This window comes from Variovorax beijingensis, assembly GCF_007828835.1.
Lineage (GTDB): Bacteria > Pseudomonadota > Gammaproteobacteria > Burkholderiales > Burkholderiaceae_C > Variovorax > Variovorax beijingensis_A.
Genome location: NZ_VIVL01000008.1, coordinates 223,318 through 278,528, shown reverse-complemented (window position 1 = coordinate 278,528; position 55,211 = coordinate 223,318). Strand labels below are relative to the sequence as shown.

General features: G+C 66.1%; 57 protein-coding genes and 2 tRNA genes (2 of these 59 only partly in view). 34 read left to right on the top strand and 25 right to left on the bottom strand.

The annotated features are described in order from the left end of the window. Positions 1-337, top strand: partial view of a tripartite tricarboxylate transporter substrate binding protein gene (locus tag FB547_RS23015; protein WP_145745954.1) — the final stretch only. 650 nt of this gene lie to the left of the window's left edge; 337 of the gene's 987 nt are visible here — the last part of the coding sequence; its start codon lies beyond the left edge, outside the window; the stop codon is at positions 335-337. Positions 338-407: 70 nt separating this feature from the next. Here FB547_RS23015 and sugE read toward each other — a convergent pair whose 3' ends face one another. From sugE to dnaG, 5 genes are all read right to left on the bottom strand, one after another. Then, entirely contained in the window at positions 408-722 is a 315-nt protein-coding gene (gene sugE / locus FB547_RS23010; protein WP_145745953.1) for a quaternary ammonium compound efflux SMR transporter SugE, read from the bottom strand. Between the two features lie 19 nt (positions 723-741). Next, positions 742-1,872: an HPP family protein gene (locus tag FB547_RS23005; protein WP_145745952.1), complete on the bottom strand. Its 1,131-nt coding sequence runs from the start codon at positions 1,870-1,872 to the stop codon at positions 742-744. Positions 1,873-1,887: 15 nt separating this feature from the next. Next, on the bottom strand, positions 1,888-3,123 hold the full coding sequence (locus FB547_RS23000) for a multidrug effflux MFS transporter (RefSeq protein ID WP_145745951.1): 1,236 nt from the start codon (positions 3,121-3,123) through the stop codon (positions 1,888-1,890). A gap of 100 nt (positions 3,124-3,223) precedes the next feature. Next, positions 3,224-5,575, bottom strand: a complete 2,352-nt coding sequence (gene rpoD, locus FB547_RS22995) for an RNA polymerase sigma factor RpoD (RefSeq protein WP_145745950.1) — start codon at positions 5,573-5,575, stop codon at positions 3,224-3,226. Between the two features lie 296 nt (positions 5,576-5,871). After that, complete coding sequence (gene dnaG, locus FB547_RS22990) at positions 5,872-7,851, bottom strand: DNA primase (RefSeq protein ID WP_145745949.1); 1,980 nt, start codon at positions 7,849-7,851, stop codon at positions 5,872-5,874. 82 nt (positions 7,852-7,933) lie between these two features. Between dnaG and FB547_RS22985 the strand changes: the two genes are divergently transcribed. Continuing rightward, positions 7,934-8,875 (top strand): YihY/virulence factor BrkB family protein, encoded by a 942-nt coding sequence (locus tag FB547_RS22985; RefSeq protein ID WP_145745948.1) that lies wholly within the window; start codon positions 7,934-7,936, stop codon positions 8,873-8,875. Here FB547_RS22985 and FB547_RS22980 read toward each other — a convergent pair. Continuing rightward, positions 8,823-9,581: a 3-hydroxyacyl-CoA dehydrogenase gene (locus tag FB547_RS22980; RefSeq protein ID WP_145745947.1), complete on the bottom strand. Its 759-nt coding sequence runs from the start codon at positions 9,579-9,581 to the stop codon at positions 8,823-8,825. The genes FB547_RS22985 and FB547_RS22980 overlap by 53 nt on opposite strands. Positions 9,582-9,713: 132 nt before the next feature. Continuing rightward, complete coding sequence (locus FB547_RS22975) at positions 9,714-10,265, bottom strand: phasin family protein (RefSeq protein WP_021006486.1); 552 nt, start codon at positions 10,263-10,265, stop codon at positions 9,714-9,716. 187 nt (positions 10,266-10,452) lie between these two features. Here FB547_RS22975 and FB547_RS22970 point away from each other — a divergent pair, with 187 nt between their 5' ends. Both FB547_RS22970 and FB547_RS22965 read left to right on the top strand, forming a co-directional pair. Then, a complete protein-coding gene (locus FB547_RS22970) occupies positions 10,453-11,379 on the top strand; it encodes a histone deacetylase (RefSeq protein ID WP_186454230.1) in 927 nt (308 codons plus the stop codon). Next, complete coding sequence (locus FB547_RS22965) at positions 11,376-11,819, top strand: acyl-CoA thioesterase (RefSeq protein ID WP_145745945.1); 444 nt, start codon at positions 11,376-11,378, stop codon at positions 11,817-11,819. The genes FB547_RS22970 and FB547_RS22965 overlap by 4 nt, the downstream gene beginning before the upstream one ends. A 77-nt stretch (positions 11,820-11,896) precedes the next feature. Here FB547_RS22965 and FB547_RS22960 read toward each other — a convergent pair whose 3' ends face one another. Both FB547_RS22960 and FB547_RS22955 read right to left on the bottom strand, forming a co-directional pair. Continuing rightward, positions 11,897-12,310 (bottom strand): hypothetical protein, encoded by a 414-nt coding sequence (locus tag FB547_RS22960; protein WP_145745944.1) that lies wholly within the window; start codon positions 12,308-12,310, stop codon positions 11,897-11,899. A gap of 38 nt (positions 12,311-12,348) precedes the next feature. Continuing rightward, on the bottom strand, positions 12,349-12,582 hold the full coding sequence (locus tag FB547_RS22955) for a CsbD family protein (protein WP_093012771.1): 234 nt from the start codon (positions 12,580-12,582) through the stop codon (positions 12,349-12,351). Between the two features lie 176 nt (positions 12,583-12,758). On the opposite strand from FB547_RS22955, the gene pncB reads away from it, so the two are divergent. Genes pncB through FB547_RS22930 form a run of 5 tightly spaced genes read left to right on the top strand, consistent with a single transcriptional unit; the run spans position 12,759 to position 18,975 of the window. Further along, entirely contained in the window at positions 12,759-13,979 is a 1,221-nt protein-coding gene (gene pncB, locus FB547_RS22950; RefSeq protein WP_145745943.1) for a nicotinate phosphoribosyltransferase, read from the top strand. A 25-nt stretch (positions 13,980-14,004) separates the two neighbouring features. Beyond that, complete coding sequence (locus FB547_RS22945; protein WP_145745942.1) at positions 14,005-15,417, top strand: sodium:proton antiporter; 1,413 nt, start codon at positions 14,005-14,007, stop codon at positions 15,415-15,417. Between the two features lie 11 nt (positions 15,418-15,428). After that, positions 15,429-16,415, top strand: coding sequence for a 2-hydroxyacid dehydrogenase (locus FB547_RS22940; protein ID WP_145745941.1), 987 nt, complete (start codon positions 15,429-15,431; stop codon positions 16,413-16,415). Between the two features lie 32 nt (positions 16,416-16,447). Next, the gene (locus tag FB547_RS22935; RefSeq protein ID WP_145745940.1) at positions 16,448-17,815 is read left to right on the top strand and encodes a DNA recombination protein RmuC; all 1,368 of its coding nucleotides are present in this window, start codon (positions 16,448-16,450) and stop codon (positions 17,813-17,815) included. Further along, complete coding sequence (locus FB547_RS22930) at positions 17,812-18,975, top strand: MFS transporter (protein ID WP_145745939.1); 1,164 nt, start codon at positions 17,812-17,814, stop codon at positions 18,973-18,975. The genes FB547_RS22935 and FB547_RS22930 overlap by 4 nt, the downstream gene beginning before the upstream one ends. Positions 18,976-19,020: 45 nt before the next feature. Here the strand turns inward: FB547_RS22930 and FB547_RS22925 are convergent, their stop codons facing one another. The 4 genes from FB547_RS22925 to earP all read right to left on the bottom strand — a co-directional run bounded on the left by FB547_RS22925 (position 19,021) and on the right by earP (position 22,687). Further along, positions 19,021-19,884, bottom strand: a complete 864-nt coding sequence (locus tag FB547_RS22925; protein ID WP_145746003.1) for a TIGR00730 family Rossman fold protein — start codon at positions 19,882-19,884, stop codon at positions 19,021-19,023. A gap of 62 nt (positions 19,885-19,946) precedes the next feature. Then, entirely contained in the window at positions 19,947-20,726 is a 780-nt protein-coding gene (locus FB547_RS22920) for a crotonase/enoyl-CoA hydratase family protein (protein WP_145745938.1), read from the bottom strand. Between the two features lie 86 nt (positions 20,727-20,812). Next, entirely contained in the window at positions 20,813-21,367 is a 555-nt protein-coding gene (efp, locus tag FB547_RS22915; RefSeq protein ID WP_012746921.1) for an elongation factor P, read from the bottom strand. Positions 21,368-21,523: 156 nt separating this feature from the next. Then, complete coding sequence (gene earP, locus FB547_RS22910) at positions 21,524-22,687, bottom strand: elongation factor P maturation arginine rhamnosyltransferase EarP (RefSeq protein WP_145746002.1); 1,164 nt, start codon at positions 22,685-22,687, stop codon at positions 21,524-21,526. 22 nt (positions 22,688-22,709) lie between these two features. Between earP and FB547_RS22905 the strand changes: the two genes are divergently transcribed. Next, entirely contained in the window at positions 22,710-24,167 is a 1,458-nt protein-coding gene (locus FB547_RS22905; protein ID WP_145745937.1) for a M20/M25/M40 family metallo-hydrolase, read from the top strand. Between the two features lie 36 nt (positions 24,168-24,203). Here FB547_RS22905 and FB547_RS22900 read toward each other — a convergent pair whose 3' ends face one another. Then, positions 24,204-26,258 carry a gamma-glutamyltransferase family protein gene (locus FB547_RS22900; RefSeq protein ID WP_145745936.1) on the bottom strand — a complete coding sequence of 685 codons (2,055 nt, stop codon included), beginning with the start codon at positions 26,256-26,258 and terminating at the stop codon, positions 24,204-24,206. A gap of 142 nt (positions 26,259-26,400) precedes the next feature. Between FB547_RS22900 and uvrC the strand changes: the two genes are divergently transcribed. Genes uvrC through FB547_RS22885 form a run of 3 tightly spaced genes read left to right on the top strand, consistent with a single transcriptional unit; the run spans position 26,401 to position 29,865 of the window. Beyond that, positions 26,401-28,362: an excinuclease ABC subunit UvrC gene (gene uvrC, locus FB547_RS22895; protein WP_145745935.1), complete on the top strand. Its 1,962-nt coding sequence runs from the start codon at positions 26,401-26,403 to the stop codon at positions 28,360-28,362. Between the two features lie 55 nt (positions 28,363-28,417). Further along, on the top strand, positions 28,418-28,984 hold the full coding sequence (gene pgsA / locus FB547_RS22890; RefSeq protein ID WP_145745934.1) for a CDP-diacylglycerol--glycerol-3-phosphate 3-phosphatidyltransferase: 567 nt from the start codon (positions 28,418-28,420) through the stop codon (positions 28,982-28,984). Further along, a complete protein-coding gene (locus FB547_RS22885) occupies positions 28,981-29,865 on the top strand; it encodes a DMT family transporter (RefSeq protein ID WP_145745933.1) in 885 nt (294 codons plus the stop codon). The genes pgsA and FB547_RS22885 overlap by 4 nt, the downstream gene beginning before the upstream one ends. A gap of 18 nt (positions 29,866-29,883) precedes the next feature. Here the strand turns inward: FB547_RS22885 and FB547_RS22880 are convergent, their stop codons facing one another. Beyond that, positions 29,884-30,846 (bottom strand): LysR substrate-binding domain-containing protein, encoded by a 963-nt coding sequence (locus tag FB547_RS22880; protein WP_145745932.1) that lies wholly within the window; start codon positions 30,844-30,846, stop codon positions 29,884-29,886. 70 nt (positions 30,847-30,916) lie between these two features. On the opposite strand from FB547_RS22880, the gene FB547_RS22875 reads away from it, so the two are divergent. The 6 genes from FB547_RS22875 (at position 30,917) to FB547_RS22850 (ending at position 36,273) form a co-directional block, all read left to right on the top strand. Continuing rightward, a complete protein-coding gene (locus FB547_RS22875) occupies positions 30,917-31,831 on the top strand; it encodes an alpha/beta fold hydrolase (protein ID WP_145745931.1) in 915 nt (304 codons plus the stop codon). Beyond that, positions 31,828-32,913 (top strand): tartrate dehydrogenase, encoded by a 1,086-nt coding sequence (locus tag FB547_RS22870; RefSeq protein ID WP_012746930.1) that lies wholly within the window; start codon positions 31,828-31,830, stop codon positions 32,911-32,913. The genes FB547_RS22875 and FB547_RS22870 overlap by 4 nt, the downstream gene beginning before the upstream one ends. Before the next feature lie 215 nt (positions 32,914-33,128). After that, positions 33,129-33,401, top strand: a complete 273-nt coding sequence (locus tag FB547_RS22865; protein WP_007830705.1) for an HU family DNA-binding protein — start codon at positions 33,129-33,131, stop codon at positions 33,399-33,401. Positions 33,402-33,430: 29 nt separating this feature from the next. Then, positions 33,431-33,506, top strand: a tRNA-Val gene (locus tag FB547_RS22860). Between the two features lie 77 nt (positions 33,507-33,583). Further along, positions 33,584-35,497 (top strand): SurA N-terminal domain-containing protein, encoded by a 1,914-nt coding sequence (locus FB547_RS22855; protein ID WP_145745930.1) that lies wholly within the window; start codon positions 33,584-33,586, stop codon positions 35,495-35,497. 101 nt (positions 35,498-35,598) lie between these two features. After that, positions 35,599-36,273: a histidine phosphatase family protein gene (locus tag FB547_RS22850; RefSeq protein WP_145745929.1), complete on the top strand. Its 675-nt coding sequence runs from the start codon at positions 35,599-35,601 to the stop codon at positions 36,271-36,273. A gap of 27 nt (positions 36,274-36,300) precedes the next feature. Here FB547_RS22850 and FB547_RS22845 read toward each other — a convergent pair whose 3' ends face one another. Both FB547_RS22845 and FB547_RS22840 read right to left on the bottom strand, forming a co-directional pair. Further along, positions 36,301-36,633, bottom strand: a complete 333-nt coding sequence (locus FB547_RS22845) for a hypothetical protein (RefSeq protein ID WP_145745928.1) — start codon at positions 36,631-36,633, stop codon at positions 36,301-36,303. Positions 36,634-36,654: 21 nt separating this feature from the next. Continuing rightward, positions 36,655-36,903, bottom strand: coding sequence for a GlsB/YeaQ/YmgE family stress response membrane protein (locus FB547_RS22840; RefSeq protein ID WP_012746934.1), 249 nt, complete (start codon positions 36,901-36,903; stop codon positions 36,655-36,657). Between the two features lie 217 nt (positions 36,904-37,120). Here FB547_RS22840 and FB547_RS22835 point away from each other — a divergent pair, with 217 nt between their 5' ends. The 3 genes from FB547_RS22835 (at position 37,121) to FB547_RS22825 (ending at position 38,511) form a co-directional block, all read left to right on the top strand. After that, a complete protein-coding gene (locus FB547_RS22835; protein ID WP_145745927.1) occupies positions 37,121-37,753 on the top strand; it encodes a YbhB/YbcL family Raf kinase inhibitor-like protein in 633 nt (210 codons plus the stop codon). Between the two features lie 75 nt (positions 37,754-37,828). Beyond that, positions 37,829-37,904: transfer RNA gene (locus tag FB547_RS22830), tRNA-His, on the top strand. Between the two features lie 262 nt (positions 37,905-38,166). Then, a complete protein-coding gene (locus FB547_RS22825) occupies positions 38,167-38,511 on the top strand; it encodes an H-NS family nucleoid-associated regulatory protein (protein ID WP_012746936.1) in 345 nt (114 codons plus the stop codon). A gap of 85 nt (positions 38,512-38,596) precedes the next feature. Here the strand turns inward: FB547_RS22825 and FB547_RS22820 are convergent, their stop codons facing one another. Beyond that, positions 38,597-39,583, bottom strand: coding sequence for an NADPH:quinone oxidoreductase family protein (locus tag FB547_RS22820; RefSeq protein WP_145745926.1), 987 nt, complete (start codon positions 39,581-39,583; stop codon positions 38,597-38,599). Positions 39,584-39,711: 128 nt separating this feature from the next. On the opposite strand from FB547_RS22820, the gene surE reads away from it, so the two are divergent. Genes surE through rlmD form a run of 5 tightly spaced genes read left to right on the top strand, consistent with a single transcriptional unit; the run spans position 39,712 to position 44,650 of the window. Continuing rightward, complete coding sequence (gene surE / locus FB547_RS22815; protein ID WP_145745925.1) at positions 39,712-40,470, top strand: 5'/3'-nucleotidase SurE; 759 nt, start codon at positions 39,712-39,714, stop codon at positions 40,468-40,470. A 2-nt stretch (positions 40,471-40,472) separates the two neighbouring features. Further along, complete coding sequence (locus FB547_RS22810) at positions 40,473-41,246, top strand: protein-L-isoaspartate(D-aspartate) O-methyltransferase (protein ID WP_145745924.1); 774 nt, start codon at positions 40,473-40,475, stop codon at positions 41,244-41,246. Positions 41,247-41,257: 11 nt separating this feature from the next. Further along, positions 41,258-42,151 (top strand): peptidoglycan DD-metalloendopeptidase family protein, encoded by an 894-nt coding sequence (locus FB547_RS22805; protein WP_025569316.1) that lies wholly within the window; start codon positions 41,258-41,260, stop codon positions 42,149-42,151. Positions 42,152-42,155: 4 nt separating this feature from the next. Continuing rightward, complete coding sequence (locus FB547_RS22800) at positions 42,156-43,148, top strand: sigma-70 family RNA polymerase sigma factor (protein WP_145745923.1); 993 nt, start codon at positions 42,156-42,158, stop codon at positions 43,146-43,148. A 53-nt stretch (positions 43,149-43,201) separates the two neighbouring features. Beyond that, entirely contained in the window at positions 43,202-44,650 is a 1,449-nt protein-coding gene (gene rlmD / locus FB547_RS22795; protein ID WP_145745922.1) for a 23S rRNA (uracil(1939)-C(5))-methyltransferase RlmD, read from the top strand. A 61-nt stretch (positions 44,651-44,711) separates the two neighbouring features. On the opposite strand, the gene FB547_RS22790 is transcribed toward rlmD, so the two are convergent. After that, the gene (locus tag FB547_RS22790) at positions 44,712-45,413 is read right to left on the bottom strand and encodes a Bax inhibitor-1/YccA family protein (RefSeq protein WP_025569319.1); all 702 of its coding nucleotides are present in this window, start codon (positions 45,411-45,413) and stop codon (positions 44,712-44,714) included. A 165-nt stretch (positions 45,414-45,578) separates the two neighbouring features. Here FB547_RS22790 and FB547_RS22785 point away from each other — a divergent pair, with 165 nt between their 5' ends. After that, positions 45,579-45,986 carry a GlcG/HbpS family heme-binding protein gene (locus tag FB547_RS22785; protein WP_012746944.1) on the top strand — a complete coding sequence of 136 codons (408 nt, stop codon included), beginning with the start codon at positions 45,579-45,581 and terminating at the stop codon, positions 45,984-45,986. A 175-nt stretch (positions 45,987-46,161) separates the two neighbouring features. Here FB547_RS22785 and hemP read toward each other — a convergent pair whose 3' ends face one another. The 5 genes from hemP to FB547_RS22760 all read right to left on the bottom strand — a co-directional run bounded on the left by hemP (position 46,162) and on the right by FB547_RS22760 (position 48,708). Then, positions 46,162-46,374 carry a hemin uptake protein HemP gene (gene hemP / locus FB547_RS22780; RefSeq protein WP_145745921.1) on the bottom strand — a complete coding sequence of 71 codons (213 nt, stop codon included), beginning with the start codon at positions 46,372-46,374 and terminating at the stop codon, positions 46,162-46,164. A gap of 94 nt (positions 46,375-46,468) precedes the next feature. Continuing rightward, positions 46,469-46,882 (bottom strand): ExbD/TolR family protein, encoded by a 414-nt coding sequence (locus FB547_RS22775; RefSeq protein ID WP_145745920.1) that lies wholly within the window; start codon positions 46,880-46,882, stop codon positions 46,469-46,471. Positions 46,883-46,886: 4 nt separating this feature from the next. Further along, positions 46,887-47,603, bottom strand: coding sequence for a MotA/TolQ/ExbB proton channel family protein (locus tag FB547_RS22770; protein ID WP_025569321.1), 717 nt, complete (start codon positions 47,601-47,603; stop codon positions 46,887-46,889). 22 nt (positions 47,604-47,625) lie between these two features. Next, the gene (locus tag FB547_RS22765; RefSeq protein ID WP_410000812.1) at positions 47,626-48,327 is read right to left on the bottom strand and encodes an energy transducer TonB; all 702 of its coding nucleotides are present in this window, start codon (positions 48,325-48,327) and stop codon (positions 47,626-47,628) included. A gap of 108 nt (positions 48,328-48,435) precedes the next feature. Next, entirely contained in the window at positions 48,436-48,708 is a 273-nt protein-coding gene (locus tag FB547_RS22760) for a bacterioferritin-associated ferredoxin (RefSeq protein WP_018903007.1), read from the bottom strand. 368 nt (positions 48,709-49,076) lie between these two features. On the opposite strand from FB547_RS22760, the gene FB547_RS22755 reads away from it, so the two are divergent. Genes FB547_RS22755 through FB547_RS22740 form a run of 4 tightly spaced genes read left to right on the top strand, consistent with a single transcriptional unit; the run spans position 49,077 to position 52,905 of the window. Next, a complete protein-coding gene (locus FB547_RS22755; protein WP_145745918.1) occupies positions 49,077-51,296 on the top strand; it encodes a TonB-dependent receptor in 2,220 nt (739 codons plus the stop codon). Between the two features lie 19 nt (positions 51,297-51,315). Continuing rightward, a complete protein-coding gene (locus tag FB547_RS22750; RefSeq protein WP_025569323.1) occupies positions 51,316-52,002 on the top strand; it encodes a Fe2+-dependent dioxygenase in 687 nt (228 codons plus the stop codon). Positions 52,003-52,039: 37 nt separating this feature from the next. Then, positions 52,040-52,339 carry a PepSY domain-containing protein gene (locus tag FB547_RS22745; RefSeq protein WP_025569324.1) on the top strand — a complete coding sequence of 100 codons (300 nt, stop codon included), beginning with the start codon at positions 52,040-52,042 and terminating at the stop codon, positions 52,337-52,339. Positions 52,340-52,350: 11 nt separating this feature from the next. Next, positions 52,351-52,905, top strand: a complete 555-nt coding sequence (locus FB547_RS22740) for a cytochrome b/b6 domain-containing protein (RefSeq protein ID WP_145745917.1) — start codon at positions 52,351-52,353, stop codon at positions 52,903-52,905. A 24-nt stretch (positions 52,906-52,929) separates the two neighbouring features. Here FB547_RS22740 and bfr read toward each other — a convergent pair whose 3' ends face one another. Continuing rightward, the gene (gene bfr, locus FB547_RS22735) at positions 52,930-53,406 is read right to left on the bottom strand and encodes a bacterioferritin (protein ID WP_025569326.1); all 477 of its coding nucleotides are present in this window, start codon (positions 53,404-53,406) and stop codon (positions 52,930-52,932) included. A 245-nt stretch (positions 53,407-53,651) separates the two neighbouring features. On the opposite strand from bfr, the gene ahpC reads away from it, so the two are divergent. Both ahpC and ahpF read left to right on the top strand, forming a co-directional pair. Further along, positions 53,652-54,224, top strand: coding sequence for an alkyl hydroperoxide reductase subunit C (ahpC, locus tag FB547_RS22730; RefSeq protein WP_025569327.1), 573 nt, complete (start codon positions 53,652-53,654; stop codon positions 54,222-54,224). Between the two features lie 89 nt (positions 54,225-54,313). Beyond that, on the top strand, positions 54,314-55,211 hold the 5' portion of the coding sequence (ahpF, locus tag FB547_RS22725; RefSeq protein WP_145745916.1) for an alkyl hydroperoxide reductase subunit F. Its footprint extends 674 nt past the window's final position; the window shows 898 of its 1,572 coding nt (coding positions 1-898); it begins with the start codon at positions 54,314-54,316; the stop codon falls past the right edge of the window.

The window sequence follows — 55,211 nt, the reverse complement described above, 5'->3', positions numbered from 1 at the left end:
CCTCAAGAGCGGTGCGCTGCGCGCCATCGGCCTGTGCGGCCCCGCGCGCTCGCCGGCCGCGCCCGAGATTCCGACCATCGCCGAGCAGGGCCTGCCCAACTACGCCGTGGAAGGCTGGTTCGCGGTGATCGGGCCGCCGAAGATGCAGGCCGCCGACGTCCAGCGCGTGCACGACGCGGTGGCCGCGGCCTTCACGAGCGCCGAGGTGCGCGACGCCATGGACAAGCAGGGCAACATCATCAAGCCCACCTCGCCCGAGCAGGCCGCGAGCTACTTCCGCAGCGAGGCGGCGCGCTATGCGGCGCTCGTGAAGAAGGCGAACGTGGTGCTCGAATAGCCTGCGCAGCCAGCCCGCGGCTCGAGAGCAAGCACGGCCAAGGCCAGGAACACCGCGGAACCGGCTGGGCTCAATTCGTCAACTTGAGCCCGAGGATGCCCGCGACGATCAGGCCCACGCAGATCAGCCGCGCGGCATTGGCGGGCTCCTGGAACAGCACGATCCCCAGGATCACCGTGCCCACGGCGCCGATGCCGGTCCACACCGCGTAGGCCGTGCCCACGGGCAGCGAGCGCATTGCCCAGCCCAGCAGCACCACGCTGAGCACCATCGAGATCGCAGTGCCGACGGAAGGCCAGAACCTCGTGAATCCTTCGGTGTACTTGAGCCCGATGGCCCAGCCCATTTCGAGCAGGCCCGCCACCAGCAAAACGATCCACGCCATGCACGCTCCTTGAAAGGTTTCAGTTCTCCGGCCGCACGGCACGGTAGAGAGCGCGCACGAAATCCGACTGCGTGATCATGCCGGTGAGCCGCTTTTCATGGTCGATGATGGGGATATGGTGGTGGCCGCCCTCGGAGAACAGCGGCACCAGGTCGACCACCGGTCGGTCCGCGCTGGCCACGCGCACCTGGCGCGTCATGATCTGGCCCACCACCTCCGGTTTGTTCGACACCACGGTGCGGGTGGCGCGGATCAGGTCGCGCAGCCGGCCGGCAATGCCTTCGTGGTGCTCCAGGTCGAGCTGGCGGAAGAAGTCGGCCTGCGTGACGATGCCGACCACGCGGCGCGTGCGGTCGGTGACGGGCAGCGCCTTGATGCGGCGCTGGTTCATCAGCATCCAGGCTTCCTGCAGCGGCGTGCCGAACTCCACCGACACGGGGTCGCGCGACATGATGTCGGCGCAGTGCAGGGTGCCGAGCCGCCGCTTGTACGACTCGAGCTCGGTCTGCTGGATCAGCGATTCGAGATCGTCGCGGCTGATGTCCAGCACCTGGTTGTAGCGCGCCAGCACCGCATCGATGTCGGCCTGGCTGAAGCGGGCGTCCGCCGAGGGCGGCCGCACCACCTGCACATGCGGATAGCGCCTGCCCGTGAGCGAGTTGTAGGCCACGCCCGCCAGCACCAGCAGCAGCGAATTGGTGAGGAACGGAAAGAGGGCGGACGAGAAATGCGTGGTGTGCGTGAGCACCGCGAGCAGCGCCGCCGCGCCGCCCGGCGGGTGCAGGCAGCGCGCGAAGAACATCACGCCGATCGCGCCGGCCACCGCCACCGCGGCGGCAAGGGCCGGGTCGGGAATGAAGCTCACACTGGCAATGCCGACCACCGCCGACAGCGTGTTGCCGCCGATCACCGACCAGGGCTGCGCCAGCGGACTCGCGGGCACCGCGAACACCAGCACGGCGCTGGCTCCCAGCGGCGCGATCAGCCAGACGCTGCTGCCCAGCGGCTCGGCCAGCCAGCGGCACAGCACGGCCGTGACGAGCAGGCCGATGGCGGCACCGCAGACCGCGCGCAGCCTCTCGCGCATGTCGACGGTGGTGCGGCCCGGCAACCAGGCGCGCGCGTAGGTCAGGAACGGGGAGGGCCGCATTCGGGTATCGCTCTTTCAGGTTTCGTTGGCGAGGGTTCGTCCGATCTCGGGCCAGCGGCCGTGCAGCCAGACCCAGGCGACCAGGCCGATGCCGAGCATCAGCATGGAGGTGACGGCGAGCGCCAGCGTGGAATGCATCACCAGCGGCGCGATCGCACCAGCGACCACGCCATTGGCGGTCGAGCCGATCACGGCCTGCAGCGACGAGGCCATGCCGCGGCGCTCGGGGTGCAGGTCGAGCACCAGCAGCGTGACCACCGGCACCATCAGCGCCCAGCCGAAGGCGAACACCGCCAGCGGCCACAGCGCCCATGCCACGTGCGCATCGAAGAGCGAGTTGGCCGCCACGTTGACCACCGAGGTGATCAGCATGATCAGGAAGCCGTCGCGGATCTGCCGCTTGGGCGTCACCTTGCCCGCCATGCGGCCGCTGGCGCGCGCGCCCAGCATGATGCCGCCGATGGTCAGCAGGAAGAACCAGAAGAACTGCTGCGGCTGCAGCGCGAGGTGGTCGCCCAGGAAGGCGGGCGCGGCCAGCACGTAGAGGAACATGCCGTTGAACGGCACGCCGCTCGCGAGCGCGAGCAGCAGGAAGCGCGGATCGGAACACAGGTCCCAGTAGCCGCGCAGCAGGTGCCGCACATGGAAGGACTGGCGGTGCGAGGGATGCAGCGTCTCCGGCAGCAGCTTGTAGTTGGCCGCGAACAGCACCACGCCGACCGCCACCAGGAACCAGAACACCGCGTGCCAGCCCGCATGCACGAACAGGAAGCCGCCGATGATCGGCGCGATCGCCGGCGCCACGCCGAAGTAGATCGTCACCTGGCTCATCACGCGCTGCGCTTCGGCCGGCGGAAACATGTCGCGGATCACCGCGCGCGACACCACGATGCCCGCGCCGGTCGACAGGCCCTGCAGCCCGCGGAACAGCACCAGCTGCGCGATGTTCTGCGACAGCGCGCAGCCCAGCGAGGCGATGGTGAACACCGCGAGCCCCCACAGCACCACGGGCCGGCGGCCGAAGCTGTCCGACAGCGCGCCATGGAACAGGTTCATGAAGGCAAAGCCGAACAGGTAGGCCGAGAGCGTCTGCTGCATCTCGGCCGGCGTGGCGCCGATGGAGCGCGCAATGCCCGAGAAGGCCGGAATGTAGGTGTCGATGGAGAACGGGCCCAGCATGCCCAGCACCGCGAGCAGCACGGCCAGTGCCCAGCGCGGGGCCTGCCAGAGTTTGTCTGCATCGGGATTCATGGCAATTGCTCCATTCTTCTTGTTTGCGTTGCACAAAAGAGAGCGCCCGCCGCCCGTATGACGGGGCGCTGCGGGCGCTTGTGGCTTCAGGGAACCCGGATTACAGAGTATCGATGAAGCTGCGCAGTTTGTCCGAACGCGACGGATGCTTGAGCTTGCGCAGCGCCTTCGCCTCGATCTGGCGGATGCGCTCGCGCGTCACGTCGAACTGCTTGCCGACTTCTTCCAGCGTGTGGTCCGTCGACATCTCGATGCCGAAGCGCATGCGCAGCACCTTGGCTTCGCGCGGCGTGAGGCTGTCGAGGATGTCCTTGACCACGTCGCGCAGGCCCGCCTGCATCGCGGCCTCGATGGGGGCCGTGTTGCTGCTGTCCTCGATGAAGTCGCCCAGGTGCGAATCGTCGTCGTCGCCGATGGGGGTTTCCATCGAGATCGGCTCCTTGGCGATCTTCATGATCTTGCGGATCTTGTCTTCCGGGATCTCCATCTTGGCGGCCAGGATGCCGGCGTCGGGCTCGAAGCCGAACTCCTGCAGATGCTGGCGCGAGATGCGGTTCATCTTGTTGATCGTCTCGATCATGTGCACCGGGATGCGGATGGTGCGCGCCTGGTCGGCGATCGAGCGCGTGATGGCCTGGCGGATCCACCACGTGGCGTAGGTCGAGAACTTGTAGCCGCGGCGGTATTCGAACTTGTCGACCGCCTTCATCAGGCCAATGTTGCCTTCCTGGATCAGGTCCAGGAACTGCAGGCCGCGGTTGGTGTACTTCTTGGCGATGGAGATCACGAGGCGCAGGTTGGCCTCGATCATTTCCTTCTTGGCATCGCGCGAGGACGATTCGCCCTCGTTCATGCGCTTGTTGATTTCCTTGAGCTGGGTCAGCGGCACCACCACGCGCGACTGGATGTCGGCGAGCTTCTGCTGCAGTTCCTGCACCGGCGGAATGTTGCGTGCGAGCACGGCGCTCCAGGGCTTGCCGGCAGCGGCCTGCTTCTCGACCCACTTCTGGTTCAGCAGGTTCGAGGGCACGCGGTTGCCGTTCTTGTCGTAGCCCGAGAAATCGCGGATGAATTCGTCCTGCGGGAAGCCGCACTTGTCCACGATGATGCGGCGCAGCTCGCGCTCCTTCTTGCGCACGTCGTCCACCTGCGTGCGAACCAGATCGCACAGCTTCTCGATGGTCTTGGCCGTGAAGCGGATGGTCATGAGCTCGTCCGACAGGGCCTGCTGGGCCTTCTCGTAGGCGGGCGTGCCGTAGCCTTCCTTGTCGTAGATCTTGTGGACCTTCTCGAACATCGAGGCGATGCGGTCGAAGCGCTCGAGCGCATCGCGCTTGAGTTCCTCGAGCTTCTTGGTGAGGGCCTTGGAGCCGCCCTTGCCGTCGTCGTCGTCTTCCTCGTCGAACTCGTCGAAGTCTTCCTCGGCCACGTAGTCGTCGGCCTCGTTGGGGTTCGAGAAGCCGTCCACCACGGTGGAGATGACGACCTTGCCTTCACGGATGTCGGCGGCCAGGCGCAGGATCTCGGCGATGGTGGCGGGGGAGGCCGAGATGGCTTCCATCATGGCCATCAGGCCGCCTTCGATGCGCTTGGCGATTTCGATTTCGCCTTCGCGCGTGAGCAACTCGACCGTGCCCATTTCGCGCATGTACATGCGCACCGGGTCGGTGGTGCGGCCGAATTCGCTGTCCACCGTGGACAGGGCCGCTTCGGCTTCTTCCTCGGCTTCTTCCACCGTGGTGGCGGTGGGGGCGGTGTTGTTCAGCAGCAGGGTCTCGGCGTCGGGCGTCTGCTCGTACACCGCCACGCCCATGTCGTTGAGCATGGTGACCACGACTTCCATGGTCTCCGCGTCGACCAGCTTGTCGGGCAGGTGGTCGGAGATCTCGCCGTGCGTGAGGTAGCCGCGGGTCTTGCCGAGCGTGATCAGCGTCTTCAGGCGCGAGCGGCGCTTGGCCAGGTCTTCCTCGGAGAGCACGGTCTCGTCGAGGCCGAACTCCTTCATCAAGGCGCGTTCCTTCGCCTTGCTGATCTTCATGCGCAGCGGCTTGACCTTTTCCTCGGTCGTGGCGGTTGCCGGTTCGTCGCCGGCCAGGTCTTCCTCGATGTCCGACAGATCGACGTCGCTTTCGGGCGCTTCGTTGCCGGCCTTGGGCTTGCGGCCGCGCTTAGCGCCGGTGGCGGGCGCGGCGGCGCCGGCGGCCTTGGGCGGGCGGCCTACCTTCTTGGCGGCAGGGGCGGCGGCAACCGCCTTGGCGGCTGCTTTTTTCGGATCGTCGATGGAGGTCGATTTCGTGGGCACGGTTTTCACTTTCGTTGCGGCTGCCGATTTGGAAGCGGCGGCACCCGACTTAGTTGCCGGCATAACGCCAGCTTTCAACGGTTTTTCTGCGACAGACTTCGCGGCGACGCTTTTGGCGAGTGAAAGAGCAGGCTTCTTTGAACTGGGCATACGACCTCGTTACAGCAAGATGGACCAAGCGGAATCACAGGCGCACCGCCACACGGCAGCGCCACCACGGTCCGGGCACAGGCACGGACGGAACAATTGGGAAAGAGGAAGAATTTCCTCGTCAGGCAAGATGTCGGGCGAACATTTGGTGTGCAGTCCTTGCGGTTATTGACCCTTTCCGACGGATTCTTTCCGTGGGAGTGCGTTGCGCTAGGGGTCGGCCCGGAGGTGCTGCTGTCGCTCTTGCCTAATTTCGCCAGTTGCGAAGCCTTACATTATAGCCTACTGCGCAAATTTCAAGCAGTTTCCGCACCGCGCGGATTCAGCCGGTTGCGCAGCTCGAGCCGCCTGGCCTCCAGCGCCTTGTAGCGCTCGAGTGCCTTGGGATCCTTTCCGACGGCCGCAATGGCCTCGCTTTGCTGGGCCTTCAGCCGGTCGTCGAGCATGAAGTCGAGCACGCTCGCGAGCTCCTTGGCGGCATCGGCCAGGTGCTGCTCTTCCTCGCCCTCGGGGATCGGGGCGCTTTCGGAAACGTTCATGAGGCGTTCGGCCAGCGTCTCGAAATCGAGGCCCCGCATGCCTTCGCGAAGCGCCGCCCACGGCTGCACGCCGTGCTCGTGCAGCTGGCTGTCGAGCCAGGTGAAAAGCGTCCCGTGCGGTCCCGGCAGGTCGCACAGCATCACGTGAAGCTCGTGCGACAGCGCGTCCCACTGCGCCATGTTCGACAGCAGCAGCCGCGCCGCCACGTCCGGCCGGCTCGGCGGCTTGCCCCGGCCGCGCAGCGGCTCGATCGGCGCCTCGAATTTGCCGCCCCAGCGCTTGCCCTTGGTGAATTTGCGCGGCTTGCTATCGTTTTCATAGCGTGGCGGCTCATATTCGGCCGGCGGCGGCATGTCGGGGTATTCGTTTTCATGAGCCGGATCGCCCTGGCGATGGCCCGGCGCCGCGGCCGGCCTGCGCGGGCCCGGCGTGGAAGCCCAGAGCTCGGAGAGCGCCGCCGCGTCGAGCTGAACCAGCGCGGCGATCTCGCTCAGCAGCTGGCGCTTGAGCGCGCCGTCGGGCATGGCGCTCCAGAGTGGACGCACATTGCTCGTCATGTGGGCGCGGCCTTCCGCGGTGGTCAGGTCGCAGCCCTCGCGCGCGGCCTCGAGCATGAAGCGCGACAGCGGCGTGGCTTCCTGGATGAAGCGCGCAAACGCATCGGCACCGAATTCGCGGATGAAGCTGTCGGGGTCGTGCTCGGCCGGCAGGAACAGGAACTTGATGCTGCGCACGTCGGTGGCGTAGGGCAAGGCGCCGTCGAGCGCCTTGCGCGCGGCGCGGCGGCCGGCGGCGTCGCCGTCGAAGCTGAACACCACCGATTCGGTGAAGCGGAACAGCTTCTGCACGTGCTCCGTGGTGCAGGCCGTGCCGAGCGTGGCCACGGCGTTGGGGAAGCCGAGCTGCGCCAGCGCGACCACGTCCATGTAGCCCTCGGTCACCAGGGCGAAGCCGCGCTCGCGGAAGGCGGCGCGGGCCTCGTACAGGCCGTAGAGCTCGCGCCCCTTGCTGAACACGGGCGTTTCGGGCGAGTTCAGGTACTTGGGCTTTTCGTCGCCGAGCACCCGGCCGCCGAAGCCGATGCATTCGCCCTTGACGTTGCGGATGGGGAACATCACGCGGTCGCGGAAGCGGTCGTAGCGCTTGGCGTCTTCGGCGCCGTCTTCGGTGTTGACAATCACCAGGCCGCTTTCGGCCAGTAGAGGGTCGTCGTAGTCGGGAAAGACGCTGGCAAGCGTGCGCCAGCCCGCGGGCGCGTAGCCGATGCCGAACTGCCTGGCCACTTCGCCCGAGACGCCGCGGCCCTTCAAGTATTCGATCGCGCCCGGCGCCTGCCGCAGCGCCTTGCGGTAGGCCTCGCCGGCCTTTTCGAGCACGTCGGTCAGCGTGGCTTGCTTCTGGCGCTGGCTGGCGGCGCGAGCGCGCTCGGCGGGGGAGGCGTCGTCCTCGGGCACCTGCAGGCCGTACTGGCCGGCGAGGTCGTGCACCGCCTCGACAAAACCCATGCCCGCGTGTTCCATGAGGAAGCCGATGGCGTTGCCGTGGACCCCGCAGCCGAAGCAGTGATAGAACTGCTTGGTGGGGCTGACCGAGAAGGAGGGCGACTTTTCGCCGTGAAACGGGCACAGGCCCATGAAATTGGCGCCGGCCTTCTTGAGCTGCACGTAGCGCCCGACGATTTCCACCACGTCGGCGCGCGCGATGAGTTCCTGGATGAAAGAAGCGGGGATGGTCATGTAGGCGAAGAGCGGCAAATCATACGCAAGCCTTCGAACGCCCGCGCGCGGACGCCATACTGGCTGTAGTTGGAACCCACGGATGAAGACGCTCCACCCATTGCACCACGCCGCGCCGCTGCTGCGCCATCCTCTGCGCTTCGTCTGGGATGCGCTCAAGGCTTTCCGCGCCAACCAGGGGCTGCTGCTCGCGGGCGCCGTGGCCTACTACGCGCTGCTTTCGATCGTGCCGCTCCTGATCGTGAGCGTGATCGCGATGTCCCACCTGATCGAGCAGGCCGAACTGCTGCGCACCATCGGCCGGTATCTCGAATGGCTGCTGCCGGGGCAGTCGAAGGCGATCGTGGCGGAGCTGTCGAACTTTCTCCAGCACCGCGACGTGATGGGGCCGGTGCTGTTCGTGACCATGATCTTCTTCAGCTCGCTGGCCTTCAGCGTGCTCGAGAGCGCCATGGCGGTGATCTTCCATCACCGCAAGGCCGACCACCGGCGCCATTTCCTGGTTTCGGCGGTCATGCCCTATCTCTACATCCTCTTCCTGTGCGTGGGCCTGCTGCTGGTCACGCTGGTGTCGGGCGCGCTGCAGCTGGTGGGCCAGGAGAGCGTCGACCTGTTCGGGCGCAATTGGTCGCTGTCGGGCGTCTCGGGCCTGCTGCTCTACCTGCTGGGGCTGGGCGGCGAGATCTTCATGCTGACCTCGCTCTACCTCGTGATGCCGGCCGGCCGCATGTCGCTGCGCCACGCGCTGCTGGGCGGCGTGACGGCCGCGCTGCTGTGGGAGGCCACGCGGCGCGTGCTGATCTGGTACTTTTCGACGCTGTCGCAGGTCAACGTGGTCTACGGCTCGCTCACCACGGCCATCGTGGTGCTGTTGAGCCTCGAGATCGCCGCCACGCTCGTGCTGCTGGGCGCCCAGGTCATCGCCCAGTACGAGCGGCTGGACCGCACCGGCAGCACGGCGGTGCCGCCGCTCACCGGGGCGGAAGCCGAATCGCTCCGTCGAGACGAATCACTTCGCCGTTGAGCATGTCGTTCTCGATGATGTGCTTGGCGAGCCTGGCGTAGTCCTCGGGCGTGCCCAGGCGGGAGGGGAAGGGCACGCTGGCGGCCAGTGCGTCCTGCACTTCCTGCGGCATGCCGAAGAGCATGGGCGTGCCGAAGATGCCGGGGGCGATGGTCATGTTGCGGATGCCGTTGCGGGCCAGGTCGCGCGCGATGGGCAGGGTCATGCCGACCACGCCGCCCTTCGAGGCGCTGTAGGCGGCCTGGCCGATCTGGCCGTCGTAGGCCGCGACCGAGGCGGTGGAAATCAGCACGCCGCGCTCGCCCGTGGCTTCGGGCTCGTTCTTGCTCATGGCGTCGGCCGCGAGGCGGATCATGTTGAAGCTGCCGATCAGGTTGACCGTGACGGTCTTGCTGAACACCGCCAGCGCGTGCGGGCCGTTCTTGCCCACGGTCTTTTCGGCCGGTGCGATGCCCGCGCAGTTGACCAGGCCCACCAGTTTGCCGAGCTTCTGCGCCGCGGCAACCGCGGCCTGGCCGTCGGCCTCCTGGCTCACGTCGCACTTGACGAACACGCCGCCGATGTCCTTGGCGACGGCTTCACCCTTGTCGGCCTGCATGTCGGCGATCACCACCTTGCCGCCGCTGGCAGCCAGCATGCGCGCCGTACCTTCGCCGAGGCCCGAAGCGCCACCGGTCACGATAAAAACCTTGCCGTCGATCTGCATTGAGAGTCTCCTGAAATGAGGCCTGCATTATCGAAGACGGGCGGGGGGCAAAAAAAAAAGGCCTCATCCGGAGATGAGGCCCTGAATTGGATCCGTGAGGACCCAAGGAGACAACTGGTGGTGGTCGGCGGCTCAGCGCTTGCGCGAGGTGGTCGCGGTCTTGGCGGCGGCAACGGCTTGCGTCGACACGGCGTTGAAGTTGGCTTCGGCAACGTCCGACGCTTGCTTGACGGCCTTCTGGACCGATTCGAAAGCGTTGTTGGCGGCAGCCACGGCGCTCTTCAGCACGGCAACGGCGGTTTCCGAGCCGGCGGGTGCGTTCTTGGAAGCGCTGTCGACCAGGCCGACGAAGGTTTGCTGGGCTTCAGCGGCCTTGGCTTCGAAAGCCTTGGTGAACTCGGCGCCGGTGCCCTGGGCGATGTCATAAAGGTGACGGCTGTAGGCTGCGGTCTTTTCGGCCAGGGGCTGGAACAGGCTGGCTTGCAGCGTCAGCAGTTCCTGGGCGTCCTTGACGTTCAGGGCGGCTTGGGCGGTGCTTTGCGCTTCGGTCAGGGCGGCCTTGGAAGCGGTCACGTTGAGTTCGACGAGCTTCTCGACGCCTTCGAAGGCCTTGGTGGTCAGGCCAAACAGGGTTTCGAGGTTTGCTTTTTGGGCGGCGAGGATTTGGTCAGCGGTCAGGGCCATTTGAGAATCTCCGGTAAGGATGAAGGGTGGTCGGTTCACGTCGCGCTGCCTCGTCGTCCATGTTTATGTTGCGGTGCAGCATGGCCTCAAGTATAGGCAGCACAGCTTTGCGATCAAGGGGGTTTTGCTGCTTTGCAGCAATTTAGAACACACTTTCTAAATTCGCTTCGCATCCAGAATGCAGGCCATGCGCGCGTTTTATTCCGGCCAGTTCGTCCTGCCCCTGCCTCCGGGCCACCGCTTCCCGATGTCCCGCTATGCCTTGCTGCGCGACCGCCTGCTGGAACACCTGCCGGAGGTGGACATGGACCAGGCCCCGCGTGCCACCGACGGCGAGCTGGCGCTGGCCCACACCCCGCAGTGGATTGCCGCCATCAGCGACGGCAGCGTGAGCCCGCAGGCCATGCGCGAGATCGGTTTTCCCTGGAGCGAGGCGATGGTCGAGCGCTCGCGCCGGTCCACCGGGGCGACCATCGCGGCCTGCCGGGCGGCGTTCGCCGGCGGCGTGGCGGCCAACATGGCGGGCGGCACGCACCATGCGTACGCCGACAAGGGCGGCGGATTCTGCGTCTTCAACGACGCTGCCGTGGCCGCGCGGCTGATGCAGGCGGAGCACGGCCGCGGCGGCCGGCAGCTCAGGGTCGCGGTGATCGACCTCGACGTGCACCAGGGCAACGGCACGGCCAGCATCTTCCGCAGCGATCCGAGCGTCTTCACGCTGTCGCTGCACGGGCAGAAGAACTTTCCGTTCCGCAAGGAGGCGAGCGACCTCGACGTCGAGCTGCCCGACGGCTGCGGCGATGCCGACTACCTCACCGCGCTCGAGCACGCGCTCGACGAGCTGGAGCGGCGCTTCTCGCCGGGCCTGGTGATCTACCTGGCGGGCGCGGACCCGTTCGAGCGCGACCGGCTCGGCCGGCTCAAGCTGAGCTTCGACGGCCTGGAAGCACGCGACCGGCGGGTGTTCGACTGGGCCTGGCGGCGGCGCATTCCGCTGGCCTTCGCGATGGCCGGCGGCTACGCCAGCGACATTGCAGAGACGGTGCAGGTGCAGCTGGGCACCTTCAAGGTGGCCTTCGACTACTGGCGCCGCTGGCAAAATGCCGCGCGATGAGCTCCGCCCCCAAACCCACGCCGCATTCCCGAAGCAGCTACCGCGCGTTCCGCGGCATTCCCACGCGCTGGGCCGACAACGACTTGTACGGCCACGTCAACAACGTCGTCTACTACAGCTGGTTCGACACGGCGGTGAATGCGCTGCTGATCGAACGCGGCGCGCTCGACATCCACCACGGGCAGACCATCGGCTTCGTGGTCGAGACGCAATGCAATTATTTCGCCCCCATCGCCTTTCCCCAGACCGTGGAGGCCGGCATCCGGGTGGCCCAGGCCGGGCGCTCGAGCGTGCGCTACGAGATCGCGCTTTTTGCGCAGGGCGCGGAAACCGCGGCGGCGCAGGGCCACTTCGTGCATGTGTACGTGGACCGGGCCACGCAGCGGCCGGTGCCATTGCCCGAGGCGCTGCAGCGCGTGGTCGATTCGTTGAAAGCCTGATCGACCCAAAAAAACGGCGCCCGAAGGCGCCGTTTTTGTCTTTTGCCGCACAGCCCCGCGGGCCGCGCCGGACTTGCTTACATGGCCTTGGTCTTCTTCATGGCCTTGATGTCGGCCTTGCCCTGGGCTTCGTCGGCCTTGGCCTGCTTCACGCAGGCGGCCTTGGCATCGCCGGTCTGATCGTCGCACTTTTCCTTGGCGACTTCGTACGTCGCCTTGACCTTCTCTTCGGCCACCTTGCGGGCGTGGGCGTCGCTCGGCTTGTACTGCTGTTCGAGTTCGGCCTTTGCCACGTCTTCCTTGCCCTTGGCTTCCTTCTGGCAGACGTCCTTCGCGTTGTCCTTCATCGAATCGCACTGGGCCTTGGCGACCTTGTAGTCGGCTTCGATCTTTTCCTTTGCGACCTTGTATTCGTCCTTGGTCATCGCGCCGGCCTGGGTGGCCACGAAGCAGGTGGAGGCCAGGGCGAGCATGAGCAGGTGTTTTTTCATGGTGTTCTTCCTTTGCTGTTCAGAGTGGAATCGGGAGATCAGTACTTTTCGTACCAGAGGGCGTCGGGCGTGCGGCCGTCGCGGGTTTCCCAGTCCCGCACCTGCTTTTCGGCCTCGTCGCGGCTGATGCCGTGGCGTTCCTGGATGCGGCCGAGCAACTGGTCGCGCTTGCCGGCAATCACGTCGAAGTCATCGTCGGTCAACTTGCCCCATTGCTCCTTGACCTTGCCCTTGAGCTGTTTCCAGTTGCCTTCGATGGTGTCCTTGTTCATGCGAATCTCCTTGAAAAGATGGATTCGGCGAGCTCCCCGGCTGCCGTGCACGAACTGTCGCGGTGCCTATTCACCCTGGCGGTAGGACGCCCAGTGCTGGCACCGTAGGCACAAGCCGACGGCGGCCGTGATAATCGGACGCACGCCGAAAAGCTTGGGACAACGCGCGCCGCACCATGATCATTCACAGCCTGCTCGACACCGACCTCTACAAGTTCACCATGATGCAGGTCGTGCTGCACCACTTTCCCGGGGCCCAGGTCGAGTACCGGTTCAAGTGCCGCAACCCCGGCATCGACCTGGCGCAGTTCGCGGGGCAGATCCGCGAAGAGGTGCGAAGCCTCTGTTCGCTGCAGTTCCGGGACGCCGAGCTGGCGTACCTGCGCTCGATGCGTTTCATCAAGAGCGACTTCGTCGATTTCCTGGGCCTGTTCCGGCTCAACGAGAAGTACATCAGCATCACGCCGCAGGCCTCGGGCGAGCTCGAGATCCGCATCAAGGGACCGTGGCTGCACACCATCCTGTTCGAGATTCCGGTGCTGGCCATCGTGAACGAGGTCTACTTCCGCAACACCCAGAAGAAGCCCGACTTCGAGGAAGGCCGCCGGCGCCTGGAGACCAAGATCGGGCAGCTGCAGGATGCCGGCCTGTCCGACCTCAAGATCGCCGACTACGGCACCCGCCGCCGCTTCTCCAAGGATTGGCACGAGGAGGTGCTGCGCACGCTGAATGCCAGGCTCGGTGCCGTCACCTCGCCGCCGGTGCAAGCCGAGCCCGGCGCGCGGCTGCCCCAGCTTGCGGGCACCAGCAACGTGCTCTATGCCATGAAGCTCGGCCTGATCCCGCTCGGCACCATGGCGCACGAATACCTGCAGGCCTGCCAGGGGCTCGGCCCGCGGCTGCGCGACAGCCAGATCTTCGGCTTCGAGAGCTGGGCCCGCGAATACCGCGGCGACCTCGGCATTGCGCTGTCCGACGTCTACGGCATGAGCGCCTTCCTGCGCGACTTCGACCTCTACTTCTGCAAGCTGTTCGACGGCGCGCGCCATGACAGCGGCGATCCGTTCCAGTGGGGCGAACGCATGCTGGCGCACTACGTCGCCAACCGGGTCGATCCACGCACCAAGACGCTGATCTTCAGCGACAGCCTCACGGTGCCGCGCACCATCGAGCTCTACCAGCAGTTCCGCGGCCGCTGCCAGCTGGCGTTCGGCATCGGCACCAACCTCACCAACGACCTCGGCTACGAACCGCTGCAGATCGTCATCAAGATGATCACCTGCAATGGCCAGCCGGTCGCCAAGCTGTCGGACACCCCATCCAAGAACATGTGCGAGGACGAAAAATACCTGGCCTACCTGCGCCAGGTGTTCGAGATCGAGCAGCCGCCGGCCTGACGCCCGTCTGGTACGGTACGGCCCCATGAAAAAAACAGTCCGACTGGCGGCAGCCGCAGCGCTGCCGATGATGTTCCCCGCGCTGGCCATGGCGGCCGAGCTCGACGGCAGCAAGCTGTCGGCGCTCTGGGGTGTTCCGTTCGCGGGCATCCTGCTGTCGATTGCGCTGATGCCGCTGCTGGCCCCGTCGGTCTGGCACCACCATTACGGCAAGATCTCCGCCGCCTGGGCGCTGGCGTTCCTGCTTCCCTTTGCCGCGATCCACGGCGCGCCGCTGGCCGGCTCCCAGTTCGTGCACGCCCTGGTGGAGGAATACATTCCCTTCATCATCCTGCTCACGGCGCTGTTCACGGTGGCGGGCGGCATCCACATCCGCGGCAACCTGCACGGCGCGCCCGGCCTCAACACGGCCATCCTTGCCATCGGCGCGGTCCTTGCGAGCCTCATGGGCACCACGGGCGCCTCGATGCTGCTGATCCGCCCGCTGATCCGCGCCAACGACAACCGCGTGAGCAAGGCGCACGTGGTGGTGTTCTTCATCTTCATCGTCTCGAATGCCGGGGGCTCGCTCACGCCGCTCGGCGACCCGCCGCTGTTCCTGGGCTTCCTGAAGGGTGTCGATTTCTTCTGGACGGCGCGCAACATCCTGCCCAACACGCTGTTCCTCGTCGGCATGCTGCTGGCGCTGTTCTACGTTATCGACCGCCATCTCTACCGCAAGGAAGGCGTGCTGCCGTTCGACCCGACGCCGGACACCCGGCGAGTCGGCTTCGACGGCGCAGCGAACTTCTGGCTGCTGGGCGGCGTGGTGTTCCTGGTGCTGCTCTCCGGTGTGTGGAAATCGCCGGCCGGCTTCGAGGTGTTCGGCACGCACGTCGGGCTGCCGGGGCTGGTGCGCGACATCGGGCTCGTTGCCATCACGCTGCTCTCGTTCAAGACCACCGCGGCCAAGGTGCATGCCGACAACCAGTTCGAATGGGGCCCGATGGCCGAGGTGGCCAAGCTGTTCGCGGGCATCTTCCTGACCATCATCCCGGTGATCGCCATGCTCAAGGCCGGCGCGCACGGGCCGTTCGCGGCGGTGATCGCGGCCGTGACACGGTCCGACGGCCAGCCCGATCCGGCCATGTATTTCTGGGCCTCCGGCATCCTGAGCTCGTTCCTCGACAATGCGCCGACCTACCTGGTGTTCTTCAATACCGCGGGCGGCGAGCCGGCCAGGCTCATGACCACCTATGCCACCACGCTGGCCGCGATCTCGGCCGGATCCGTGTTCATGGGCGCCAACAGCTACATCGGCAACGCGCCCAACCTCATGGTCAAGGCCATTGCCGAAAGCCGCGGCGTGCGCATGCCGAGCTTCTTCGGGTACATGGGCTGGTCCGTGGTCGTCCTGATTCCGCTGTTCGTCCTTTCCACCTTCATCTTCTTCCGTTGAGAGCAGACATCATGAGCAAGCCCAAGATCCTGGTCGCACGTGCGATCTTTCCCGAAACCATCGAGCGCCTCTCGCAGCATTTCGAGGTCGAGTCGAACCAGGCCGACCAGAGCTGGAGCAGGGAACAGCTGATCGCCAAACTGCAAGGCAAGCAGGGCGCATTCACCACGGGCAGCGAGCGCATCGACGCCGCTGTGCTCGACGCCTGCCCCGAGTTGAAGATCTGCGCCAATATGGCTGTCGGCTACAACAACTTCGACGTCGACGCGATGGCCGCGCACGGCGTGCTCGGCACCAACGCGCCCGACGTGCTCACCGAAACCACGGCCGACTTCGGCTTTGCGCTGCTGATGGCCACGGCCCGGCGCATCACCGAGAGCGAACACTTCCTGCGCGCGGGCAAGTGGCAGAAGTGGAGCTACGACATGTTCGCGGGCTCCGACATCCATGGTTCCACGCTCGGCATCATCGGCATGGGGCGCATCGGGCAGGGCATCGCCAGGCGCGGGGCGCACGGCTTCGGCATGAAGGTGGTCTACCACAACCGTTCGCGGCTCGACGCGGCGCTGGAGGCCGAATGCAAGGCCAGCTACCTGAGCAAGGAAGAGCTGCTCAAGACCGCAGACCACGTGGTGCTGGTGGTGCCGTATTCGCCGGCTTCGCACCACACCATCGGCGCGGCCGAGATCGCGCTGATGAAGCCGACCGCCACGCTGGTGAACATTGCGCGCGGCGGCATCGTCGACGACGCGGCGCTGGCCGTGGCGCTGCGCGAGAAGCGCATCGCCGCGGCGGGGCTCGACGTGTTCGAGGGCGAGCCCAAGGTCCACCCCGACCTGCTGACCGTGCCCAACGTGGTGCTGACGCCGCACATCGCAAGCGCCACCGTGCCCACCCGCCGCGCGATGGCCGAGCTCGCGGCCGACAACCTCATTGCCTGGTTCGGCGGCAAGGGGCCGCTGACGCCCGTCACGCCCGTTCCTCCCGCCGCCAGCTAATCGACAGACAAACACGGACCGTCATCGCCACCTTGGACACTTCCCTGATTCTTCTTCTGCTGGCCGCCTTTGCGGTGGTCCAGCTGGTGCTCGTGGTGTGGCTGCTGGCACGCCGCCAGCCTGCGCCCGACCACAGCGAGCTGCTTGCCGTGCTGTCCGCCATGGGCGCGGCCAACGAACGCACCGAGCGCGAGCTGCGCCACGAAATCGGCGAGAGCTCGCGCGGCGCGCGGCAGGAAACCGCGCAGGCCTTCGCCACCTTCCAGCAGGCGCTGGTGCAGCAGGGCGCCGAAGCCACCCGTACCCAGAACGCCCAGCTCGACGCCTTCTCGCTGCAGCTCGCCTCGCTGCAGAAGACCCTGGCCGATACGCTCAACACCCAGCTGCAGGGCCTGAGCGAATCCAATGCGCGCCGCCTGTCGGAAGTGCGAGCGACCATGGAAGCGCAGCTCGCGCAGCTGCAGCAGAGCAACACCGCCAAGCTCGACGAGATGCGCAAGACCGTCGACGAGAAGCTGCAGAGCACGCTCGAAGCGCGCCTTGGCGAGAGCTTCAAGCAGGTGGCCGACCGGCTCGAGCAGGTGCACAAGGGCCTGGGCGAGATGCAGACGCTGGCCGTCGGCGTCGGCAGCCTGCAGCGCGTGCTGACCAACGTGAAGACGCGCGGCGTGTTCGGCGAGGTGCAGCTCGAGGCGCTGCTCGAGCAGGTGCTCACGTCCGAGCAATACGCCAAGCAGGTCGAGACCAAGCCGCGCAGCGGCCAGCGTGTGGACTTCGCGATCCGCTTCCCGGGCCGCGGCGACGACGGCGCCCCGGTGTGGCTGCCGATCGACGCCAAGTTTCCGCGCGACGACTACGAGCGCCTGATCGATGCGCATGAGCGCGCCGATGCACCCGGCGCCGAACTGGCGGCCAAGGCGCTCGAGGCGCGCATCCGCGTCGAGGCCCGTTCGATCGCCGAGAACTACCTGGCGGCGCCGCACACCACCGACTTCGCCATTCTTTTCCTGCCGGTCGAGAGCCTCTATGCCGAGGTGCTGCGCCGGCCGGGCCTGATGGACGCCATCCAGCGCCAGCACCGGGTGACGCTGGCCGGCCCGACCACCTTGCTTGCCATGCTCAACAGCCTGCACATGGGCTTTCGCACGCTGGCGCTGGAGCAGCAGGCCTCCGAGGTCTGGAAGGTGCTGGGGGCGGTCAAGACCGAGTTCGAGCGCTACGGCGAATGGGTCTCGCGCATCAAGGAGCAGGTGGCCAAGGCCTCCGACACGCTCGACAAGGCCGACACGCGCGCCAAGCAGATGCGCCTGGCGTTGCGCAAGGTCGAGGCGCTGCCAGAAGCGCAGTCGCAGGTGCTGCTGCCTCCCACCGCCGACAGCGAGGGCGACGACACCCCGTGAAAGGCTCCGAACTGCTGCGCGTGATCGGCGCCCAGGTCTGCCTGCACGCCACCATGGCCGGCATGCGGCTCGCAACCCCGCTGCTGGCGCTGCAACTGGGCTACAGCGCGGCGGCCGTCGGCGTGCTGATTGCGCTGTTCGCGCTCACGCAGGTGTTCCTGGCGCTGCCGGCCGGGCGCTTTGCCGACCGGCATGGGTTCAAGCGGCCGCTGTGGCTCTCGGTCATTGCGGCCTCGGCCGGCGCGGGACTCGTGCTCGTTTTTCCGACCTTCACAATGATGTGCATCGCCGCGCTGCTGACCGGTGGCGCCACGGGTGCGACCGTCATCGCGCTGCAGCGCCACGTGGGCCGCTCCGCGACCAACGCCACCCAGCTCAAGCGCGTGTTCAGCTGGCTGGCGATAGCGCCCGCGGTCGCCAATTTCGTCGGCCCGTTCGTCGCCGGCATGCTCATCGACCATGCGGGACGCGCACCCGCGGACATGCTGGCGTTCCGGGTCTGCTTCGCGGTGATGGCGGCTTTTCCCATCGTCTGCTGGCTGCTTGCGCGCGGCGCGCACGAGCCGCCGCCTGCCGCACCCGCCGCCGGCGCCGCGCCCACGCGGGCCTGGGACCTGCTGCGCGAGCCGATGTTCCGCCGCCTGCTGTTCGTGAACTGGCTGCAGTCGTCGAGCTGGGATGTGCATGCCTTCGTGCTGCCGGTGCTGGGGCATGACCGCGGCATCAGCGCTTCGGTGATCGGCTCCATCCTCGGCGCCTTCGCCATTGCGGCGGCGGCCATCCGGGTGGTGCTGCCGCTGGTGGCCTCGCGCGCTTCGGAGCGCAGCGTGATCCTGAGCTCCACCTTCGTCACGGCGCTGGTGTTCGCGGTCTATCCGCTGCTCGGCTCGGCCTGGACCATGGGCCTGTGTTCCGTGATCCTCGGCCTCTCGCTCGGCGCGGTGCAGCCGATGGTGATGAGCATGCTGCACCAGATCACGCCGCATGCGCGGCACGGCGAGGCGCTGGGTCTGCGGCTCATGACCATCAACGCGTCGAGCGTGGCCATGCCGATGCTGTTCGGCTCGATCGGCGCGCTGATCGGCATCGCGGGCGTCTTCTGGGTGGTGGGCGGCGTGGTTGCGCTGGGGGCGCGGGCGACCTGGGGCCTGAAGGTCTAGCCGCCCCGCGAAGGCAGGGCGATGCCGCCGGAGCCCGGAACCGGGCTACAGCTTGTAGAAGCGCTTGATGGCGGACCAGGCGTCTTCGGGAGCGTCGACGTATTCGAAGAGCTTCACGTCGGCCGGCGAGATCACGCCTTCCTCGACCAGGAAGTCGAAGTCGACGAGCTTCTTCCAGTAGGCCGAGCCGAACAGCACGATCGGCACCGGCTTCGACTTGCGGGTCTGCACCAGCGTGATCACCTCGAACAGTTCGTCCAGCGTGCCGAAGCCGCCCGGGAACGCCACCAGCGCCTTGGCACGCATCATGAAGTGCATCTTGCGGATCGCGAAGTAGTGGAACTTGAAGCTCAGCGCCGGCGTGACGTAGGGATTGGCTTCTTCTTCCATCGGCAGCGCGATGGCCAGGCCGACCGAGAGGCCGCCGCCTTCGTGCGCGCCGCGGTTGGCCGCCTGCATGATGCCGGGGCCGCCGCCGGTGCAGACAAAGAGCTTGTCCTCGGGTTCCTTGCCATTGCTGTACTCCGCCACCAGCTTGCCGAAGGCGCGTGCCTTCTCGTAGTAGTGCGAACTGCGTGCCAGGCGGCGCCAGCGCTCGGCCGCCACCGCGTCGCCGCCGGCTTCGGCCTGCGCGACCAGCGCGGCGGCTTCTTCCTCGCTGCGGAAGCGGGCGCTGCCGAAAACCACCACGGTGTTTTCGATGCCGTGGGCGCGCTGCTCCAGGTCGGGCTTCATCAGCTCGAGCTGCATGCGGATGCCACGGGTTTCGCGGCGCAGCAGGAACTCCGGATCGGCAAAGGCGAGGCGCGAAGGATCGGGGTCGAGCGGAAGGCCTTTCTCGGAGTGGGACTTGAGGGTGGCCCAGGCGTCCGCGAGGCGCTTGTCGTGAAGGTCGTGCGTGTTGTTCATGGAGAAATCGGACAGGAAGACTTGCAGCATTGTGCAGCGTCGGGGATGCGGTGTTCCGCGGCTCAGAAGGTGCCGTGGCGCCCCTCGCCGCGAACGAAGCGCTCGGCACCGGCCGCGCCCTCGGCCGCGACGATCGGCACGCCAAGCCGGCCTTCCTGCCGCAGCGCACCGGCCAGCGGCAGGTTCCATTGGGCGTAGGCGGAATCGCGGTCCGCGAGCATGCATTGCTGCGGGAACGACGCGATCTCGCGCGCGAGCGCTTCGGCCTCGGGGCGTGCGCGGCCTGGCGGCACCACGCGGTTGACCAGGCCTATCGCCTGCGCCTCCCGGGCGCTCACGGGCCGGCCGGTCAGGATCAGATCGAGTGCGCGGCCCATGCCGACGATGCGCGGCAGCCGCACCGTGCCGCCGTCGATCAGCGGCACGCCCCAGCGCCGGCAGAACACGCCGAGCACGGCGTCTTCCTCGGCCACGCGCAGGTCGGCCAGCAGCGCGAGCTCCAGGCCGCCGGCCACCGCATGGCCGCTGATGGCGGCGACCAGGGGTTTCGCAAGCGCCATGCGCGTTGGGCCCATCGGACCCGTGCCGCCGCCCTCGGGGTCGAGTTCATTGCGGCGCGCGGGGTCGCCGACCGCGCCCAGGTCGGCGCCGGCGCAGAAGGTGCCGTGCTCGCCCCAGAGCACCGCGACGCGCTGGCTCTCGTCGGCCTCGAAGCGCTCGAAGGCGGCGCGCAGCGCCTCGGCCATGGGCCGGTCGACAGCGTTGCGCTGCTTCGGGCGATTCATGACGATGGTGCTGACCGGCCCATCGATCTCGGTGCGGACGCTGGCGGACGTGTTCATGGGCAGAAGGGTAAGCCCATCAACGGAAAAAGGCTCCTTGCGGAGCCTTCGTCGTCTGGCTGCTGGCCAGCCAGCAGGTGCAGAACTTAGACGCGCTTGCGGTATTCGCCGGTGCGCGTGTCGATTTCGATCTTGTCGCCTTGCGAGACGAACAGCGGCACCGGCACTTCGAAGCCGGTGGCGATCTTGGCGGGCTTGAGCACCTTGCCCGAGGTGTCGCCCTTGACGGCCGGCTCGGTCCAGGTGATTTCGCGCTCGACGCTGGTCGGCAGTTCGACCGAGATGGCCTTGCCGTCGTAGAACACCACTTCGACCGGCATGCCGTCTTCGAGGTAGTTGAGGGCGTCGCCCATGTTCTCGGCTTCGACTTCGTACTGGTTGTACTCGGTGTCCATGCAGACGTACATCGGGTCGGCGAAGTAGGAGTAGGTGCACTCCTTCTTGTCGAGCACGATCTGGTCGATCTTGTCGTCGGCCTTGAAGACCACTTCGGTGTTGAAGTTGGCGATCAGGCTCTTGAGCTTCATGCGCACGGTGGCGGAGTTGCGGCCGCCGCGGCTGTATTCGGTCTTGAGGACGACCATCGGGTCCTTGCCGTGCATGATGACGTTGCCGGCGCGGATTTCTTGAGCGATTTTCATATCAGGTTCTCTGGATGTTGGCCGCTCGGTGCGCGGAGCCGTCGGCGGCATTCTTGCCGGCATCATTGGCCCCACGGTACATGTCCCGCGGCAGGTTTGGCGGAGAGCATCTCGGATCTGTGTAAATCCGGGCCGAAATCCGCAAAGCCCGCTATTTTAGCTTTTTCCGGCGACCAGATGCCGCAATTGCGTGACCAAGTCCTCCTGGGCGCCCAGCCTTTCGCGGGCGGCCCGCACGGTTTCGTGCCATGGGCCCTGTGTTTCAAGAGGGGGCAGGGGGCTGCTGTCGAACCCGTTCCAGGCGCGGTGGAACTGCCGCAGCGACGGCGGGGCGCCCAGCCAGTCGAGCCAGGCGCCGAGCTTGACGTGATGGGCGTCGTCGTCCTGCGGGTAGATCTGCCAGACCAGCGGCGCGCCGGCCCACAGGCCCCGCACGAGCGAGTCTTCGCCGCGCACGAAATTCAGGTCGCAGGCCCACAGGAGGTGATCGAAATCGGCCTGCGCGAGATAGGGCAGGTATGAAATTGATAGCGCGCCGAGTCCCGAGAGCCCGTGATCCGGCTGTTTCCTGCCGGCAAAGAACGCCCGGACCGCATGCGCGGCGCGGCCCGAGGTGACCAGGAGCCGCGTGGGCTGCGAACCTGCCGCCAGCTGCTCGAGCAGGGCGGCCAGCGCCGGCGGCTCGTAGCAGAACAGCGACACCAGGCGTTCGCCATCGCGCCAGGGAATCTGCTGCGCCGCCAGCCACTGCGCGCGGTCGAAGCGTGCTCTTCGCTCCAGCAGGCCGGGCTCCCGCAGCAGGCCTCCCGTGGCGGGCGTGAAGCCCGGATAGAAAAAGCGCTTCGTCAACCCCATGCCGGGCCCCTTGAACACGGGCGAGGGCAGGCCGTGCAGGCGTTCGACGTATGGCTCGGCCGACAGGTATTCGAGATTGATCCACGCCCGGCCCGGCTCGCCCGGGGCCTGCGGCTCGGCAAAACGCGCAATCAGTTCGGGCGCCGGTTCGCAGCCGAAGGCCTCGATCAGCACGTCGGGCGGCGGGGCGGCCACGGCTTGCCGGACGGCGGCGGGCTCGAGCCAGTCGATCACGCTCACGCCCTCGCAGCCGGCGGGCGCCATCCAGTGCAGCGCGGTGGCGTCGTCGATCCACAGGCGCACGCGCTCGCCGAGGGCAGCCAGCTGGCTCGACAGCCGCCAGCACACGCCGAGGTCGCCGTGGTTGTCGATGACCCTGCAGAAAATGTCCCATTGCATGGTCGCTAGTTTGCCCGTCTTCGGCCTCGGCGAGACCCGCCGCTTGCTTGGTATGCTGGCCGGCACCCAACATCCGGAGAGAGAAACCATGCGCTTGCCGATCCGCCGCCGTTCGCCACTTTCCCTTGGTTTCTTTGGTCCACCCGGTGTGGCGAAAACAGTGCTCGCGCTTTCCCTGGCCATGGGCGGCTTGGCCGGCGCCTCGGCGCAGACGACGCCGTCGCTGACACCGCAGCAGCAGCGCTTCCACGACATCTACAAAGAGCTGATCGAGATCAACACCAGCCATTCGGTGGGCGACAACACGCTCGCGGCGCGCGCGATGGAAAAGCGCCTGGTCGAATCAGGCTTTGCGCCTGGCGACATCCAGATCTTCGAGCCCTTCCCCAAGAAGGGCAACCTGGTGCTGCGCTTCAAGGGCAACGGCAGCAAGAAGCCGCTGCTGCTGCTGGCCCACATCGACGTGGTCGAGGCCCGGCGCGAGGACTGGAAGACCGATCCGTTCAAGCTGCAGGAAACCGGCGGCTACTTCACGGCGCGCGGGTCCATCGACGACAAGGCCATGGCCTCGGCGCTGGTGTCGGTGCTGGGACAGCTCAAGCAGGAAGGCTTCAAGCCCAGCCGCGACATCATCCTGGCGCTGACGGCCGACGAAGAGCGCGGCGACGCGCTCAGCAACGGCGCCTTCTGGCTCATCAACAACAAGCCCGAACTGCTGCAGGCGGAATTCGGCATCAACGAAGGCGGCGGCGGCGAGCTGCGCGGCGGCAAGCCCAACCTGCACCGCATGCAGGTGGCCGAGAAGATGTACACCACCTACATGCTCGAGGCGCGCGACGTCGGCGGCCACAGCTCGGTGCCGACCAGGAACAACCCGATCTACGCGCTGTCCGCGGGGCTGGAGCGACTGGGCAGCTATGCGTTCCCGGTCAAGCTGGGCGAGGTCACCAAGACCTATTTCGCACGCAGCGCGCCGTTTGCCACAGGGCAGCTGGCCGACGACATGCGCGCCGTCGGCGGCGGCAACCCCGAGCCCGCGGTGATCGAGCGGCTCTCGGCCAACCCGGCCTACAACGCGCAGCTGCGCACCACCTGCGTGGCGACCATGGTGCAGGCGGGCCACGCAGAGAACGCGCTGCCGCAGTCGGCCAAGGCCACGGTCAACTGCCGCATCCTGCCGCACGACGACCCGGACGAAGTCGAGCGCCTGCTGACCCAGGCCGTCGGCAACGACAAGATCGTGGTGCGCAACCTCGGCAAGCCCTTGCGCAGCCCGGCCTCGCCGCTGAACGGCGACCTGGTGAAGACCGTGGAATCGGTGACGCAGGCCATGTGGCCGGGCGTGCCGGTGGTTCCCGCGATGAGCACCGGCGCCACCGACAGCCGATTCATGCGCAACGCCGGCATCCCGATGTACGGCGTGACGGGCATGTTCCTCGACCCGGCGGATGCGCGCGCCCACGGGCTGGACGAGCGCATCGAGATCCAGCGGCTCTACGACGGCCGCGAGTTCCTGTACCGGCTGGTGAGCGAGCTCGCCAGATAGGCGCCGCCCTCTCGCGGAGAGGGCGGGCGTTTTCGGTCAGGGTGTGAAGGTATCTCCCAGCACGATGCCTTCGCGCCGCGGATCGGCGCCGCCGGTGAGCACGGGTTTGCCGCCCACGTTCGTGCGGATGATGGTGCTGATGCCGCTGGACTGCGCCCCGAAGCCCACCGTGTGGCCGAGCGCGCGCAGCCCCGTGATCAGCGGGTCGTTGTTGCCCGAGTCCGAAGTGTCGATGGCCGGATGCTCGCCGCCCACGTTGGTGGTCTTGCTGTTGGAGGCGCCGAAGTCCACCAGCGAGGTGGCCTGCTGCGCATCGAGGCCCCAGTCGAGAGCGCCGACCAGCGTCTTCACCACGTACTGGATGATCGTGCCGCCGCCCGGCGATCCGGTTCCCATCACGAACTCCCCCATGCTGCCGTCGCTGTTCTTCCTGAACACCATCGTGGGCGCCATCGTGCTGCGCGGTCGCTTGCCGGGAGCGACGCGGTTGGCCACCTTCACGCTCGGGGTGACGCTGGTGTCGTCGGGGTTGGAGGCGAAGTCGGTCAGCTGGTTGTTCAGCATGAAGCCCTGGGTCATGTGGAACGAACCGAGCGTGCTCTCGACGGTGGTGGTCATCGTGACGACGTTGCCCTGCTTGTCGACGATGGTGAAGTGCGTCGTGCCGTGCTCCTCGGTCTTGTCGATGCCCAGGGGCACGCTCCCGAGGTCGCCCGGCAGCGCCGTTCCCATGCTCGCCGACAGGCTGATCAGGCTGGCCCGCTTCTGCAGGTAGGGCTTGTTGATCATGGTGTCGACCGAGCCGCCGGGCAGCGGCACGAAGTCGGTGTCGGCCACGTACTTGTCGCGGTCGGCATAGGCCAAGCGCTCGGCCTCGCTCACCAGGTGCACACCCATCACGGCCGGCTTGCCGCCTTCGAGGTCGATGGCGGTGGGTTTGTACAGGCCCAGGTTGAAGGTTTCGAGGATGCCCAGCGACTGCACCACCGCAATGCCGCCGGACGACGGCGGCGACATGCTGCACACGTAGTAGTCGCGGTAGGTGCCGCAGACCGGTTCGCGGCGCTTGGCCACATAGCCGGCCATGTCGGCCATGGTCGTCTTGCCGGGCGTGATGGCCGAACCGTCGACGGCCGCCGTGATCCCGATCTTGTCGATGATGCCTTGTGCAATGGCGCCGGTGTAGAACGCGTCTGCGCCCTGCGTGGCGATGGTGCCGAGGGTCCTCGCGTAGGCCGGGTTCCTGAGCCTGGTGCCCAGCGCCTTCGGCGTGCCGTCGTCGTTGAAGAAGTAGGCCGTGGCCTCGGCGTCGCGCTTGAGGCTGGCGGCCGAGCCGGAGATGGCGGCGGCCATGCGTCCGCCGATCGGGAAGCCGTCGGCGGCGAGCGTGATGCCGTAGCTGAAGAGGTCCTTCCAGGGCAGCTTGCCGTGGTCCCTGTAGGCGATGTCGAGCATGCGCACCGCGCCGGGTGTGCCGATGGAACGGCCGCTCGCACGGGCGCTGGGCTTGGGCGGGTTCTGGTCCGCCACGTCGTCGATCCAGCGCAAGTAGTTCTCGGTTGCCGCAGCCGGCGCCATTTCGCGCCCGTCGTAGGCCTGCAGCTTCCTGGTCGCCGCGTCGTAGTGAAGCATGAACGCGCCGCCGCCCAGGCCGCTGGATTGCGGCTCGACCAGGCCCAGCACGGCCTGCACCGCCACCGCCGCGTCGACCGCGCTGCCGCCGGCCTTGAGGATGTCGCAGCCCGCGCGCGTGGCGAGCGGATGGTTGGCCACCACCATGTAGTTCTTCGCGTAGACCAGCTTGTGGCCGACGACGTAGCCCGAGGCGGGCTCGGGTGCCGCCGGGTCGCCCGGGTCGCCGGAACCCACCACGACCGGCGTGCCGCCGTCGCCGATCAGGCAGCCCTTGTCGGTTTCGGGCGGCGGCGGGACGGGCCGGTTGGCGTTGGCCGCGTTGATGGCGGCGATCGTCGCGACCAGGGCGGCGTTGTCCTGTGCGCCACTGCCGCCGCCCCCGCAGCCGGCCACGGTCAATGCCAGCGCGATCGGAGACAGTGCCAGCCAGGCGCCCGTCCGGATGTTTTTCTTCATGGAGAGTTTCCCCGAGTAGTCTTGATGAAATGACACAGGCGCTCCTCGCGCCCGCCATCATCAGCACAATTCATTCCAGGCCGATCGGGGTTTCCTCGCAGGCTGGCCATGCGGGCCTGGCGTGCGCGCCACAATAGCCGCCATGTCAGACGTGCATTCCGATCAATTGCTCAGCGAAGTCGCGGCCCTGCCGCAGCTGCCGGGCGTCTACCGCTATTTCGATGCGGCCGGCGCGGTGCTCTACGTGGGCAAGGCGCGCAACCTCAAGAAGCGGGTTGCCAACTATTTCCAGAAGAGCCATGGCGGCACGCGCATCGGCCACATGATCAGCAAGATCGCGCGCATGGAGACCACCGTGGTGCGCTCCGAAGCCGAGGCGCTGCTGCTCGAGAACAATCTCATCAAGACGCTCAAGCCGCGCTACAACATCCTGTTCCGCGACGACAAGAGCTATCCCTACCTGAAAATCGCCTCGCACGAGTTTCCGCGCCTGGCCTACTACCGCGGCGCGGTCGACAAGAAGCACCGCTACTTCGGGCCCTACCCGAGCGCCTGGGCGGTGAAGGAATCGATCCAGCTGCTGCAGAAGGTGTTCAGGCTGCGCACCTGCGAGGACACGGTGTACGCCAACCGCACGCGTCCCTGCCTGCTGTACCAGATCAAGCGCTGCACCGGCCCCTGCGTGGGCTACATCACGCCCGAGGCCTATGCGCAGGACGTGGCCAGCGCCGAAGCCTTCCTGATGGGCGACACCCAGCTCGTGCTCTCGAAGCTCGAGGCGCGCATGACCGAGCACGCCGAGAAGCTCGAGTTCGAGCAGGCGGCCGAGCTGCGCAACCAGATGTCGGCGATCTCGCGCGTGCTGCACCAGCAGTCGATCGAGATCGCTTCCGACAAGGACGTCGACATCCTCGCCGTCAAGGTGCAGGGCGGCAAGGCCTGCGTCAACCTGGCGATGGTGCGCGGCGGACGGCACCTGGGCGACCGCGCCTATTTTCCGGTGCACGTGGAAGACGCCGCGCAGATCCATCATGGCGAGCTCGATGCGGAAGAGGGCGCAGTGCCCGCCGTGGCCGATCCGATCGAAGTGCAGGTGCTCGAGGCCTTCATTGCCCAGCACTACATCGACGTGCCCGTGCCCGCCACGCTGGTGCTGAGCCACCTGGTGAGCCGCGAGCTGATCGAGGCAATCTCGCAGCAGGCCGGCGCGCGCGTGACGGCGGTGTTCCAGCCGCGCGAGCAGCGCCGGCACTGGCTGGAGATGGCCGAGACCAACGCCGGCCTGCAACTGGCCCGCCTGCTGGCAGAAGAAGGTTCGCAGCAGGCGCGCACCCGCGCGCTGGCCGATGCGCTCGAGCTCGCGCCGGACGACCTCGACAACTTCCGCATCGAATGCTTCGACATCTCGCACACCGCGGGCGAGGCCACGCAGGCTTCGTGCGTGGTGTTCGAGCACCACACGATGCAGAACCGCGAATACCGCCGCTACAACATCGAGGGCATCACGCCCGGCGACGACTACGCCGCGATGCGCCAGGTGCTGCACCGCCGCTACGGCAAGCTGGCCGAGGCGATGGCGGCCGAGACCGAGGCGCTGGCGCCGGGCGACGCCGAGAGCGATGGCAGCGGCGCATCGCCCAAGACCCGGACCGCGCGCATGCCGGAACTGGTGCTTGTCGACGGCGGCAAGGGGCAGGTGTCGATGGCGCGCGAAGTGTTCAGCGAACTGGGCCTGCCGCTGTCGCTGATCGTCGGCGTCGAGAAGGGCGAGGGCCGCAAGGTCGGCCTCGAGGAACTGGTGTTCGCCGATGGCCGCGAGAAGGTCTACCTGGGCAAGGATTCCGCGGCGCTGATGCTGGTGGCGCAGATCCGCGACGAAGCGCACCGCTTTGCCATCACCGGCATGCGCGCCAAGCGCGCGAAGGTGCGCGTGGGCGGCAGCCAGCTCGAAGACATTCCGGGCATCGGACCGAAGCGCCGCGCGCGCCTGCTGCAGCGCTTCGGTGGAATCCGCGGCGTGGCGGCGGCCAGCGTCGAGGACATCGCGTCGGTCGAAGGCATTGCCACGGACCTGGCCGAGGAAATCTATCGCGCACTGCATTGAGGCCGATTGCCCCCGGCTTTCGGTTCCGCCTCTCGCGCATGACACAATCGCCCGCATGTTCTGGACCCTCCCGACCATCATGACCTGGACGCGCATCGTCGCGATTCCATTGATCGTTGGTGTGTTCTACCTGCCGATGGCCGAGCCGATGCGCAACCTGATCGCCACGGTCATGTTCATCGTCTTCGCGGCCACCGACTGGCTCGACGGCTTCCTGGCGCGAAAGCTCAACCAGACTTCGGCCTTCGGCGCCTTCCTCGATCCAGTGGCCGACAAGTTCCTGGTCTGCGCCTCGCTGCTGGTGCTGGTGCACCTGAACCGGGCCGACGTGTTCGTGGCGCTGATCATCATCGGCCGCGAAATCGCGATCTCGGCCCTGCGCGAATGGATGGCGCAGATCGGCGCCAGCAAGAGCGTGGCGGTCCACATGATCGGCAAGGTCAAGACCACCGTGCAGATGGTCGCGATTCCGTTCCTGCTCTATGACGGACATCTCTTCAAGATCATCGACACCGGCCTCTGGGGGCAGTGGCTGATCTGGATCTCGGCCGTGCTCACGATCTGGTCGATGGTCTATTACCTGCAGAAGGCCATCCCCGAAATCCGGGCCCGCGCGAAATGAGCGTGGCTGCGGCCCGCGGCGCAAGCTGGCTGCGTGCCATGCCGGCCGTCTTCGTGCTCATCTGGAGCACGGGCTTCATCGTTGCGCGCTATGGCATGCCTTATGCGCCGCCGCTCAAGTTCCTGGCCGTGCGCTTTGCGCTTTCTCTTGTGTGCTTCTGCCTCTGGGTCGCGCTTGCGCGGGTCCCCTGGCCGAAGGAGCGTGCGCAGTGGGGACACCTAGCGGTCACCGGCGTCCTGATGCAGGCCGGCTACCTGGGCGGCGTCTGGGCCGCGGTGCATGCGGGCATGGGCGCGGGGCTGGTGGCATTGCTGGTCGGCATCCAGCCGGTGCTGACCGCCGTCTGGCTGTCGTTCAACGGCGGGCGCATTTCGCAGCGCCAATGGGCCGGGCTGGTGCTCGGCTTTGCGGGCCTGGTGCTCGTGGTGTCGCGCAAGTTCGGGCAGGGATCGGAGGTCAGTGCGTTGACCATGGCGCTTGCGGTGATGGCGCTCCTTTCGATCACGGCGGGCACGCTGTACCAGAAGCGCTTCGTCGCGCCCTGCGACGTGCGCAGCGCGAGCGCCGTGCAGATGGTGGCCGCATTGATCGTGTGCCTGCCCTTTGCGGCGATGGAATCGCAGGGCATCGAATGGAACGCGCATTCGACCGGCGCCATGGCCTGGTCAGTGCTGGTGCTGTCGCTCGGCGGCAGCTCGCTGCTCTACATGCTGATCCAGCGCGGCACGGCCACCGCCGTCACGAGCCTGCTCTACCTGGTGCCGCCGTGCACCGCGGTGATGGCCTGGCTGCTGTTCGCCGAGCCGATCACACTGGTGACCTTGCTGGGCATCGGGCTCACCGCAGCCGGCGTGAGCCTTGTGGTGCGCAGCGAGCGCTGAGCCGCCTTTGCTTTTTCTTCAGCGCGGCGCACCGGCCTTGCCGGGTTTCCAGGGCTCGCCGCGAAACTGTTCCGCCAGGTGGTCGAGCAGCAGCCGCACGCGGCGCGGCGTCTTGGGGCGCCAGGGCGCGATCCAGTGGATGTCGGCATCGGGCATGGCGTAGTGGGGCAGCACGCGCACCAGCTCGCCGGAAGCCAGCTGCGGTGCGATGTCCCACAGGCTGCGCAGCATGATGCCGTGGCCGGCCAGGCACCAGTCGCGCACCATCTCGCCCGAATTGCTCGTCAGCGGACCCTGGACGCGCACGCGCGCGGTGCTGCCGTCGCGCGCATGGCGCAGGGTCCACAGCGCGAACTGGTGCTGGTTGACCTCGCCGTTCTCGCGCGCGACCAGGCAGTCGTGCGCCGCCAGCGCGTCGACCGTGGCCGGCAGGCCGCGCCGTTCTACATATGAAGGAGATGCGGCGAGCACGCGCTGGTTGCGCGCAATGCGGCGCGTGACCCAGTCGGCCGCGCGGCGCTGCTGCACGGCCCAGAGCCAGAGCGCGCCGTCATATCCTTCGGCGCCGAGGTCGGGCAGCCGCTCGGTCAGCAGCAATTCGATCTGCAGCCCGGGATGGCGCGCCTGGAAGCTGGCCAGGGCAGGGCCGAGCCAGCGCCGGCCGAAGCCGAAGGTCGCAGCCAGCCGGATGGTGCCGACCAGTTCGTTCTGCCGCTCGCCGAGCTCGCTTTCGAGCGCGGCAAAGCCTTCGAGCAGCGCCCTGGCATGCAGGCAGACCGCTTCTCCCTCGGCCGTCACGCTGAGCCGGCGCGTGGTGCGCTCGAACAGCCGCTGGCCCAGCCGCGCCTCGAGCGCGCCGAGCCGCTTGGTCACGACGGAGGGCACCACGTCGAGCGTGGCGGAGGCGCCCGCCAGGCTTCCCTGGTCGCGGATGGCCAGCACCAGTTCGAGATCGCCGCGGTCCATCGACAGTGGATTCATGCCAAATCGGAAAGTATGAATTGGTCGATTGTTGCTTGATGATCGATGGAGCGCAACGCACAATCGCCGCGTGACTGCTTCCTTCTTCGACTTTCCCGAATTCGACATCGAGCGCAACGGCGTGCGTGTGCATGGCCGCATCGGCGGGCGCGGCGCGCCCCTGCTGCTCCTGCACGGGCATCCGCAGACGCACCTGATCTGGCACCGCGTGGCGCCGGTGCTCGCCGAGCAGTTCACTGTGGTGGCGGTGGACCTGCGCGGCTATGGCGACTCCGGCCGCCCTGCGGACGATGCGGATCACATGGCCTACAGCAAGCGCGAGATGGCGCTCGATGCGCTCGCCGCCATGCGCCATCACGGCTTCGAGCGCTTCGGCGTGCTGGCCCACGACCGCGGCGCGCGGGTCGCGCATCGGCTGGCCGCCGACCATGCGGCGGCCGTCGACCGCATGCTGCTGCTGGACATCGCGCCCACGCTCTCGATGTACGAGAACACCACCGAGGCCTTTGCGCGCGCCTATTGGCACTGGTTCTTCCTGATCCAGCCGCCGCCGCTGCCCGAGGCCCTGATCGCCTCCGACCCGGTGCGCTACGTGCGCAGCGTGATGGGCGGGCGCCACGCGGGGCTCGCGCCCTTCGCGCCCGAGGTGCTGGCCGAGTACGAGCGCTGCGCGGCCATTGCGGGCACGGCCGAATCCATCTGCGGCGACTACCGTGCGTCCGCGACCATCGACCTCGTGCACGACCGCGCCGACATCGCCGCCGGCCGCAAGCTTGCGCAACCGCTGCGCGTGCTCTGGGGCGAGCACGGCGCAGTGGGCCGATGCTTCGACGTGCTCTCGCTCTGGCGCGAATGCGCCGCCCGGGTTTCGGGCCGCGCCTTGCCGTGCGGCCACTACGTACCGGAGGAAGCCCCGCGCGAACTGCTCGCCGAGGCGCTCCAGTTCTTCACTTCCCCTCTCCAGCAAGAAGGAACCAGACCATGACCACCCACAGAATCGCAGTCATCGCCGGCGACGGCATCGGCAAGGAAACCATGCCCGAAGGCCTGCGCGTGGTGGATGCCGCGGCGCGCAAGTTCGGCATCGACCTGAAGTTCGACCACTTCGACTTCTCGAGCTGGGACTACTGCGAGAAGCACGGCAAGATGCTGCCCGACAACTGGAAGGACCAGATCGGCGGACATGACGCCATCTACTTCGGTGCGGTCGGCTGGCCCGAGAAGATTGCCGACCACGTGTCGCTCTGGGGCTCGCTGCTCTTGTTCCGCCGCGAATTCGACCAGTACATCAACCTGCGTCCCGCGCGCCTGATGCCAGGCATCACGGCCCCCGTGGTGCGGCGCGACGGCACGCCGCGCGAGCCCGGCGAGATCGACATGTACATCGTGCGCGAGAACACCGAAGGCGAATACTCGAGCATCGGCGGTCGCATGTACGAAGGCACGCCGCGCGAGATCGTGGTGCAGGAAACCGTGATGTCGCGCGTGGGCGTCGACCGCGTGCTCAAGTTCGCCTTCGAGCTCGCACAGTCGCGCCCAAAGAAGCACCTGACGAGCGCCACCAAGTCGAACGGCATCTCGATCACCATGCCCTACTGGGACGAGCGCGTGGCCGAAATGGCGAAGAACTATCCGGGCGTGAAGCTCGACAAGTTCCACATCGACATCCTCACGGCCCACTTCGTGCAGCGGCCCGACTTCTTCGACGTGGTCGTGGCCAGCAACCTGTTCGGCGACATCCTGTCCGACCTCGGCCCTGCGTGCACCGGCACCATCGGCATCGCGCCCAGCGCCAACCTCAACCCGGAGCGCACCACGCCCTCGCTGTTCGAACCGGTGCACGGCTCGGCGCCCGACATCGCGGGCAAGGGCATCGCCAACCCGATCGGACAGATCTGGTGCGGCGCGATGATGCTCGAGTTCCTGGGCCACAAGAACGCGCACGACGCGATCCTTTCCACCATCGAAAAGGTGCTGGCGCCCCAAAGCGGAGCGCCGCGCACGCCCGACATCGGCGGCAAGGCGAGCACCAGCGACCTTGGCAAGGCCATTGCCGAGGCCCTTTGAAAATCGTCTTCAAGAAACGCCCCTAAAATCGCGCGCTCCGCTGTTCTGCACGGCCTCGTGTCGTATTGACACCCTGCAGACCAGTGGTTGTAATCCTCGCTGGCAGCGCGCTGCCGAGGCGTCAGTCCTGCCAGGCTTGTCGAGCCGCGTCATTTCGCGGCCAGCTCGCAGCTGACGAAAGCCGACCAACTTTATTTCTTCTACAAGGGGCCCTTGTGAACAAGACCGAACTGATTGAGCACATCGCAAAGAACGCCGATATTTCCAAGGCAGCCGCTACCCGCGCGCTGGAATCCACCATCGGCGCCATTCGTACCACGCTCAAAAAAGGCGGCTCGGTGTCGCTGGTCGGTTTTGGCACTTTCGCAGTCGGCAAAAGGGCGGCTCGCACCGGCCGCAATCCGCGCACCGGCGACGCGATTAAAATCAAGGCCGCCAAGATTCCGAAGTTCCGTCCGGGCAAGGCGTTGAAAGACGCGCTGAACTAAGACGTAGACTCGGAGAAGTATTCCCGGTGGGGTGCTTAGCTCAGCTGGTAGAGCGGCGCCCTTACAAGGCGTAGGTCGGGGGTTCGAGCCCCTCAGCACCCACCACCACCCGATGCAAAGGCGAACACTGGTTCGCCTTTTTTATTGCCGTCCCGACATCTGTCGCAAAAGAGTGTTCAAGCATGTTTGATTTCTTCCGCAAGTACAACAAGATCGTCATGATTTTCTTGTTCTTGCTGATCATTCCCTCGTTCGTCCTCTTTGGCGTGGAGCGCTATCAGGGCTCCGGCGGCGAAGTGAAGGTTGCGCGGGTCGATGGCCAGAGCATCACCCGGCCCGAGTGGGATGCGCAGCATCGCCTCGAGACCGACCGCATCCGCCAGCAATCGCCCAACGTCGACCCGGCGCTGCTCGAATCCGACGTGATGCGCTATGCCACGCTGGAGCGCATGGTGCGCGACCGCGTGCTGGCCGCGGCGGCGGCCAAGTCGAACGTGACCGTCTCCGAAGAGCGGCTGTCGCGCATCTTCGCGCAGGACACGGGCCTTGCGGCGTTCCGCACGCCGGACGGCAAGTTCGACCGCGAGAGCTTCCAGCGCGTCACCGGCCGCACGCCGGAGCAGTACGAGGCGTCGATGCGCGCCGAACTGGCCACGCAGCAAATGCTGTTGGGCATCACCGGCACGGCCTTCACGCCGCCCGCGCTGGCTGCGGCAACCATCAACGCCTTCTACGACCGCCGCGAGATCCAGGTCGCGCGCTTCAGCCCCGAGAGCTTCGCGTCCAAGGTGACTGTGAGCGATGCCGACGTGGAGGCCTACTACAAGGCCCATACCGCCCAGTTCCAGGCGCCCGAGCAGGCCAGCATCGAATACCTCGTGCTCGACCTGGAAGCCGCCAAGAAGAACATCTCGGTCAACGAGGCCGACCTCAAGACCTACTACGAGCAGAACACGGCGCGCTTCGGCACCAAGGAAGAACGCCGCGCCAGCCACATCCTGATCACCGCACCGGCAAGCGCACCGGCAGCCGACCGCGCCAAGGCCAAGGCCAGGGCAGAGCAATTGCTCGCCGAAGTGAGGAAGGCGCCCGCCACCTTCGCCGACGTCGCGCGCAAGAACTCGCAGGATCCCGGATCGGCGGAGAAGGGCGGCGACCTCGACTTCGTGACCCGCGGCGCGATGGTCAAGCCTTTCGAGGATGCGCTGTTCGCGCTCAAGAAGGGCGACATCAGCGACGTGGTCGAAACCGAGTTCGGCTATCACATCATCCGCCTCGCCGACATCAAGCCGGCCGTGGTGCCGCCGTTCGAGCAGGTGCGCGCCACCATCGAGAACGAAGTCCGTGCGCAGCAGGCGACGCAGGAATTCGCGAAGGCCGCGGAAACCTTCACCGATGCGGTCTACCAGCAGCCCGACAGCCTCAAGCCCGCGGCGGAAAAGCTGAAGCTCACGATCCAGACGGCCGGCAACGTCTCGCGCACGCCGCCGCCGGGCGCCACCGGCGTGCTCGCGAACCGCAATTTCCTGAACGCGCTGTTCGCGGCCGATTCGCTGGACCGCAAGCAGAACACCGAAGCCATCGAAGTCGGCTCCAACCAGCTCGCGGCAGGCCGCGTGACGCAGTACACGCCCGCGCATCCGATGCCCCTGGCCGAAGTCAAGGACAAGATCCGTGCGCAGCTCATCACCGAGCGTGCCGCGGTCATGGCCAAGGCAGAGGGCGAAGCCAAGCTCGCCGCCTGGACTGCCAAGGCCGACGGCGCCACCTTTGGCGCGCCGGTCACGGTTTCGCGACGCGAAGCGCAGGCCCAGCCCATTGCCGTCATCGATGCAGCGCTGCGCGCCGACGCGTCCAAGCTGCCTGCGCTGGTGGGCGTCGACCTGGGTACGCAAGGCTATGCGGTGGTTCGCGTGATGAAGGTGGTTCCGCGCACGCCGTCGGCGCCTGAGCAAACGCAGCAGGAGAACGCGCAGGTCGGCCAGTCGGTGGCTGCGGCGGAAGAAGTTGCTTACTACAACGTGCTGAAGGAACGCTTCAAGGCCGAGATCCTCGTGCCGAAGCCGGCGGAGACGCTGCCCACGGCAGCCCGCTGACCCGTGGGACCGGCGCGCGCTGTCGCGCCTGGGTCAGCGGCCCGCGGCACTCGTCGCACGTGGGACAAGTGCAAGCTGCGCTTGTCGCCAGAATCCCAGGCATGGGAACCCTCTATCTCGTGCGTCACGGCCAGGCCAGTTTCGGCGCTGCCGACTACGACAAGCTGAGCGAGCTCGGGCACAGGCAGTCCGTGCGCCTCGGCGAATACTGGCGGGAGCGCGGCATGCATTTCGATGCCGTGATCACCGGCACCCTGAAGCGCCATCGCCAGACCTGGGAAGGCATTGCCGAGGGACTGGCGCTGAAGCGCGACGATGTGCTGGCGTGGCCCGGGCTCAACGAGTACGACAGCGAGGCGGTCATTGCCACCATCCACGAAGGCAAGCTCGAGAAGCCCGACTCGCCCGAGATGTACCGCCACCACTTCCGCCTCTTGCGCGATGGCCTCGGCGCCTGGATGCAGGGCCGGACCCGGCCCGTCGGCATGCCGAGCTATGTCGACTTCCTGGCGGGCGTGACAACGGCGCTCGACCATGTGCGCGCCCGCCACCATGGCGCCAAGGTGCTGGTGGTGTCGAGCGGCGGACCCATCAGCACGGCGGTTGGCCATGTGCTGGGAACGAGCCCGGAAACCACGATCGAACTGAACCTGCGCATCCGGAACACCGCCGTGACGGAGTTCGCCTTCACGCCCAAGCGGCACATGCTCGTCACCTACAACACGCTGCCGCACCTGGACGCTGCGGCCTACGAGAACTGGATCACCTACGCCTGAGGCCCCGGTGCAGGGGCACGATCGGCCTCAGGCCTGCCAGACGCCGTAGCCGCTCCTGCGCAGCGCGATGCCGAGCTCGACCTCCATCGATCGTGCATCCTCGTAGCTCATCGGGTTGTAGCGTTCGTAGAGCGCAGGCAGCAGCCTGAGGCCGAAGGCCTGGACGAAGCTGTTGGCCTGGATGCCGGCCTTGTGCTTGTCGAAGCGGATGTCGGGGTCCAGCCCGGTCATTCCCACGTAGACGAAGGGCTTGCCGAGCTGGTAGTCGGGATTCGCGCGCCTGAACCGGCCATGGTTCCAGACGCGGTCATCGAGTTCGACCACGTAGACGTGGTGCGTGGCCCGTGGTTTGCGCGGCATCGATCCGCACTGCCGGCCGGGTCAGCTCTTGCGCTTGATCAGGCCGTACAGGATCAGCAGCACGATCGCGCCGAGCACCGAGGCAATGAAGCCCGCACCCTGGCCCGCGGTGTACCAGCCGAGCGCCTGGCCGACATAGGTCACGATCAAGGAACCTGCCACGCCGATCAGCGTGGTCACGATGAAGCCGGCGGAATCGTCGCCCGGCTTGACGGCCCGCGCCACCAGACCCACGATGAACCCGATCAGGATGGTCCAGACGATGCTCATGAAGAAATTCCTTTGGCGGTGAAATGGAAAGTGGCGGTCGCTGGGGAACGCGCGAACCGTCGAAGCAAGCGGCGCTCATGATAGCGGAGCAACGCGATCGCCGAAGCCGGCTGAATCACATCGGGCTCGATGTCCGAGAACTTTGGCGCAGACGGCCATGTCCTGGTTGCTGCTGCGTCCTACAGGGTGCTTCGCGGCGCAGCGCTATACCGGGACCATGCTGGAAAAACTGCCTGAAGTCATCGGCCACGCGCTGCAGGGAATGCGCGCGGGCCTGGACAAGATCGTCTTCAATACGCTGGGCATGCGGCAGGGCATGGCGTCGATCGCCTTGAGCAGCGTTGCTTTCGCGGACCACGCGCCCTTGCCGTCGCGCCATACGGCCGATGGAGAAGGCCTGTCGCCGCCGCTGCAATGGGCCGGGCTTCCGGCGGGCACCGGATCGCTGGTGCTGGTGGTCGAGGACGCCGATTCGCCCACGCCGAATCCGCTCGTGCATGCCATCGTCGTCGGGCTGCGGCCGACCGAGGGCAAGCTCGACGAAGCGGCCATCCCGAGCCGGGACAATGCCGGCGCCGCCGGTTTGCACGTGGGTCGCAACTCCGGGCTGCAGGCCGCCTGGCTGCCTCCCGATCCGCCCCCGGGACACGGCGCTCACCGCTACGCCTTCCAGCTGTTCGCGCTCGACGGCATGCCCGCGTTTTCCGCGGCGCCAGGCCGGGACGAGGTGTTCGACGCCCTGCGGAAGCACGCGCTCGCGAGCGGCCTGCTGATCGGCACCTGCGAAAGGCCGGATGGCTCGATCAAGATCAAGAAGACAGCCCCGGCCGGGCCCCTCGCCACGGGTTGAGAAGAATTTCAGGCCCGTTCGGATGCCCCGGTGGCGAAAACCGGGGTTTTTGCCGCTACAATTGAAGGCTCTGCGGTGGCTGTAGCTCAGCTGGTAGAGTCCCAGATTGTGATTCTGGTCGTCGTGGGTTCGAGTCCCATCAGCCACCCCAAAACATCTTTCCCGACTGCTATTGCGCAATAGCGTCCACGGGAACACAACGCCGGGCCAGCCCGGCGTTGTCATTTTCGGCTCTTGCCGCTGGCGCAGCACTCTTCCTTTGGCTTCATAAAAAGCGTCCAAACCGGTGCGCGCTGCATTGTGCGTTGCCGCAAACCTGGCGCAGGGCCCTCAATTTTCCCGCAACGGCCCGCTTGTAATAAATTGGAATTGAATTAAAATCCGCCCCGTTTCCAATTTTCAGGAGTCCAACAATGGCTTCGACCCTTGCCGATATCAATTCCCAGATCAAGAAGTACGACGAGCAGATTGCGCAATTGCGCAAGCAGGCCGAAGACCTTCGCAACCAAGAGCGCGCAGGCGTGATTGAAGATGTGCGCCGGAAGATCGCTGAATACGGCCTGACCGCGTCGGACCTGAAACTCAGTGCACGCGGCGGCTCGGTCAAGCGCAGCGCAGGGGTTCCCGCGGTCAAGGCAGCAGCCAAATACCGTGGTCCAACCGGCGAAACCTGGTCTGGCGGCCGCGGCCGCAAGCCGCGTTGGGTGACCGAGGCACTGGCCGCGGGCAAGTCGCTTTCCGAGTTCGAGATCAAGTAAGCGCCGAAGCGGGCCACTGGCCAATAAAAAAGCCCGCGGATGCGGGCTTTTTTATTGGGTGCGAATCCGGGCAAACCCGCGGCACTCAGTTCACCATCACGAGTTTTCCTTTGACGCCGCGCGATCCCATGTGGGCATAGGCGGCTTTCAATTGTGACATCTGCATCGTGCTGTCGATCACGGGCTTGATCTTTCCCTGCCCGTACCAGTGCGCCAATTCGGCCATCATTTGTGCATTGGCCTTGGGCTCGCGCTTGGCGAAATCGCCCCAGAACACGCCGACCAGGGAAGCGCCTTTCAACAGCGTGAGGTTCAATGGCAGCGAGGGAATCGGCCCGGAGGCAAAGCCGACCACCAAATAGCGTCCGCGCCATGCAATCGAGCGAAATGCAGGCTCGGCGAAATCACCGCCCACCGGGTCGTAAATGACATCGGGGCCTTTGCCGTCGGTCGCGGCCTTGATGGCATCGCGAAAGCCGCCTGGAAGCGCATGCGTGGTGTAGTTGATCGTGGCGTCGGCGCCAATGGAGCGGCAGAGTTCGCATTTCTCGTCGGTAGAAGCCGCCGCAATCACTTTGGCGCCTGCCGCCTTTGCGATTTGAATGGCGGCGGTGCCCACGCCGCCTGCTGCACCGAGCACGAGCACGGTTTCACCGGCCTTGAGTTGTGCGCGGTCCATCAGCGCATGCCACGAGGTGGCATAGATCATGATGAACGCCGCCGCGTCGACATGGCCGAAGCCTTCGGGCAGCGGCATGCACAGCGCCGCCGGCGCCAGCGTGTGGGTTGCGAAGCCGCCCGTGCCCGAGAGACACGCCACGTTCTGGCCGACCTTCAGGTGGGTGACGCCTTCGCCCACCGCCTGGACGACGCCGGCGTATTCCGAACCGGGCACGAACGGCAGCGTCGGCTTGATCTGGTATTTGTTCTGCACGATCAGCAGATCGGGGAAGTTGAGGCTGGCGGCCCTGATTTCGATCAGCACCTGGCCCGGACCCGGCGCCGGCGTCGGCAGTTCCTTCCAGGTCAGCGCATCGACGCCGGTGGGGTTTTCGCAAAGCCATGCGTGCATGCTCGGGTCTCCTTTGAATCAGTCGTGTGTGGGCAATGAATGCGAGGCGATGATAGGGGGCGCGGCAGGGCGCCGTTGTCCCTGCTGCGACGCACGCGGCGCCTACAATCCGGGCACTGAAAAGCACCATGAAGATACTTATTTCCAACGACGATGGTTTTCAGGCGCCGGGCATCGTCGCATTGCACGACGCATTGAAAGACATCGCGGACGTCGAGGTGGTTGCACCCGAGCACAACAACAGCGCCAAGTCGAATGCCCTCACGCTGGCGGCGCCGCTCTACGTGCACAAGGCGCACAACGGTTTTCGCTACGTGACAGGCACGCCGGCCGATTGCGTTCACATCGCGCTCAAGGGGCTGCTCGGCTACCGGCCCGACCTGGTGGTCTCCGGCATCAACAACGGCGCCAACATGGGCGACGACACCATCTACTCCGGCACCGTGGGTGCGGCCATGGAGGCCTATCTGTTCGGCATCCCCGCCATCGCGTTCTCGCAGATCGAGAAGGGCTGGGCGCATGTCGACGCGGCCGCGCAGGTGGCCCGGCGCCTGGTGCAGCAGATCGAGCGCGAGCGCATGCTGGACGGCGGCGCCTTCCTGCTCAACGTGAACGTTCCGAACCGGCCGCTCGACGAGCTCAAGCCGATCCAGGTTTGCCGGCTGGGCCGGCGCCATTCGGCGGAGAAAGTCATCACTCAGGAAAGCCCGCGGGGCGAGACGATGTACTGGATTGCAGGTGCCGGAGGCGCCAAGGACAGCGGCGAGGGCACCGACTTCCATGCCACCGCCGCCGGCCACATTGCGCTGACGCCGCTGCAGATCGACCTGACCGACCATGCCAACCTGGGCCAGTGGCGCGAGACGGTTGCCCGTCTCGGTAATTGAGCATGGCCACGCAACGGCCTGGATTCCCGGTTCGCCTGACACCCACCGCCTCGGCCGCCACGCGCGGGCGCCTGCCCGCCGTGCCTGCCAAGCCGATGGTGCCGGCCACGCCTTCGATGGCCTCCGACGCCGTGCGGGCGCGCATGGTGCAGAAGCTCGCTGCCCAAGGCATTGCCGATGCGCGCGTGCTGCGCGCGCTGAGCGCGGTCGAGCGGCATCTCTTCGTCGACAGCGCGCTCGTCAACCAGGCCTATGAAGACACGAGCCTGCCGATCGGGCTGGGCCAGACCATCTCCAAGCCGAGCGTGGTGGCCCGCATGATCGAGCTCCTGCTGGGGGCGCCCGCATTGGCCGGCAAGCCGCAGGACCGTCTCGGCCGCGTGCTGGAAATCGGCACCGGCTGCGGCTACCAGGCCGCGGTGCTGAACCACGTGGCCACGGAGGTCTACAGCATTGAGCGCCTGCGCGGACTGCACGAACGCGCGCGCGCCAACCTGCGGCACTTCCGGCTGGCCACGGTTCATCTGATGCTGGGCGACGGCATGGTCGGCTATGCCAAGGGTGCGCCTTACGCCGGCATCATCGCCGCGGCAGGCGGCGAGGCGGTGCCGCAGGCCTGGATCGAGCAACTCGCCGTCGGCGGACGCATCGTGGCGCCCACGCGCTCGGCGGGCGGCGGGCAGGCGCTCGTCGTCATTGACAAAACCGCCCGTGGACTCGAGCGCCGCATTCTTGAGGCGGTTCACTTTGTCCCCCTAAAATCGGGCATCGCTTGAAGGAACAACAAATGCAGGGTTTTGGCAATCGGAGTTGGTGCGCTGGTATCACGTTGGCAGTTGTGCTCGTGATCGCGGGCTGCGCCGCACCGCGAGGGCCGGCACCGGTCGAAGACCGGGGCACGATGACGCGTGCGCCCAATGCGGCACCCGGTGGCCCGCTCATCACCACCGATGCTTCGGGCAAGCCGCTTCCAGGCATCGAGAACTATGGCAAGCCCGGCTATTACGCAGTACGGCCCGGCGACACGATTCGCCGCATCGGAAACGAAACCGGCCAGAGCTGGCAGAACATCGTTCGCTGGAACAATCTTGAAAATCCCGACCTGATCGAAGTCGGACAGGTGCTGCGCGTGGTGCCGCCGGTGGGACCGGCTGCCTCTGTCGCAACCGCGCCTGCTCCTTCTTCCGAGGGCGTGGTGACCAAGCCGGTCACGCCGCCGTCGGCGGTGGTGCCTGCAGCGCCCGCCAGTGCCGCGGTCGGCAAGCCGCCGGTCACGGCGTCGCCATCGGCGCCCGCAGCAAGCTCGGGCGACGAGGACCTCGGCTGGATCTGGCCGGCGCACGGCACGCTGCTCGCGGGGTTCGACGACGCCAAGAACAAGGGCTTCGACATCGGCGGCAAGGCGGGCGATGCCGTCCTCGCGGCTGCCGACGGCCGCGTGGTCTACGCCGGTGCAGGTTTGCGCGGCTATGGCAACCTGATCATCCTGAAGCACAACAACACCTACCTCACGGCCTATGCGCACAACCAGACGCTGCTCGTGAAGGAGGACCAGTCGGTGCAAAAGGGCCAGAAGATCGCCGAGATGGGCAACAGCGACGCCGACCGCGTCAAGCTGCATTTCGAAATCCGCCGCCAGGGCAAGCCCGTCGACCCGGCGCGCTACTTGCCGAGCCGGTGATGCCATGGCCGCTTCCAGCCCCCGTCGCGCACTGCCCGTGCGTCGGCCGGTGGGCCGGGGCAGGGCTGTAGAGAGCGGCCCGCAGGGCTCGCCTGCGAAGCCTGCTGCAGACCTGATTGCCGCAACCGATTCGCCCGGCGGCGAAGGCGCCGATGCCCTGACGATCTACCTGCGCCAGGTGCGGCGTACCGAGCTCTTCACGCCCGAAGAGGAATACCAGGCCGCATGCGCCGCGCGCGCCGGCGACTTTGCAGCGCGGCAATCGATGATCGAGCACAACCTGAGGCTGGTTGTGAACATCGCCAAGGCCTATCTGGGCCGGGGCGTACCGCTTTCCGACCTCATCGAGGAAGGCAATCTCGGCCTGATGCACGCCATCACCAAGTTCGAACCCGAACGGGGCTTTCGCTTTTCCACCTATGCAACCTGGTGGATCCGCCAGTCGGTCGAGCGCGCCGTATTGACCCAGGCGCGTGCCATCCGCCTGCCGGTGCATGTGGTGCGTGAACTGCAGCAGGTGCTGCGGGCCCGCCGCACGCTCGAAGGCGATGCCGAGTTCCTGGCGCATCGGCCCGACGGCGTGCGCGTGGAGGATGTCGCCGCATTTCTGGGGCTGGACGTGCAGGCGGTCGCGGAACTGCTGGCGCTGGCCGAAGCGCCGCGTTCGCTGGATGCCGGCGATGCGCACGGAGACGAAGGCTTCACCCTGGCCGATACCGTGGCGTCCGACGACGGGCAGGGCGATCCGACCGACGTCACGCACACCCACGAGGTCGCGCGCCTGCTCGATCAATGGGTCCACGCCCTCGACGCGCGCGAGCGCGAGGTGCTGGAGGGCCGCTACGGCCTGCACGACCGCGAGCCCGAGACGCTCGAAGTGCTGAGCGTGCGCCTCGGGCTGACGCGTGAGCGCGTGAGGCAGATCCAGAACGAGGCGCTGGCCAAGATGCGGCGCCAGCTGACCCGTTCCGGCGTGGGGCGCGACGCCTTGTTCTAGCGGGGGTTTGCCGTGGCCGCGGAGGGCCGGGCCGGCGCTGAGACAATCGGGGGATGACGGAATCCATCGAAGAAAAGAAAGTCCCCGCGAAAACCCCGGCAACCGCGGCGGGCGAATGGCTCAAGGTCGAGTCGCTCGACCTCGACGCGCAAGGCGTGGCGCACAACGCCGAAGGCATGGTCGTGTTCATCGAAGGCGCTCTACCTTTCGAAGAAGTGCAGTTCAACGTTCATCGCCGCAAGAACAACTGGGAGCAGGGCACGGTCACGGCCATCCGGCGCGAATCGTCGCAGCGGGTTCGGCCTGGCTGCCCGCATTTCGGTTTGCATACCGGTGCGTGCGGCGGCTGCAAGATGCAGCATCTGGACGAGGCGGCGCAGGTTGCGGTGAAGCAGCGCGCCCTCGAGGACAACCTGTGGCACCTCGGCAAGGTGCGGCCCGACAACGTGCTGCGGCCGCTGGAAGGCCCGGCCTGGCACTACCGCTACCGTGCGCGGCTTTCAGTGCGCCATGTGGTCAAGAAGGAGACCGTGCTGATCGGCTTCCATGAGCGCAAGAGCCGGTATCTCGCCGACATGCAGGTATGCCCGGTGCTGCCCAAGCAGGTCAGCGACATGCTGATGCCCTTGCGCGCATTGATCGGTTCGCTGGACGCCCGAGAAACCTGCCCGCAGATCGAACTCGCTTGCGGCGATGCGCCCGGTACCACCTCGCTCGGCACGATCGCCTTGGTGCTGAGGCACCTGGAGCCGCTCTCCAATGCGGACATCGGCCGCCTGAAGGACTTTGCGGCGCAGAACGCCGGCGTCCAATGGTGGCTGCAGGCCAAGGGGCCGGACACGGTGAAGCTGCTCGAAGAAGGTGGCATGCCGCTGTCCTACGAACTGCCCCAGTTCGGTGTGACGATGCCGTTCAAGCCCACCGATTTCACGCAGGTCAATCCGCACATCAACCGTGCCCTGGTGGGAAAGGCGCTGCGCCTGCTCGACGTGCAGGCCGACGAGCGCGTGATCGACTGGTTCTGCGGCCTGGGCAACTTCACCCTGCCGCTGGCCAGCCGTGCGCGCGAAGTCCTGGGCATCGAGGGCAGCGACACCCTGGTCGCGCGCGCGAGCGACAACTTCAGGAAGAACCAGCCTGCCACCGCCGCCCGGCGGGCGCTGTCGGCGACGCGATTCGTGGCGCGCAACCTCTTCGAAATGACCCCCGCCATGCTGGTGGCCGATGGCCGTGCCGACAAGTGGCTGGTTGACCCGCCGCGAGAGGGCGCCTTCGCGCTGGCCAAGGCCATGGCCGACCTGCACCTGCAGCCCGAACTGCGAACCGATGGCTGGGCGCCGCCCAAGCGCATCGTCTACGTGAGCTGCAACCCCTCCACCCTGGCGCGGGATGCCGGCCTGCTGGTGCACCAGGCCGGCTATCGCTGCACGTTCGCGGGGGTGATCAACATGTTCCCGCACACGGCGCACGTCGAGTCGATTGCGGTGTTCGACCTGGCATGAAAAAAGGGCCCGCCGGGCCCTTTTCTCGTTGGCGCTTGCGGCGCCTCGCTCGTTCGTTCGCTCAGTCGCGTTCGCCGCCGGCAATGCCCAGCAGGGCCAGCAGGCTCTGGAATACGTTGAACAGGTCCAGGTAGAGCGCGAGCGTGGCGCTGATGTAGTTGGTTTCGCCGCCGTCCATGATCTGCTTCAGGTCATAGAGCATGAAGGCCGAGAAGATGCCGATCGCGGCCACCGAAATGGCCATCATGCCGGCGCTCGAGCCCACGAAGACGTTGATGATGGCGCCCACCATCAGCACCATGGCGCCGACGAAGAGCCATTTGCCCATGCCGGACAGGTCGCGCTTGATCACGGTGGCGAGCGATGCCATCACGAAGAAAACGCCGGCAGTGCCGCCGAACGCGGTCATGATGAGCTCGGAACCGTTCTTGAAGCCCAGCACCATCGCGATCAGCCGCGATAGCATCAGGCCCATGAAGAAGGTGAAGGCCAGCAGCACCGGCACGCCGGCGGCCGAGTTCTTGGTTTTCTCGATCGCGAACATGAAGCCGAAGGCACCGCCGAGGAAAACCATGAGGCCCAACCCGCCCGTGAGCGAGCTGGTGATGCCGGTGGCGACGCCGACCCAGGCGCCCAGCACGGTGGGCAGCATGCTCAGCGCCAGCAGCCAGTAGGTGTTGCGCAGGACGCGTTGGCGCTCAGCCTGCGGCAGCGCCTGGCCGTAGCCGGCGGAAGTGTCGAGGGTGGTAACGCGGTCGTTCATGGCCGTAGCTCCTTGGGTTGCTGCAATCACGCAGTTGGGCGCATTCTAGGGGTCTGCAAGAGGGGGGCGGCACAAAGACCGTATGGACGATGGTCCTAAGCACCAGGGCGCCCAGGGAGCCGTTGGCCGTTATGCTGTCGAGTTTTACGCAACCTGATTCTCAACATGAAGACCAAGTCCTTCCTCGAACTCGCCGATGTCAAGGCCATTGCCGCAGCTGCCGAAGCCGAGGCCCTCAAGAACAACTGGGCCGTGACCATCGCCATCTCCGACGATGCCGGCAACCTGCTGTGGCTCCAGCGCCTCGATGGCGCCGCGGCGCTGTCGTCCCACATCGCGCCCGCCAAGGCGCACACGGCAGCCATGGGGCGCCGCGAGAGCAAGGTCTACGAAGACATCATCAACGGCGGCCGCAGCGCGTTTCTCACGGCACCCGCCGTACAGGGCCTGCTGGAGGGCGGCGTCCCCATCGTGAAGGACGGCCAGGTGATCGGCGCCGTCGGCGTGAGCGGTGTGAAGTCGAACGAAGACGCCCAGATTGCCAAGGCCGGCATCGCAGCCCTCGGTCTTTGAGCATTCGACGCACCAAAGCAAAACGCCGACTTCGAGTCGGCGTTTTTGTTGGATATCCAGCGTGAAAAAAAGCTTGGCTAGTCGGCGAACCGTTGGCTAGCAAAAAACGACCCTCGGAGATGAATCTCCTCAAGTCGCCCCACGATGAAACTTGCGCGAAGGGCGGGCTGACGGCTTACTTGGTCAGGATCAGCTTGCCGAGTTTGGTGGCCTGGAGCCTGTAGAGGGAACCGTTGTGCATGATGCCCACGGTCTTGCTTCCTTTCAGAAGCTCCGTGCTTTCGACCATGGGCGCCGGGCGCGGTGCCTGGATGGACGCATGTCCGCCACCCGATTGGTCGAGCGAAGGATGGCTCAGAACAGGAAAGGCGTTCGGTTTGGCTTGCATCTGAAATTCCCTTATCGAAGCGATGAGTGAATGATAATGATTCGCAATAAAAAGTCAATCGCCGCGATCGATTTTTTTAAGGACGTTCAGTGACTTATTTCGTGTCGGGCTCGGTCACGAAGCCGATCTTGCGCACGCCGGCTTCCCGCGCCTTCGACATCGCCTTGGCCACGCGTTCGTAGCGCACCTCCTTGTCGCCGCGGATGTGCAGTTCGGGCTGCGGATCCTTGGCGGCCTCAGCGGCGAGGCGGGCGGGCAGTTCGGCGTCGTCGATCTTCTGCTCGTTCCAGTAGTAGCTGCCGTCGGCCGTGATGCTGAACAGGATGTTCTGCGGCTTGGGTTGCTCAGGTTCGCTGGTGGCGCGGGGCAGGTCGATGTTGACTGCGTGCTTCATCACCGGCACCGTGATGATGAAGATGATCAGCAGCACCAGCATGACGTCGACCAGCGGCGTCATGTTGATCTCGTTCATCACCTCGTCGGGTTCGTCCTGGGTTCCGAAAGCCATGATCTCAGCCCTTCTTGAGCGGAACCACGATGGCGTCGCCGCCGCCGCTTTGCACGCGTGCGCCCGTCACGAAGTAGGCGTGCAGGTCATGGGCAAAGCTGTTGAGCTTGGTGAGAACAAACTTGTTGCCGCGCACCAGTGCGTTGTAGCCCAGCACCGCCGGAATGGCCACCGCGAGGCCCAGCGCCGTCATGATCAGTGCTTCGCCGATCGGGCCCGCCACCTTGTCGATGGTGGCCTGGCCGGCCGAACCGATGCTCATGAGCGCATGGTAGATGCCCCAGACGGTGCCGAAGAGGCCGATGAACGGCGCCGTCGAACCGACCGATGCCAGGATGGCGAGGCCGGTCTGAAGGCGCGCGGTGAAGGCATCGATGCCGTTGCGCAGCGAACGCGTGATCCAGTCGCTCACGTCCAGTGCATCGTGCAGATGGGCCTTCGTGTTGCGATGGTGCGCAGCCGCTTCGCGGCCTTCGAGTGCCAGGGCGCGGAACGGGTTGCTGTCGTCCTTGCCGAGCTTGTTGAGCGCGGTTGCGAAGTCTTCGCTGTGCCAGAAGTCCTGCGAATGCTTGGCAAGGCGCTTGTATTTGATCACGTCGAGTGCCTTGATGATGATCACGATCCACGACGCAAGCGACATGCCGATCAACAGCAGCGCGACGGCCTTGGTGACGAAATCGCCCTGGTTCCAGACGTTCATCAAGCCGAATTGGGAATCCATACGAAATTGCTCCAGAGAAAGATTAGTTCAGTTTGAATGAGAAGGGGGCCCGCAGCAGGTAGGTGGTCTGTGCGTTGCCTCCCGTTTGCCTGAAGGGCGTGACCTGGGCGCTGCGGGCGGCGCTGAGCGCCGCTTCGTCGAGGCGCTCGAATCCGCTGGACTTGAAGAGTTCGACGCGCTTGGCGAAGCCTTCGCTGTCGAAATAGATCGAGACGACGGTGGTGCCCGACTCGCCCAGGCGCCGGCTCATGCTGGGATACACGAGCTTGGGTTCCCTGACGTAGCGCGTCTGGCCTTCCGAGATTTCGATCGTCCGTGGTGCGGGCGGCGCCGGTGGCGGGGCCGGCGGCGCGGGCGGCGTGGGAGCGGGAGCCTCCGCAACGGGCGCGGGGGGGGGAGGCTCGGGCACGCCGACCGGCGCGCTGGGCGCGGGTGTCGGCTTCGGCTCGCGGATGGCCACCGGGCGAGGCGGCGGCTTGACGGCTTCGGGCTTGCGCTGCGGAGGCGGCGGTGGGGGAGGCGGCGGCGGTTCGGCCGGCTTGGGCGGCTCGACGAACTGGCTCAGGATTTCGACAGGAATCACCACTTCAGCAGCGCGGCGCAGCAGGCCGCTTTGCAGCGCCCACAGCGCCGCTGCATGAAACAGGATCACGCCCCCGGCAATGAGTGCATTGCGCGAGAGGCCCAGTACGGAGGGGGGAGGGGCAAAGCGGTCAGACACGATCAACCAATTCGAATGCGGGCACCCATGGAGGGTGCCTCGATTGCAGCAAAACCGCTACGACTACTGTTTACTTACGAAAGATCCACCAGACCGAGCCTGCAACGAGTATCAGGCTGCCGCCGAGTGCCGAGAAGAGTTCCATGCCTTGCTTTCCGAGATGGAGGTGGCAAGCTGGATCGCACTCGTTCCCGATTCGCGGTTCAACGCGGCGACCGGGTGAGAGGCGCTGCACTGCGCAACGATATCGCGCGCACAGCCTTCACACTGGCCACATTGGGTGGCCACGCCAAGCTCGAACTGGACTTCGTCGAAAGTCATGCCGGCCCGCACATGACGTGCGATTTCACGGTCGGAGACTCGGCGGCAGACGCAAACGATCATGGTGGTGAAAGCGGCAGTTGGCTGGCTGGTTGGGTTCGAGGCGATTATAAATACGAATCCCTCGCATTTTCAATAACTATCCCGGAAAGCGGTCTTTGGTACTCGGATGGGAAAAGGTAGCATTTTAGCAACAGGAGAATCTAAGTGCGAATGATTCAGACTACGTTCGCACTACACTCCAGCCAAATTTCGGCAAGCCACCACCGGTGAAGCACCGGTCCCAGCCAGCCATTCAAACCAGCCGTTTGGCTTTCCTGGAGGTTCTCTTGTCCAATACTGCCCGCCGGCGCGCTCGTGCGTCGCGTCCCCTGTCCTCCTCGGCTCCTGCGGCGCGTACTGCAGCGCCTGGCGCGCCGCGCGAAGCGGCGATGCTGCCGTTTGGCGCACTCATGCTGGCCGCCTCGGTCAGTAGCTGGGCGCAGACGCCGGCGACCACGGTGCAGGGCGGCACCCTTGGAACCATTACGGTGACGGAGCAGGCCGAAGCGCAAGGCAAGGATCAGGTCCAGACCAAGAAAACCAATATCGGCAAGGGAACGCAGGAGATTCGCGATATTCCGCAGTCGATCAACGTCATCACCGAAAAGCTGATCGATGACGTCAAGCTCGACACGTTGAAGGATGCCTTGCACTATTCGGCGGGCATCACTTTCGCCGCGACCGAGAACGGCACCGACCAGGACATCCGGCTGCGCGGCTTCCCGATCGCCAGCACCGGCGACCTGATGATCGACGGCATGCGCGACCCCTCGCAGTACGACCGCGACACCTTCAACCTCGACCGCGTCGAAGTGATGCGCGGCTCGGCCTCAATGCTCTTCGGCCGCGGCTCCACGGGCGGCGTCGTGAACCAGGTGAGCAAGAAGCCTTTGCTGGCCGACCAGACCGACGTCGTGGGCACCCTGGGCAGCGGCGGCTACTTTCGCACCACCGCCGATTTCAACGTACGCACCGGCGAGAACTCGGCGCTGCGCATCAACGCGATGTACAACAAGGCCGACAACGGCGGCGCGAAGATCGACAAGTACGGCATCGCACCCTCGTACAGCTGGGGCCTCGGCACAGCGGACGAATTCACCGTCGGCCTGTTCCACCTCAAGAACAACAACGTGCCGATGTCGGCCGTGCGCTACGTCAACGGCAGCCTGGCGCCGGTCAAGCCCGGAGACTTCTATGGCACCTCGGCGGACTTCGTCGATGGCGAGGCGAATTACGTGCACGGCGCGTGGAAGCACAGGTTCGCCAATGGCGGCGAGTTGCGTACGCAGGTGCGCAGCGGCGTGTTCGAGCGGGCGCAATGGAGCACGGCGGTGGGTGCCTGTGGCGCACTCCCCACGGCGGCAGGAACCTGTCCGGCCGGTACCCGGGCGGTCACCTCGCTCGACCCGTCGACCTTCCTCACGCGCAGCGGTCTCACGCCGCGCAAGGACCGCTACAAGGGAACCTATGCGCAGAGCGACTACAGCCTGGCGTTCGATGCGCTCGGCATGAAGCATGAGCTGCTGGCCGGCATCGATGCCTCGAAGGAAGAGGCCATTCGCTTCCAGAACAATGGCAGCACGCTCGGTATCCGCCCGCCCACGCGCGTCGGCACGCCAGACGATGGGGCTGGCCTGGTCGGCACCGGCCTGTCGCCGCAATGGCGCAATTCGAGCAACTACGATGCGAAAGCGTATGGCCTTTATGTACAGGACCTGATCCAGGTTGCGCCGCACTGGAAGGTGCTTGGCGGCATTCGCTACGACAGCTTCAAGGGCGACTTCGAGCAACTGAACTATCGCGCCGGGGCAGTGAGCAGCACGCCGCTGAGCGTCACCAGCACGCATCTGTCGAACTCGCCGTGGAGCTATCGCGGCGGCGTGATGTACCAGCCTTCCGATTCCCAGTCGTACTACGTGTCGTACGGCACCTCGTTCAACACCTCGGCCGACACCTACCAGTACGTCACGCCGCAGAACGCCAACACGCCGCCCGAGAAGAGCCGCAACCTCGAGGTGGGTGCCAAGCTCGACTGGCTGAACGGCGCGCTCTCCACGCGCGGCGCGATTTTCCGCACCGAGAAGTACAACGAGCGCACTACCGATGCCGATTTTGCCGGCTCGGCCTACACGCTCTCGGGCAAGCGGCACACCGCGGGTGTCGAACTCGACGTCGTCGGCCGCCTGGGCCGGCAGTGGGAGATCTACGCTTCGTATACCTGGATGCCGGTCGCCAAGATCGACCAGGCCGGCAGCGCAGCTGCAGCGCAGGCCTCGGTCGGCCAGCGCGTGGGTCTCACGCCCAAGCAGTCGGGTGCGGTCTGGGTCAGCTACCAGGCAACGCCGAAGCTGCGCGTCGCACTGGGCGCACATGGCGCGACCGAGAACCGGCCGTTGACAGGCACCACCGGTGCCGCCTCGGCGACCGCCCGCGTCCCGGGCTATGTGGTAGCCGATGCAATGCTCGAATACAAGTTCACGCCGGACGTGTACGCGCAGATCAACATCAACAACCTCAGCAACAAGGCCTACGGCGATCAGCTGTATCCGGGCTTTGCCATCCTGGGCGCCAAGCGGCAGGTGCTCGGCACGGTCGGCGTGCGCTTCTGATCGGACTATCCTCGGGGCCATGCTGCTGCACATCAAACAGGTGCTCACTTCCGAGGAGCTGCGCGAGGCCCGCGGGATCCTCGCCGATGCACCCTGGGGCGACGGCCGGATCACCGCCGGCAGCCAGTCGGCGCAGGCGAAGAACAACGAGCAATTGAGGGAAGACTGCGAAGAAACCCGCGCGCTGCAGCAACTGCTGCTGCGCGGCCTGGAGCGGCACCAGCTTTTCTTCTCGGCCGCGCTGCCCAAGCAGATTTCGCCGCCGCTGTTCAACCGCTACGGCGGTGCGTCCAACAGCTTCGGCAACCATGTGGACAGTGCCGTCCGCTTCCTGCGCGACGGCTCGGGCCGGGTGCGCACCGACATCTCGTGCACCCTGTTCCTGGCCGAGCCCGACGAATACGACGGCGGCGAACTCGTGATCGAGGACACCTTCGGTGTGCAGCGCGTCAAGCTGCCGGCCGGCGATATGGTGCTCTATCCGGGCACGAGCGTCCACCGGGTGCTGCCGGTGACGCGTGGCTACCGGACCGCGAGCTATTTCTGGATCCAGAGCATGGTGCGCAGCGACGAGCAGCGCCGGCTGCTGTTCGAGATGGACAACCATTTGCGCCATCTCCGCAGCCAATATGGCGAGACCGATTCCGGAGTGATCGGCCTCACGAGCACTTACCACAACCTGCTGCGCATGTGGCTCGACGTCTGAGCCGTTGCGTGGCGCCTGCACCGCCGGGAGACCATTCATGAACAAGTCGCTTCTTTTCAGTGCTGCCGCCGCAACCGCCGTCCTTTGGTCTGCGTCGGTCTCCGCCCAGTTCGTCGAGCACGACGCGGTCAAGTGCGCGCCGGTTCCCAAGGCAGAGATGCGCCCGCAGATGGAGCTGCAGCGCAAGCTGACCGGCGAAGGCTGGAAGGTACGCCAGATCAAGGACTTCAATGGCTGCTACGAGGTCTACGGCTTCGACGAGAAGGGCCAGCGCACCGAGGCGTTCTTCGATCCCAAGACCTTCGAGAAAGTCGGACAGGTGAAGCAGCCGTCCTGAGGAGCCGCGCGGTGCGTGCGGCTCCCGGGCGTCCGCCGGTGCAGGTCTGGGCACTTTGGCTGCGCGCCACGCACTGGGCGCTGGTCGCGGCCATTGCCGTGGCATGGTTCAGTGGCGAGGCGTTGTTGCGGCAGCACGAACTCGCGGGCTACGCCACGCTGGCCCTGATTGCCGGGCGCTGCATCGGCGGCTGGTGGGGAGGGCGCTACGCGAGATTCCGGCAGTTCGTCCGGTCTCCCGCGCAGGTGCAGCACTACATGTGCGAAGTGCTGGCCCGACGCGAAAAGCGCTATCTGGGCCACAACCCGCTGGGCGGCTGGATGGTCGTCGCGCTGCTTGCCACGGTGACGGCGGCGGGCGTCACGGGCTGGATGTACTCGCTCGACATGTTCTGGGGATTGGCGTGGGTGGAATGGCTCCACCGCAGCCTGGCCTGGACACTGGTGGCGCTGATCGCCCTGCACCTGGCCGGTGTCGCCTTCACAAGTTGGCGGCACCGGGAAAACCTGGTTGCCGCCATGCTCAGCGGGTACAAGCGCCCGCAGGAGCCGGGCGATGTCGACTGAGAACGTCGCTCCGGCCTTGGAGGATCAGCTGACTTCACCCATCTGCGACTGCAGATAGTTCTGCACGCCGACCTTGTCGATCAGGTCGATCTGGGTTTCGAGGAAGTCGATGTGCTCCTCCGTGTCGTCCAGGATCTCCTGCAGCAGGTCGCGCGAAACGTAGTCGCGCACCGTCTCGCAGTAGGCGATGCCGTCCTTGATGGTGGCTTGCGCGCCGGTTTCGGCGCCGAGGTCGCAACTCAGCAGTTCGGGCACGTCCTCGCCGATATTCAGCTTGCCCAGATCCTGCAGGTTCGGCAGGCCGTCGAGCATGAAGATGCGGTCCATCAGCTTGTCGGCGTGCTTCATTTCGCCGATCGATTCCTCGTATTCCTTCTTGGCCAGCTTGTCCAGACCCCAGTGCTTGAGCATGCGGTAGTGCAGGAAGTACTGGTTGATGGCAGTGAGCTCGTTCTTGAGCTGCGCCTGCAGATGTTCGATGACCTTGGGGTCGCCCTTCATGTTCTTTTTCCTTGTTCTGAAAGCACCGATTGTGAGAGGGGTGGGCGAGCCCTTGCAAGCAATCCCATGCTGTGCCGGTCTGCATGCGTTTGATGGTGATACACGTTCGTATTCGATCGTGGCAGCGCCCATCGCAAACATAGCAAGCTGCAATACTTTTAATAGCTGATAACTATTGAAATCATGAGATTGGTAGCTATACTCATGTCTCGTTCTTTTCATTAGCCACCACCAAGGAAACAGCAATGTCCCTGATCAACACCGAAATCATTCCCTTCAAGGCCACCGCGTACCACAACGGCAAGTTCGTGCCGGTCAGCAACGACAACTTCAAGGGCAAATGGTCGGTCGTGGTGTTCTACCCGGCTGACTTTACGTTCGTGTGTCCCACCGAACTCGGCGACCTCGCCGACCACTACGCCGAATTCCAGAAACTCGGCGTCGAGGTGTATGGCGTGTCGACCGACACCCACTTCACCCACAAGGCATGGCACGACACCTCGGACACCATCGGCAAGGTCAAGTACCCGCTGATTGGCGACCCGAGCCAGCAACTGGCCCGCGCCTTCCAGGTGCTGATCGAAGAAGGCGAAGACGCCGGCCTCGCCTACCGCGGCACCTTCGTGATCGATCCCGAAGGCAAGATCAAGACCATCGAAGTGCACGACAACGGCATCGGCCGCGACGCCGCCGAACTGCTGCGCCGCGTGAAGGCTGCCCAGTACGTGGCTGCCCACCCCGGTGAAGTCTGCCCCGCCAAGTGGACCGAAGGCGCTGAAACGCTGAAGCCCTCGTTCGACCTCGTCGGCAAGATCTGAGCGTCCCGCGCGAAAGCCCGGGCGCTCACGAGGCCCCGGGCTTTTTTGTCCCCAGTTGATAGTTTTCAGTTATCGAAAGAGAGTCTGTCATGCTCGACGCCAGCACCAAAGCCCAATTGAAGAGTTACCTCGAGCGCGCCACGCAGCCGATCGAGATCGTCGCCTCGCTCGACGACAGCAAGGCCTCGGGCGAAATGCTTTCGCTGCTGAAGGACGTCGCCGAAGCGTCGCCGCTGGTCAAGCTGACCGAAAGCCGCGACGACAACCATCGCAAGCCTTCTTTCTCGGTCAATCGTCCGAGCGAGAATCACGGCCCGCGTTTTGCCGGCCTGCCGATGGGCCATGAATTCACGTCGCTGATCCTTGCGCTGCTGCAGATCGGCGGCTATCCCCCGAAGGTCGAGCAGGCGGTGCTCGACCAGATCCGCGCACTTGACGGCGACTTCGAGTTCGAGATCTATGTCTCGCTCACCTGCCACAACTGCCCCGACGTGGTCCAGGCGCTGAACCTGATGGCCATCCAGAACCCGCGCATCCGCACCACGACGATTGAGGGCGGCACCTTCCAGGAAGAGGTCAAGGAACGCCAGGTGATGGCGGTGCCCACCGTGTTCCTGAACGGCACCGAGTTCGGGCAGGGCCGCATGAGCCTCGAAGAAATCCTCGCGAAGATCGACACCAGCGGCGTCGAGCGCGAGGCCAGGAAGATCGCCGCCAAGGACCCGTTCGACGTGCTGATCGTCGGCGGCGGCCCGGCCGGCGCCGCGGCGGCCGTGTATGCGGCGCGCAAGGGCATCCGCACCGGCGTGGCTTCGGAGCGCTTCGGCGGCCAGGTGCTCGACACGCTGGGCATCGAGAACTTCATCTCGATCAAGGAAACCGAAGGACCGAAGTTCGCCCACGCCCTCGAAGAGCATGTGCGCGACTACGACGTCGACATCATGAACCTGCAGCGCGCCAAGGCGCTGGTTCCGGGCAAGGACCTGA

Coding starts and splice junctions, on each gene's coding strand:
- sugE (WP_145745953.1), bottom strand. CDS start 722: ATGGCGTGGATCGTTTTGCTGGTGGCGGGCCTGCTCGAAATGGGCTGG.
- FB547_RS23005 (WP_145745952.1), bottom strand. CDS start 1,872: ATGCGGCCCTCCCCGTTCCTGACCTACGCGCGCGCCTGGTTGCCGGGC.
- FB547_RS23000 (WP_145745951.1), bottom strand. CDS start 3,123: ATGAATCCCGATGCAGACAAACTCTGGCAGGCCCCGCGCTGGGCACTG.
- rpoD (WP_145745950.1), bottom strand. CDS start 5,575: ATGCCCAGTTCAAAGAAGCCTGCTCTTTCACTCGCCAAAAGCGTCGCC.
- dnaG (WP_145745949.1), bottom strand. CDS start 7,851: ATGACCATCCCCGCTTCTTTCATCCAGGAACTCATCGCGCGCGCCGAC.
- FB547_RS22985 (WP_145745948.1), top strand. CDS start 7,934: ATGAAGACGCTCCACCCATTGCACCACGCCGCGCCGCTGCTGCGCCAT.
- FB547_RS22980 (WP_145745947.1), bottom strand. CDS start 9,581: ATGCAGATCGACGGCAAGGTTTTTATCGTGACCGGTGGCGCTTCGGGC.
- FB547_RS22975 (WP_021006486.1), bottom strand. CDS start 10,265: ATGGCCCTGACCGCTGACCAAATCCTCGCCGCCCAAAAAGCAAACCTC.
- FB547_RS22970 (WP_186454230.1), top strand. CDS start 10,453: ATGCGCGCGTTTTATTCCGGCCAGTTCGTCCTGCCCCTGCCTCCGGGC.
- FB547_RS22965 (WP_145745945.1), top strand. CDS start 11,376: ATGAGCTCCGCCCCCAAACCCACGCCGCATTCCCGAAGCAGCTACCGC.
- FB547_RS22960 (WP_145745944.1), bottom strand. CDS start 12,310: ATGAAAAAACACCTGCTCATGCTCGCCCTGGCCTCCACCTGCTTCGTG.
- FB547_RS22955 (WP_093012771.1), bottom strand. CDS start 12,582: ATGAACAAGGACACCATCGAAGGCAACTGGAAACAGCTCAAGGGCAAG.
- pncB (WP_145745943.1), top strand. CDS start 12,759: ATGATCATTCACAGCCTGCTCGACACCGACCTCTACAAGTTCACCATG.
- FB547_RS22945 (WP_145745942.1), top strand. CDS start 14,005: ATGAAAAAAACAGTCCGACTGGCGGCAGCCGCAGCGCTGCCGATGATG.
- FB547_RS22940 (WP_145745941.1), top strand. CDS start 15,429: ATGAGCAAGCCCAAGATCCTGGTCGCACGTGCGATCTTTCCCGAAACC.
- FB547_RS22925 (WP_145746003.1), bottom strand. CDS start 19,884: ATGAACAACACGCACGACCTTCACGACAAGCGCCTCGCGGACGCCTGG.
- FB547_RS22920 (WP_145745938.1), bottom strand. CDS start 20,726: ATGAACACGTCCGCCAGCGTCCGCACCGAGATCGATGGGCCGGTCAGC.
- efp (WP_012746921.1), bottom strand. CDS start 21,367: ATGAAAATCGCTCAAGAAATCCGCGCCGGCAACGTCATCATGCACGGC.
- FB547_RS22905 (WP_145745937.1), top strand. CDS start 22,710: ATGCGCTTGCCGATCCGCCGCCGTTCGCCACTTTCCCTTGGTTTCTTT.
- FB547_RS22900 (WP_145745936.1), bottom strand. CDS start 26,258: ATGAAGAAAAACATCCGGACGGGCGCCTGGCTGGCACTGTCTCCGATC.
- uvrC (WP_145745935.1), top strand. CDS start 26,401: ATGTCAGACGTGCATTCCGATCAATTGCTCAGCGAAGTCGCGGCCCTG.
- pgsA (WP_145745934.1), top strand. CDS start 28,418: ATGTTCTGGACCCTCCCGACCATCATGACCTGGACGCGCATCGTCGCG.
- FB547_RS22885 (WP_145745933.1), top strand. CDS start 28,981: ATGAGCGTGGCTGCGGCCCGCGGCGCAAGCTGGCTGCGTGCCATGCCG.
- FB547_RS22880 (WP_145745932.1), bottom strand. CDS start 30,846: ATGAATCCACTGTCGATGGACCGCGGCGATCTCGAACTGGTGCTGGCC.
- FB547_RS22870 (WP_012746930.1), top strand. CDS start 31,828: ATGACCACCCACAGAATCGCAGTCATCGCCGGCGACGGCATCGGCAAG.
- FB547_RS22855 (WP_145745930.1), top strand. CDS start 33,584: ATGTTTGATTTCTTCCGCAAGTACAACAAGATCGTCATGATTTTCTTG.
- FB547_RS22850 (WP_145745929.1), top strand. CDS start 35,599: ATGGGAACCCTCTATCTCGTGCGTCACGGCCAGGCCAGTTTCGGCGCT.
- FB547_RS22845 (WP_145745928.1), bottom strand. CDS start 36,633: ATGCCGCGCAAACCACGGGCCACGCACCACGTCTACGTGGTCGAACTC.
- FB547_RS22840 (WP_012746934.1), bottom strand. CDS start 36,903: ATGAGCATCGTCTGGACCATCCTGATCGGGTTCATCGTGGGTCTGGTG.
- FB547_RS22835 (WP_145745927.1), top strand. CDS start 37,121: ATGCTGGAAAAACTGCCTGAAGTCATCGGCCACGCGCTGCAGGGAATG.
- FB547_RS22825 (WP_012746936.1), top strand. CDS start 38,167: ATGGCTTCGACCCTTGCCGATATCAATTCCCAGATCAAGAAGTACGAC.
- FB547_RS22820 (WP_145745926.1), bottom strand. CDS start 39,583: ATGCACGCATGGCTTTGCGAAAACCCCACCGGCGTCGATGCGCTGACC.
- surE (WP_145745925.1), top strand. CDS start 39,712: ATGAAGATACTTATTTCCAACGACGATGGTTTTCAGGCGCCGGGCATC.
- FB547_RS22810 (WP_145745924.1), top strand. CDS start 40,473: ATGGCCACGCAACGGCCTGGATTCCCGGTTCGCCTGACACCCACCGCC.
- FB547_RS22805 (WP_025569316.1), top strand. CDS start 41,258: ATGCAGGGTTTTGGCAATCGGAGTTGGTGCGCTGGTATCACGTTGGCA.
- FB547_RS22800 (WP_145745923.1), top strand. CDS start 42,156: ATGGCCGCTTCCAGCCCCCGTCGCGCACTGCCCGTGCGTCGGCCGGTG.
- rlmD (WP_145745922.1), top strand. CDS start 43,202: ATGACGGAATCCATCGAAGAAAAGAAAGTCCCCGCGAAAACCCCGGCA.
- FB547_RS22790 (WP_025569319.1), bottom strand. CDS start 45,413: ATGAACGACCGCGTTACCACCCTCGACACTTCCGCCGGCTACGGCCAG.
- FB547_RS22785 (WP_012746944.1), top strand. CDS start 45,579: ATGAAGACCAAGTCCTTCCTCGAACTCGCCGATGTCAAGGCCATTGCC.
- hemP (WP_145745921.1), bottom strand. CDS start 46,374: ATGCAAGCCAAACCGAACGCCTTTCCTGTTCTGAGCCATCCTTCGCTC.
- FB547_RS22775 (WP_145745920.1), bottom strand. CDS start 46,882: ATGGCTTTCGGAACCCAGGACGAACCCGACGAGGTGATGAACGAGATC.
- FB547_RS22770 (WP_025569321.1), bottom strand. CDS start 47,603: ATGGATTCCCAATTCGGCTTGATGAACGTCTGGAACCAGGGCGATTTC.
- FB547_RS22760 (WP_018903007.1), bottom strand. CDS start 48,708: ATGATCGTTTGCGTCTGCCGCCGAGTCTCCGACCGTGAAATCGCACGT.
- FB547_RS22755 (WP_145745918.1), top strand. CDS start 49,077: ATGCTGCCGTTTGGCGCACTCATGCTGGCCGCCTCGGTCAGTAGCTGG.
- FB547_RS22750 (WP_025569323.1), top strand. CDS start 51,316: ATGCTGCTGCACATCAAACAGGTGCTCACTTCCGAGGAGCTGCGCGAG.
- FB547_RS22745 (WP_025569324.1), top strand. CDS start 52,040: ATGAACAAGTCGCTTCTTTTCAGTGCTGCCGCCGCAACCGCCGTCCTT.
- bfr (WP_025569326.1), bottom strand. CDS start 53,406: ATGAAGGGCGACCCCAAGGTCATCGAACATCTGCAGGCGCAGCTCAAG.
- ahpC (WP_025569327.1), top strand. CDS start 53,652: ATGTCCCTGATCAACACCGAAATCATTCCCTTCAAGGCCACCGCGTAC.